Source organism: Sphingobacterium sp. UBA6317, assembly GCF_002440385.1.
GTDB lineage: Bacteria > Bacteroidota > Bacteroidia > Sphingobacteriales > Sphingobacteriaceae > Sphingobacterium > Sphingobacterium multivorum.
On the sequence record NZ_DJTD01000046.1, the window covers coordinates 410236 to 467906 of the forward strand.

Here is a 57671-nt window from a genome sequence, read left to right on the forward strand (position 1 = left end):
TAAAACTACTTTTTCCGCAAATGTTAGCATCGTTCGTGTGTTTAAAAACAAGATACGGTTTTTAAATAAGCAAAAAACAAAGCCGGGTGTCATCTGACATCCGGCTTTGTTTTTTAGTATCTTGAGTCAGGATTAGTGACCTTGCGTACCGTCTACACCATGCGAGTGTCCGTGAGACAACTCTTCTTCAGTAGCAGGACGTACAGTTAAGATTTCAATATCGAAATTTAATGTTTTACCAGCCATTGGGTGGTTTAAGTCAGCAACAACTACTTCTGGAGTAACCTCAGCTACGACAGCGCGGAATTGGTTTCCTTGATTGTCTTGTAAAGGCAATACTTCTCCTACTGGAGGTAAACCTGTTTCTTTGAACATATCTACTGGCAATTGTGCGAATGCTCTGTCGTCTTTTTGACCGTAAGCATCATCCGGTGCCAATTCAAATGAAATCTTATCACCAACGTTTAAGTCTGCGATGTTTTCTTCAAATTTAGGTAACATCATACCTACACCATATAAGAAATCTAAAGGTTGTTCTGCAGTTGTTTCTTCAACGAAAACTTTTTCACCGTTTTCTACTGTGTGAAGTCTGTACGTCAATGCTACGACGTCGTTTGCTTTTATAGCCATCTGATTTTGATTTTTGGAAGCCGAGGCTACCGTTTATTAAATATAATTTATTAACGCTTGTATTGAATCCTGTGGTAGACTGCAGGTCTTGTTTTTACAAAGATATGCTTTTGTCTCCTTTCCGACTCTATGTTCTAGCAATGGAAGATTTTCTTCCGTACCGCCAAGAACAATTTTGTTAGGAATATAATATTTGCCGAGTTCATTTTTGAAAGCCATCGCTTTATCCCCCGTCAATGCAATTTCATTGATTCCATATATTTCTTCTAGCAATAATATTGCCCAATTTGAATAGGCCGAACCATAAGTCTTGATTTGCGGGAATACATTCGCTAGCAATTGGTCTGTAATGGCGATGTAATTTTCATTGTCAAAAAGTAAACCTAATCGTTTCAATTGGCGAACCATTGTCGAGGAAGAGGACGGGATTACGTTATCCAAAATTTCGCTTTTCCGTGCGATAAGTTCCTCCGCCGCTGTCGACGTATAGTAGAATGTTTTTTGTGATCCATCGTAAAACAATGCAATGGCCTCATCGGCAAGCTGTCTTGCTTTTGTGAGCCAATTGAGGTCAAATGTCGCTTCATATAAGGCTATAAAGGCTTCAATAGTGAATGCATAGTCATCCAGGAAGCCTGCGATCGCTCTGTTGTTATCTTTTGGTTGGTGCAATAACTGGAGGTCGTCTTGAATAAGGTGTGTACAGATAAACTGGGCATTGTTTAAAGCGAGTTCGAGAAAATGGCTGTTCCCAAGACTGTGATAAGCATCTATTAGTCCTTTTAGAAATAAAGCATTCCAGGTGGTCAGCTGCTTATGGTCGAGTCCCGGACGGATCCGTTGTTCACGATAGTTGTATAATTTTTTCTTTGAAATTTTTAGAAAATCTGCCCATTCGTCAGCTGACATATTGACCTTTGTTGCTAACTGGTCTGCATTAATGGCGCAAATAGGAATGTTGGTTTTCTGCTCCTCCCAGTTGCCGACTTCGGTTATGTTAAAATATTGCCCGAGTAGGGGGGCATCATCGCCCAATACCTCGTCAAATTCAGCTTTGGAGAAGGAATAGTATTTCCCTTCAATGCCCTCGCTATCGGCATCTAAAGCGCTATAGAAACCATGGTTTGGAGCAAGCATTTCACGCTCGGCCCAAGTAATCGTTTCTTCGATAATCCGTTTATAGAATGGATCCCGACTTTGTTGATAAGCTTCGGCATACAGGGACAGTAGCTGGCCATTGTCATAAAGCATTTTTTCGAAGTGGGGAATATGCCAATAATGGTCCACCGAATAGCGGGCAAAGCCACCTCCGATCTGGTCATATATACCACCAGATGCTATCTTTTTTAATGTAAAATGGACATGATCTAAGATCTCCCGATCGTCGGCAAGTACGCCATATTTTAGGAAGAATAACCAATTGTTTGGTAGCGGAAATTTGGGCGCTCTTTGATAACCACCTTCTTTTTTATCGAACATCTCGGTCCAAGGGGCAACAATTTCATTTAAATTTTCAATCGTGTATTGATCGGGGATGGGATGGATGGGGAGTTTCTCGGCCCGTTGAATGCCATTGTTTAGCTTTTCGGCATAGTCAAACGCGACTTCGGGTTTCTCCGCCCACATTTGTGCAATTTGCAATAAGATATTCTGCCAGTCGTGCGGTTTGAAATAGGTACCACCGTAAATAGGTCTCCCATCGGGCAGGCAGATACAATTCAATGGCCAGCCCCCGGCATTGGTCATCAGTTGCACCGCAAGCATATACACTTGATCAATATCGGGGCGTTCTTCGCGGTCAATTTTGATCGATACGAAAAACGTATTCATGGTTTGGGCGATGGCTGAGTTTTCAAAACTTTCACGCTCCATCACATGGCACCAATGGCAAGCCGAGTAGCCAATGCTTACGATGATCAGTTTATTTTCGTCTTTTGCTTTTTTTAAAGCTTCCGGCCCCCAGGGCATCCAATCTACTGGATTGTGAGCGTGCTGTTTAAGGTAGGGTGAGTTTTCAAATTGCAATTGATTCGCCATAGGACGAAGGTAGTGAAAAAGTAATTATTAACGAGGCTGTTGTATTGATTATCCGTTTTTTAGCGTATTGTAAAGAGGAAGGTTATTCTTTTTTTAATAGGGGACTGACTCCTTTTTCAGGATTTGACAAGAAGAAAGGGCTAATTGAACGTTTGATCAGTTTTCTTTATGAAAGTAATCCTTACTTCCGTGAACCAAAGGGACTGAAAGAATTTAAGGGAAAATTTGATCCCTGCAGGGTTGAGAAATTTGTGGTGTATTCACATGATTTGGATTTGATTTCAGTGCCTTTGGTGATTGATAGGGCACTGAAATCAAATGTGGGCAAGTGATAAGCTGATCTTATCTGAAGATAAGTTTGTTCTTTGATCGGATTTTAATCAATTATTTGCACAAGATCGGCACAATTGCCGCTGAGCATCTGAAAGGTGAAACCGGTATCGAGCTTGATCTCTGCGCAGGATGAGGTGCGTAAATAGGCCGCTTTTCGGGTCAGGTATTCCACTAGATCAGTCAGCGTTGGATTGTGTCCAAAGAGTAGTACATGATTGATATGATCCGGAATAGCATTTATAATGGATAGCAAATGCTTGTACGTACATTCATAAATTGTTTCTTCAATTTGGATATCAAAAGAAGAAGAGCCCATGACATCTAGAAAAATACGTGTTGTCTGGAGTGCGCGATTGGCTGGCGAACTGATCACGATACTGTTTTCATCTAAAGTCAATTTTGCCGATAGCTTAGCCGCTACTTGTTTGGCGTGTTGTATACCGTCGGATGTGAGTGCGCGATCAAAATCGTTTATGCCCGGAATAGTTTCAGCTTTGGCATGTCGGATGATATAAAGTTTTTTACTGTTGTCCATGATTAAAATTTTTGATTCTTATACAATATAAATAATAACGTTTGTTGTACCGGTTCATTGTGTTTGGGTAATGAGCAGGCTTGCGTATGAATACAAATAATAATACAGGAAGTTTTGAAAAGTATATACTCTATGAATAGTTTTTTACCTCAAGTGATACGTTCACTATCGTGTCAAAGCTAAACCATTGTGTTTTTTTAATGCTTAGAATGGCAAAGCGAAAGTCTTGATTAAAAAGCGAAAATCGTTGTTTTACTTTGATAAAATTATGCTAATTTCGCAGCGAAAAACAATAACTTGTTTTATATAGCTATTTGCCGTAAGCTTATTTTATTTATTGAAAAACATCGTTAGCCAAGTCGCGTTTTTTTGTTTCTACCGTTTGATTTTTACTTATGATTCGTAATTTTTTGATGCTTCTTTATGGAAGTATTTTCCTAGTGGCTTGCAGTCGTTCGGAGGATTTTTTTGCGGGGGACGTTGAGTCTCCTATTTGGACTGTTGATCCCATTGATTCGGTTACTTTTGATAGTGATGAAGGTTTGGTCAATATTCATACTGTTGCTGATGCTAATTTTAAGGGGCTAAAAAATGCCACTGATTTTATAGATATTTCGGGAATAAATGCCAGTTATTGTCATCCAGATGTTCTTTATTTTCCAAATAAACTGAACGGATACAAATATTGGATGGTTTTTACACCTTATTTTGGCGCAGTTGGAACTAACCAGAATTCAAAGAAATTTGAAAATCCAAGTGTTGTTGTATCAAATGATGGCCTTGATTGGGTAAATCCGCCGGGCTTGAACAATCCAATTATCAATGCACCCTTTCCGACAGAAAGTTTCGGAGAAAACAAGGTTGACCCGATTCAGGGATTTTGGTCTGATGTCGATTGGATCTATTTAAATAATCAGTTTTATCTTTATTATAGGGGTAGTTTTATCACGGCTCAATCTTTGAAAGGCAAATGTGTGTTAAGTAATACCAATTTTGATCGACTGAAACAAAACGCTCATCGCACTATTGTACAACAAACATCTACAGATGGTATAAAGTGGTCGAATCTGAACGTCGCCTTTACCAGTAATCCTCCGTTTACTCCCAAAGATGATCATCTATTGTCTCCCTCTTTTATTCATGACGGAAGTGAGTTTTTGAGTTATGAAATTGAGCTGAATTTTAATTCGAAAAATTTTAAAGGGAAGGATCCTTCTTATGTGGTTCGCAGAACATCTGCCGATGGGATTAATTTTACAGGGTTTCGCGACAGCAAAATAGTTAATTTCTTTAATAAACCCTGGCTGAAGGAAGGTAGTGGTAATTCGCCATGGCATATTCAGGCAACATATGCTGACGGTTATTATTTTCTATGTATTGCTGTTGGTGAAGTGAAAAGATACACGGCAGAGCTATTGTATGTGGCTTATTCGAAAGATGGATTAAATTTCAAAGTATTACCGAAGCCTCTGTTGAAAAATAATGCCTATCGAAGTTCGATCTTTCCAATGGGGAGTACTGAGTCTCTCCTCAAGATGGGAGCTATGATCGGGAATAAATCAGGGGAATTCCGATACCGGGAATTTACGTTAAACAAAGATAGGATCGAAAAATCTTTAAATTGATTTCGGTATTTGATATATAATTCGTCTTGCTATTTTTGTATATTGAATGTCAATGATGGAAAAAAATGGTAGTACGAAGGGGACTTTTCCCGTCGCTGTGTCGGTAATCATACCGGTATACAATGTCGAAAAATACTTAGATGAGACAATCCAAAGTGTACTTGACCAGGAATTACAAGATTTTGAAATTATTCTTGTCAATGATGGTAGTACAGATTCTTCTGCTGCAATATGCCAAAAATATGCATCCTTAGATCCGAGAATTTACTTTTTCGATCAGGACAATGCTGGTGTTTCCGTTGCGAGAAACAATGGTTTGAGTCGTGCGCGAGGAGAGTATGTCTATTTTTTGGATTCTGATGATACGATTGCGCGTGAATTTTTATTGAGGGCATTTACGATTGCTCACAGTTCCGATGCTGATATTATTGTGTTGGGTGAGTATTTTACGCGCGCGCTTCCTTCGCCAACTGCTTTGCCCACCTGTGGGCAGATGATTAAAAGAGATTTTTTGATTAGCCATGCGGATATCAGATTCCCTGTTGGTATTCAACCTTGTGAAGATGGACTATTTTCACATCGTTTGTTAGCGCTGACAGCTAAGCTAGCAGCTTATCATGAGGCCACTTACTTTTATAGAGCGCATGACAATCAGAATCATATTAAAATTCATGATAATTGTTGGCAGGTCTTACACCAGATTCCACAATGGTTGGATATTTTGAAACAATTTTATCAGTCGTATTCGCTCTTGCCTGAAAAGGCATTGCATTTGGCTAAGTTTCTAGAGCATGAACCTTTTTATCTCAGATATACTGAAATGCCTTTAGACGCTGATCAGAAGAAATATTTATTTGATTTAATACGATCTTTCTTTGCTGAAAATATTGCGGCTTATCTTAAGCCAGAACAAAAGAAGTCGTTGGGTAAACCATTTTTATTTTTTTTGAATACAACGACTTATTTGGCATTTGACTCATTTTACGTGAAATATCAGAAAAATCGTGCACGAAAGAAGAAGATATATCTGCTGCTGAGCAAACTAATATTGGTTTCCCCAATTAAAAAAAAAGTAAGACATTATTTACGTAATTATTATTAGTTCGTCAATGAAAATCTTGATTATTCAACATTTATATTTCCTTAATGGAACTGGTGGCACGGAGAAAATAGCGTGTTTTTTGGCCAATAATTTTAATATAGCAGGACATGAAGTAGAAATAGCTACAAATGAAAATATACAGGGCGATGCCAAATTTCCGTTAAATCGAGGAATCAAGGTTACTAATATTTTTGATTCCAATATTGTTCAATTTGAAAAAGAAGCTATTTACAACTATAAAGGTAGAAATCCTCTTTTATGGATAAAGTATAAGGTGAGGAAAAAGCTAGCAAAAAGAGCAAATAGAGATTTGTTAAGAAAAATGGGCGGTGAAGCACAGCTGTATGCATTTAATCTTCAGCAACGATCAACTGGCTGGAAGAAATACATCGATTCAGTTCAGCCTGATCTTATCCTAACGATGTCTATTGCTAGTTTATTGGAAATAACTTATCAAAATACCTTTAAAATTCCGATCATAGATTCTGTTAACGGTCGCCCTGACTATGATTTTACAAATACGTTAGGTGGAAGAGAGCCTTTTATGTTGGATTTATTATTTTCATCATTTAGCCACCTGAGCGGTATCCAGATTTTATTTGAAAGTTATAAGCAATATCTTCCTGAAAATTTTTCCGGTGCTTGCCATGTTATACCAAACCCTGTGCCCCAAACAGAACCGCATGAATTGGTGAATCATCAGGTAGAAAAAAAAAGGCGAAAGATTATCCACATTGCTAGATTGGATATTGGTTGTAAACAGCAAGATATTTTGATCGACATATTTTCGAAATTAGCTCAAAAATATGCGAATTGGGATATGGAACTCTGGGGAGTGGGATCGGATCATGATCTTCTGAAAAAGCAAATCCAAATGCTTGATTTGGAACAACGGATATTTTTAAAGGGGTTCACCCAAGATCCCATGCAAAAATTGAAGGAAGCAGATCTGTTTGCATTTCCAAGCAAATATGAGGGATTTCCTTTAGCATTAACCGAAGCGATGTCTTTGGGCCTTCCTTGCGTCGGTTTCAGTTCCTGCTCGGGTGTTAACGAACTTATCAAACATAAACAGACTGGATATTTGGCTTCTTCTATTGCTGAATTTGAAACCTATCTTTCGCTTCTAATGAATGATGGGATGCGGCGGACACAAATTGGAATAGAAGCACATCGATCGATGGGTCAATATGCTTCTAATATGATCATTTCATTGTGGGAGAAATGTATCAACGAAATTGTTGAAAAGTTTAATGTACAGCATTAATTATTTCCACTAATGTTGTTCTGAGCTTCTCCTTGGAGAAGGGTTCAAGACTTTTTTCTGAGTTCGATTGTAAATGGGTCCACAATGATTTATCGGTATATAGGGATAGTATACTTGCTGCAAATTCTTCAGCACTTTCAGCTAGAATAGCATTGGAGTTGTCGATCAGCTCCATTCCCTCTGCACCAATTTTACTGGTAATAACAGGGAGAAAATATTCAAATGCTTGTCCTATTTTTCCTTTGACACCTGCACCCGACCTTAATGGTGCAACCATTAGCTTATTATTATAGAAATAGGCTGTTATGTCGGGAACATAACCATGAAATTTAATATTAGGATGATTAATGTCTGTGACCAATGTATTTAAATTGCCGACAACATTTAATTTTATAAAGGGATTTTTCTGCCAAACAATTGGCATAATCTCATTGGCTAGAAATCTTACAGCATCAATGTTTGGATGGTGTTGCGAACCGATGAATAAAATATCTTGGCGTTCCTCAAAACTAGGTACTTCCTTTAGACTAACTTTGCTGTAATGAACATTTGATATAACAGCTATTTTTTTAGGAGAAAAATTGTCTTCCATATAGTTCGCTTCCTGATGAGAAATTGGAATTATTATGTCAGCGTATTTGGCAGCAAATGATTCTGCACGAAGTGTTTTTTTATATTCTCTTCTATAATGTTTATTGTTAGGTTCATGATCCAGTGCGCGAAGATATCTAAGATGGTGGATATCGACCATATCAAATATAAATTTGCCCTTAGCCCAAAATGATTTAGCTAATTTATAAAAACTTTTAAAAGTCGGCCCTGTAGAGAACCAGCAAATAGGAGCTTCAAGAGCAAGTTTCCTAAAAAATCTATTATATTCTTTGAGAAGTTTGTGCTCGTAGAAAATACAGACGCCTAGTTTCTGAAAGTAATGATTATAGGGATTATCAATTCGGTTTTTTGGGACTACTAATGTAATGTTATAATCCAGATCTAAAAATGATTTAATAATTTCTGTCAAGCGTAAGTCTCCTGAGTTATTATCGTATTCGGGAACCCTGTCGTGGAAGATAACAAGGGATCGGTTGCCATACAATTCAAGAATTCTTTGTTGAATAAAATGCGAAGAGATATTTGCAATTTCGTATTCCCATTTTTGGTAAAATGAATTACTATTTTTATCTAAGAGCTTTTCTTTGGGCTGGCTTTTTGCTACCTTTCGTTGCTCATTTCCATAGGTTACTCCATGGAAATGATATATTTTAGAAAATGGTGAAAAATAAACTTCTTTATTTTGGACATATTTAAATGTGAAACATAAATCACTATCTTCGAAGTATGCCGGCGAGAACTGCTCATCAAAAAGATTAATTTCGTAATTGTCTGTGAATTTTTTGAATAATAAGCTGCAGCCAGAGCCATAATCTATTTTATATACGTAATTCAACTGCGGAAAAAACGTTGGCGTGTGATCGAGTTGCCCTGCGCCATTTTTAATGAAAAATGATCCGGCCTCCTGTAGTGTACCATCTGGATTAAGAAGCATAGACCCCACAGCTCCAACATTTTTTTTTGTTTCGAAAACAATCAATAGCTGGTCTAGAAAGCCGGAAGTTACAATTGTATCATTATTTAATAAATAAATAAAATCACCTTGTGCTTTTTTTATGCCCTCATTAACACTGCACAAAAAACCAAGATTTTCCTTGTTTTTTAAAACCGAGATATTTTGAATTGTAGTGTAATCGAAATTTTCGCTACTGCAGTCATCAATAAGAATAATTTCAAAAGAAGTATTAGGTAGATTCTGAGAGATTGATAACAGACAATTTAAAGTATGGATATGTTGATTGTAAAATGGAATAATAATAGAAACTCGAGGAGACTTAAAAGATGGGAAATGAATTAAATCAGTAGTAATATTCGTCTTAAATTTTGGAATGAGATTATCTGAGTTTTTTAGTGCTTCTATATATTTCTTTTTATTTCTAAATTCCCGAATTGTTCTCCTTAAGCCCATATATTTATTTTTTTATATTAGATGTAAAGGTAGGAAGAAAAAATACGATAAGTTAGTTTACCGCCTATTTTGGTGTTATTATAATAAACGTTTTGTGTTTTTTGATATAAACCGGATTATTAATCGTAAATTGTCATACGAATATTACATTTATCTTAAGAACATTGAGTATATCCAAAAAGCTAATTTTAGTGGTACCGGTGCATTTTCATTTGTACCAAATGATGATCAGATCATGCGAAGAATTGGGATACGAAATTCAGCTAGTTTTTTTGACAGACAAACCCTTTAGGTATAAAAATATCCGAGAGAGGGTGAATAGTTTTATACACAAAAATATTTTTTGTGATAAAGGCTATAAAAAGAGACTCATCTTTAATATCACAAATAGGGAGTTACAGCAGAATTTACTGAATTTAGAAAATGAAGCCGATTTTGCATTGGTCATACGTCCTGATCTTTTGTCTCATGATTCGATCAAACTCTTGAAAAGTCGAACAAAAAAAATGGTTGCCTATCAATGGGATGGATTAAATCGTTTTCCTGAAGTGTTTACCCGAATTCCATTTTTTGATAAATTTTTCGTGTTTGATCAGTCAGATTGCTCAAATTATAAAAAAGAATTTGAGAATCTTTTTCATATCAATAATTTCTATTTTCCATATCCCGCTCAAATCAATAAAGAACAAAAAGGTAAAGGGCTTATTTTTATAGGGAGTTATCTTGAGAATAGAATGCCAGCTATTCTTAATTTAATACACGTCCTGCGAGAACAGAAAATCACAAATGATATTTATCTACACTGTACTGATAAGAAGATTTTAGAGGCATACAAAGAAAGTGGTATAATTTTTATGCAATCAACGCTTAGCTATCAAGAGCTGTTGGAAAAAGAAAGTGAATATGAGGTAATTCTCGATTTTGATAATTCGGAAATTCATAGAGGTGTATCATTTCGAACTTTTGAATCGTTATATCTCAGAAAAAAGTTAATCACAAATAATCCCCTTGTAAAGGAATTTGAATTTTACAATAGTTCTAATTTCTTTATTTGGGATGAACAAAATTTAAATAGAATTGGAGATTTTATTCGTTTACTCCGGGAGGAAATTAATGACGAGGTGATTAAAAGATACTCATTTGTATCTTGGATAAATACAATATTTGGATAATTGATTACAAATTTCATAAACTATGATAGCAAAAAATATAATTTTTGATGCTGAGCGAATGAAGTATAAGTATAATGGTTTATATTATTTTTGCTATCATCTTGGTCATGAATTAATGAAACTTGATCGGGAGAATGAGTTACATTTTTATTATAATAATAAGACTTCTCCAGAATTCGGATTAAAAGCACAATATATTAAACAATATTCCTATGAAAAGTTTCATATGCCTACTTTTAAGGGATATGATGTGTGGCACTCTTCCTTTCAATTGAGTAATTATTTCCCTCGTAACAAAAAAATAAAAGTTGTATCGACCATTCATGATCTAAACTTTTTGAGAGAGGAACAGGAACCTTATATTATTAAACGTTTCTTAAAAAAAATTCAAAGTAACATTGATCGAGCTGATGATATCGTAGCAATTTCGAATTATGTTAGGAAAGACATAATAGAAAATTGTAATTTGAGAGGAAAGGAAATTCAAGTAATTTATAATGGGAATAATATTGATGAAAGTAAGATTGTGACTACTACACATCAAGAAAAATCTGTTGATAATTTTATATTTACAATAGGTACCATCAATAAGAAAAAAAACCTACATATCTTGCCTTATTTATTATTGGGCAATAAGTTAAAATTGATTATTAGTGGGGCCATCAATGAGCCTGATTATCAGAAGAAAATTTTACAAATAGCCTGCGAAATTGGGGTGCAAGATAGATTGACATTGACAGGTCCAATTACGGAAGAACAAAAGTATAGATATCTAAAGGAATGTTCACTTTTTGTATTCCCTTCTATTACCGAAGGATTTGGACTTCCTGTAATTGAAGCTATGGCTTTCGGAAAAAAGGTATTGTTATCTAAACACACTTGTCTTCCAGAGATTGGTGGAGATAGAGCATTTTATTTAGACTCTGATGAGGAGGAGTTTATGGAGTATTTTGGGCGCAACCGAATAGAGGAGTTAATTGATAGCCAAATAGACGAACTTTCTATTATCAATTGGGCTAAAAATTTTACATGGGAAAAGTCTGCAAAGTCTTATTGGGATCTTTATCATCGTGGATAACATTGTAGAATTTTGATAATAAAATGTTAGAATGTTTGTCTTATTGATGCTATCTTTGACTATAAGACAGCCATGGATAGATTTAACGTTATATTTGATGCAGAAAGGATGAAATATCCCCACACAGGCTTGTATCATTTCTGTAAGCAATTAGGTTTGGCACTCCTAGAGGAGAATAAAGATACTGAATCTTTTGATATACAATTTTATATTTCTGATTTATCTAGCCTGCCCTTTGGAAACCATGTGAATTATATTCAGCAAAAATCAATGCATAAGTTTTTGCGTCCCTTTCTTCCAAATACGCAGCTCTGGCATTCCACGTATCAATTGAGTTCTTATTTTCCACGAAATCCCAAAACAACTATATTGACGACAATCCACGATCTCAATTTTTTGAAAGAAGGAAAATCCAATGAAAAAGAGAGGAAATATTTAAAAAAATTACAAAATAATTTAGATCGTACAGATAGTGTTGTTGCTATATCTAACTATGTGAAACAAGATCTGTTAAACTATTGTAATTTAAGAGGTAAGGAAATCCAGGTAGTTTATAACGGGAGTAATATGGCTTCCAATTCCCTTGCTAATAGAGGGATGGAGCTAAGTAGCAATAACGATAAACCATTTATGTTTACCATCGGTACAGTAAATAGAAAAAAGAACTTTCACGTCCTGCCTTATTTACTTGTTGGTAATAATTTAGAACTTGTTATTAGTGGTATCATCAATCAAGAAGGATATGATAATCATATCATGGAAATTGCTCATCAATTAGGTGTTGCTAAAAGAATACGTATTACCGGACCTATCTCTGAGGAAGAAAAGTACAGTTATTTAAAGAAATGTTCTTTATTTGTTTTTCCATCAATTGCAGAGGGGTTTGGCTTACCTGTGATTGAAGCGATGTCTTTAGGTAAAAAAGTCCTATTATCTAATTATACCTGTCTGCCTGAAATTGGAGGTCCTGAAGCTTTCTTTTTAGAATCTACTAATCCAGATTATTTGATTGAATTTGGAAAGTTGAATCTTATGGACATTATCAATGGTGAAGACCGTACTGCTGAGATCAAATCATGGGCATCACAATTTTCATGGGATAAAGCAGCTCGTGAATATTGGAAACTTTATAACGAACTTTTGAAATAAGAGAATGGCTATACCGAAAATAATATATCAAACATTTAAAACAGACCAAATCCCTTGGCTGACCAAAATATACATCAAAAGCTTTATGCGAAAAAATAAAAACTATCGCTATGAATTTTATGATGATCTAAGAGTAGAGGCTTTTATAAAGAAATTTTTTGATGCAGAAGTGTATAAAGCATATTCTAGACTACAGATTGGAGCTGCAAAGGCTGATTTTTTTCGTTACGCTATTTTATATGTTTATGGTGGAATATATTTAGATTTAGATAGCGATATTCTTGTAAATCTTGATGAACATTTGACTACAGATGATGAAGCTGTCATAACACGTGAAAAGAATCATCAGAATCTTTTTGCACAATGGGCTCTCATTTTTGAAAAAGGGCATCCCTTCCTAGAACGTACCATAAGATATGTCGTTCAAAATATTCAACAAAATAGATACCCAAACGATGTGCACGCCATGACTGGCCCTACAGTATATACGCGTGCTGTCAATGATGTTATAAAAGAAGACCCGACTGTGCTTTATCGTGTTGCTCCTGACGATTATAAGGGTATTATGAAATTTAAATACAAGTTCGGAAAGTTATTGATTTATCGTAATCGTTCACAACATTGGAAGAAGTTACAAAAGATAATTTCTGTTGTAAAATCAGAGGACTAAAGCGTTAAATATTGTTGTTTCCATTGCTTGGCTAGACGGTCATCATTAAACTTCTGCGCAAATTCCAATCCTTTCTCGCTCATTTCATGGCGCTTGGATGAATCGACAAGAAGCGTCGCTATAGCATGCTTTATCTCTGAAATATTTGTAGGGTCAATATAGCAAGATGCCGGCCCTCCCGCTTCTGGGAAGACACCCATTTTACTGGTGATCACAGGTGTACCCGAGTATAGCGCTTCTATAATCGGAATGCCAAAGCCTTCATAAATTGATGGATAAATGAAAATCGTTGCAGATGCATAGAGAATGGCCAATTCTTCCATCGCTAGCCCTTGGAAAAAGAAGATCCTATTCTCCATGTTGTTTTGTCGGATATAATCCATGACCTCTCGGTGATAGCGAGTTGGTTTTCCTACAATAACAAGGGGAATATCGATGTCTTTAATCGCTTTCACTGTTGGTAAGATATTCTTTCTCGGTTCAATCGTTCCAACATTTAATAGAAAATCCTTTGGTAATTTTAACTTGTTTCTAAGTTCCGACTTCTGCTCTTCAGTTTTGATAGTTTTGAATGCTTCATGGCATCCTTGGTAAACAACATCGATTTTTTCTTCAGCGATATGGAATAGGTCGATAATATCGTTTTTAGTACATTGACTGATGGCAACGATACGATCAGATGCCTCGCAGGCATGCTTGAATTTCTTTTTATAAATCCAACGGTCAATTGGATGATAAAGTTCAGGATGTCTCAAAAAAATTAGATCATGAATGGTAACGATAGATTTAATATGAGCCTTTGCTAAACCTAATGGAATTTCACCAGACAGTCCATGGTAAATATCAACTTTATCTTTTTTCAAATCCCGAACAATACGTTGATTACGCCAGAGATTAGGCCAAGTAGTGTTGATAAAACCCTGTGGCAACCGTATATTTTTTTGAGATGTTGGCTGATTGATATATTGATCACCAGTTTTTGGTGTATATTTCAGATACTCATTTTCGGGAGCATACTTTTCGAGTATACGAATGAGGTCGCGACTATAATTTCCCAGACCGGTTTTGTTTAGGAAATAGCGTTTTGCATCGAATCCTATCTTCATCCTATTGCTCTTATTTTTTCAATCACCATTTCTGATGTAATTAAATCGATCGCCTCTATACCATCACAGTTACACGGCTTATTGCCGTACACCGAACTCGGTCTATTGGGGTGCTCAACTTGGATACAGTCTGTTAGCTGCTGCCCATAACCTGTAAATCCAGCATAAGGATGCGTTGCTCCCCACAAAGAAAGACACCTTACGCCCATTAACGATGCCATGTGAAGCCCGGAAGAATCCATGCTGATCATGAGATCTAAATTCGAAATCAAATCCAGTTCCTCCCGTAGCGAAAATCTGCCTATGGTATTATAGGTGTTGGGAAATCGCTCGGTCCAGTTTTGGGCAACCTGGAACTCTTGTTCGCCACCGCCAAACAATAAAACATCATAGCCATTGTGCGTCAATACGTCTATCACATTTTCCATTTTGTTTTGAGGGAAAACCTTATAGCGATGTTGTGCAAATGGGGCAATGCCAATTTTCTTTCGATCGAAATTCGCGAACATCTTAAATGCAGCTTTGGGTACATCCTGCAAATTAGGCGCCAAGTTGTTACTGAGCTCAAATTTGAAGCCTAATGCACGAAATACATCTGCATAGCGCTCTACGGTTAGTTTCAGTGGAACTTTAATCTTGTTATTTTCCCGGGTTAAGGCTTTTTTTTCTTCCCGCCCTTTGTCAAGCTGCTTTACTTTTACGCCCGATAAGGAAAATAATAGATCAATTACACGCGAACGCAAATTGAAATGTAAGTCCGCAATAGCATCTGCGCCGTACTGTGCTAGCTCTTTCTTTAGCCTGACCAAACCAAAAAAACCTTTATGAATTGTTTTGGGCTCAATGGCGTGAAACCGTATGTTTTTTATTCCATCAAAGAATGGTGCAAAGAATTGCCTGCTGACCATAATAATTTCTACATCAGGGTACCGAATGCAGAATTCTTTCAATACGGAGGCAACCATGGCAACATCGCCCATAGCTGAAAATCGGGTTACTATGATCCGTTGCGGTAAGGACATGTTTTATTTTCCTGAAGAATATAGGACAGGGTTCAATGAAGGGTCGTTATACATTTTCATCTGTTTATAAACCTTCATGTATTTATCGCCAGATGCGATTGCGGTCATCAATTCATCAATACTTTGGGACAAATCTTTCCTTTGTTCCAATAAAACGTTCAGCTTTTCTTGGCAGGAGATGATATGTGCTTCGGAAGCATCTGTGCGCAATGTTTCCTGCTCCATGTGGTAGATTTTTAACGCCAGAATGGAAAGCCTATCAATAGCCCATGCCGGACTTTCAGTATTGATTGTTGCTGTAGGACTCGCCTGTATATCTTGAAATTTTTGTAGAAAATAACTATCAATATACTCTACGGTATCTGTGCGGTACTGATTGGATTCATCAATACGTCTTTTCCAGTATAAGCCTTCTTGGGGTTCAATCGAGGGATTACGTACCACATCTTCCATATGCCATTGCACGGTGTCAATCCAGCATTTTAAATAGAGGAGATGTTCCAGGGACTGTTTGTCATACGGATTTTGGATTGGATGATCAATCTGATCGTAGACGTGGTAATCCTGGATAGCACGCTGAAAAATTGGATTTGCTATTGCACTAATCATGGTACAAACTTAGATAAATTGCTTTTTATATGCAATTTAATTGCGCTTTACATAAAAAACAATTTATCGGTCTCTCCTCAACCATTGATAATACTTTTATTGAGGAAATATAAAATATATTATGGAGTTATTCTTACTATTCAACGCAGACATTAAGGGAATGAATTGGACGATAAACTTATTAAAATGAAAGAAGTTTCCTGTTTTCTAGAATGCCGAAAGTAATAAATCGGGAAAGATACCTAAGATCAACACGGCCACGGTACATAAGATTCCAATACACAAGAGTAGCACATTGAATTTAACCGCTGGAGATCCCGTATTTTCCCTTAGAAACGCATTCAGTGGTATCTTAAAATAATAAAATAGGGAGATGACAGATGTCAATGCACCCACTAGGAGTAATGCCAGCAAACTAAAGGATTGGAAGTTTTGGTATTGCTCGAATACTTTGGAAAAGACCAAAAGTTTCCCAACAAAACCCGCAGTAGGAGGTAGGCCGACCAAAGCGATTAAAACAATTGAAAAGGAGGTGAACAGCAGTGGGTACTGCTTTCCTAAGCCGCGATACGATTCAATTGAAGTATTTTCTAAACTAGCTTCCAAAGCATCAATAAAGATGAATACCGCAATATTCATCAAAGCGTATATGGATAGATAAAATAACAGCACATTTGATTCATTATTTTGATAAACCAATACAGCCATAAGGAGTATACCCGTATGCCCAATGGAAGAGTAGGCCATCATCCTTTTGGCATCCTGTTGACGCAAAGCGGCTAAATTACCAATCAGCATGGTTGCGATGGCGATCGCAATAATCACATAAGTCAGAAAATCGCTGAAATAAAAGGAGACATTGAGCCATGCGGAGAATATCTTGGACAAAAGAACAACGACCGCAATTTTGGGTACAGTAGCAAGATAGGTGGTAATCACTGTTGGGGCACCTTGATAAACATCCGGGCTCCAGACATGAAAGGGAAAAAAACTGAGTTTGAATCCAATACCTGTCAGCAAAAATAATAAAGCAATGCTGATCATAATCTGAGGTGCTTCCATCAAGCCGGCAATGTGGCTTGGTGCATCAAAATTCAGGTTTCCCGTGAAACCGTATAATAAAGACAAACCATAGAGCATAACCGCAGCACAGATGGATCCGAACAGTACATATTTTAAAGCAGCTTCCGATTGAACTTTTGTTGAAGAGAAATAGCCAACCATAATATAGGAGCTGATCGAAACTGTTTCCACTGCAATAAAGATCATCAACCAGTTACTCGACATAGTCAGCAGGTTCAAGCCAAGGGTTGCGGTCAGTAGTACGGCGTATAGGTCACCTAAGGGGCGGTCTTGATGGCGTTGTTGAATGAATATACAAATGAGAATTGTTGACAACAGGATAATCAAACGTGCGGCTACAGCAAATGCATCAATATGGATCATATCAAAGAAGCCTGTTGCCTCTACCTTACTGAGTCCCTGGCCCACAAGGTAACAACCACTGAGCAATAGCCCAATGAGGGTGATGACAAAAGAGGTATGCTTCCAGTGTTTGTCAATAAAAAGACTAGCGAGGATAGTACCAATAAAAGTGACGATCAATGTCAGTTCGGGCTTAAAATAAGGAACGCTTACGATAATCTGATCGATGAAAGAACTGATATATGGACTAAATGCAAGCATGCTGAATTAGATAAATTGTTGGATAAAACTCACGAGATTCAGAACACTGGCATTTAGGTTGTTAAATACTAATGCCGGCATAATTCCAAGTAATAGCGCAAGCGCTAGGGTAGGAAATAAGATCACTTGTTCCCGTAAATTGACGTCTGTAAGTGCATTACTCCAGGAGTCTCCGCCTTTTAAGCGAATTTGTCCAAAGAACATGCGTTGCAGTGTCCAAAGTAAATAGGCTGCACTTAATAGGATACCTATGGATCCCGCTAGTGCCATCCAGCGCGGTAATCCAGTTCCTATACTCGCGGCATTGAAGGAACCGATAATGACAAAGGCTTCGCCAATAAAAGCTGAAAAGCCGGGCAGGCCTAGGGACGCAAAAAATGCGACAGCGACATAACCTGTGTATTTGGGCATAATTTGAGCTAGGCCACGGAAACTATAGATATTTCTGTCGTGTACACGGTCATAGACCACGCCGACAAGGAAAAAGAGTGCCGCAGATAAGAATCCATGCGAAATCATCTGAAACATGGCGCCAGAAATACCTTCTGCAGTCAGCGATGCAACACCAAGCAGCACAAAGCCCATATGTGAAACCGATGAATAGGCAATCATTCGTTTCAGGTCTTTTTGTGATAAGGCATTCAAAGCCCCATAAATAATGGAAACAACACCGATTAACCCAAGCCACCAATTGGATAAGGCTGCCATATCGGGAAAGATGCTGTAACAGATACGGATGATACCGTAACCACCAATTTTGAGGAGAATACCGGCAAGAATAATAGATACTGGTGTTGGCGCTTCAACGTGCGCATCCGGTAGCCAAGTATGTAGCGGAACAATGGGTACTTTAATGGCAAAGGCAAAGAAGAGCACAATGAAACCGACCAGACGAGCGGAAATGCCCAAAATCTCCTGATAACCTTCCCAGCCGAAAATAGAACCCTCAAGATAATTCTGTGGATTCATCATATAGATCATGTTGAAGGTATGTGCTCCAGTCAAGGGGTTGATTACTGAAAAATACAATCCGACGATAATCAACAACATAAATACAGACCCGAATAGGGTATATAAAAAGAATTTTATAGCTGCATATTCGCGTCTTGCACCCCCCCAGATACCGATCAAGAAGTAGAGTGGCAGTAACATGACTTCATAAAACAAATAGAATAGGAAGAAATCCAATGCGCAGAAAATCCCCATAACGGCCATATTAAGTACCATGAGCAAGGCAAAATATCCCTTCGGACTTTTCTGAATATTCCAGGAGGCACCTATAGCCATCAGCATAACGAATGCACTCAGCAATAACAAGGGCATGGAGATCCCGTCAATACCAATAAGATAATCAATTTCTAGTTTTCCTATTGATCCTAAATCTAACCGGATCCAGGAAAGCTGTTCAACAAATTGATAGCCCGCTAGATCTTGGACTCCTGTTTTGCTTGCATCAAATTGTGCATAACATATTCCGGCCAGTACAAATTGTATTGCTGTGAATGCTAAAGCAATATATTTGTAACTCGATTTATAGCGTGTTGGTAAGGCGAGAATGAGCGCCGTAGCCAATAGCGGTAAAAATATCAATAAGGATAGAATAGGCATTTCCTAAAAAAATATAAGATAAATTAAACCAAGTAAAACTAATAAAAAGACGGAATACAATGCTGTCTGTATCTTTCCATTTTGGACCAAGCGAACTTGATTGCCTGTCCAATAGGCTACAGTAGCAACCGTATTAACAAAACCATCTACAATATATTTATCTATCCACACACTTAGCTGTGAGAGGGATAAGACGATAAACTGAATCAAAGAAACGAAAGCGTCAACGATGTGACGATCAAACCAATAACAGAACTGCGCTAATTTTAATATGCCATTCACAAAGACTGCTTGGTAAAATTCGTTGATATAACCCTGGTTGAAAGCGGCTTTTAATGCCTGGCTAGCGGGGTTTAACGGGTATTTATTTTGTACATACCATTTCCAGCCGATGATCCAGCCAATAACCGAACCAAGGAGCAGTATTGCAGGGATAATAAGGTGTGCACTATGGCTTGGTGCAAAAGCATATTCATCCAATAAAAGGCCGTCCATCAACCAGGAATCATGATAAGAAAACGGATTGAATGAGAATACCGGGAATAGACAGAATAGTCCCAAAACAAACATGGGGATCAACATGGTCTTTGGGGCTTCATGTAGTGGATGATCCAGTAGTTTGCCCTGAAGCTGTTTCAACAGTCTGAACTCTCCAAAAAAGGCTTTAAAGAGCAGACGACCGATGTAGAAAGCCGTTAAAATACTTACTAGAATTAAAATCGCGGGGATGATAAGGTATAAGTTACCTTTTGAAAGAGCCCATTCAAAGGAAGAGATGACGATACTGTCTTTGGATAGATAACCTGAAGTCAAAGGGAATCCTGCAAGTGCTAGCGAAGCTATACACATCAGCACGAAGGTTTTTGGCAAATATTGACGTAGCCCGCCCATATTCCGTAAATCCTGCGGATCAAAGTCCAATTGGCTATGTGCTTTGAGATGGGCCATTTCATGAATGACAGCTCCTGCAGAAAGAAACAACAGGCACTTAAAGAAGGCATGCGTAGTCAGATGAAATAAAGCAGCATCCCATGTTCCAATGCCAATGCCAACCATCATAAAACCAAGCTGCGATATGGTCGAAAAAGCAAGAATACGTTTGATGTCGTATTGGCCAAGTGCGAAGTATGCGGCCAAAGCAGCGGTTATTGTACCGATGATGGCAATAAATAATAAGGCAGATTCATTAAATAATGGAAATACAGTAGCCAAAAGGAATACACCTGCAGCAACCATGGTCGCGGCGTGAATCAATGAGGATACGGATGTAGGACCTTCCATGGCGTCAGGAAGCCATACATGTAATGGAAATTGTGCAGATTTAGCCATCGCTGCCAAGAAAAAGGCTAATCCTGCAATGGTAAGCCAAATCTGAGGTAAGCTATTGACTGGAGATATCCATAATCCTTGGGCGATTGTGGATTGATAAATTAAGCCATTGTCTCCAAAGAGATCGATTAAATTGAGGGTTTTGAACTGTGTAAATAGGATCGCAAGCCCAATTAGAAAACCGAGGTCGCCGATGCGATTGACCAAAAATGCTTTTTTATTGGCTTGTACAGCTGTTTCACGTGTGAACCAGAAGCCGATGAGGAGATACGATGCAAAACCGACTAATTCCCAAAAAACATACATCAATAGGAGGCTGTCCATAATAACCAATCCCAACATCGCAAAACAGAATAAGCTGAGATACATCCAATAGCGGTGAATACCTGAATCGCCATGCATATAGGCCCTGGAGTATATATGTACGGGTAGGGCAATGGTCGGTACCAAAAAAAGCATCAACGTGCTCAAATTGTTCAGCAGGATACCAACTTTAAATGCTGTTTCACCAATAGTGAACCAGCTTACTTGCATTGATACTGCCGGATTATTCCATATAGAGAACCAGGTCAATCCACCAGCGATAAAACTGAGGATAATAGCCGTGAGAGAAACTAGGCCCGACTGATCGCGTTTGCCTGCTATTGCTTGATATAGGAATGCCACAAATGGCGCTGCCAAGGTAAACAGTGCGGTCAGAAGGGGCGATATGTGAACAAATTGATCCAATGCTTATTTGTCTTTTAATTGGTTTATCTCATCCGGATTAATGGTTTTGTAATGCCGATAGACATTTAATACAATAGCCAATCCAACAGCGACTGCAGCCGCTGCGAGAACAATGGCAAATAATGCGAAAATTTGCCCACCATAACTGACCTTGTCGTATTTTCCAAAAGCAACAAAGTTCAGGATGGCGGCATTGATCATCAATTCAATACCCACCAGAATCATGATCGCATTTTTCTTGGAAAGTACAGTATAAAGACCAATGCAAAAGATGCAGGCACTGACAACTAAGAAATGCGTCAGCGTAATCATATTGTACGCTCCTTTCTGGATAGATGTGAGGCTCCGATCAAGGCCATCATCAAAAACACGGATATAATTTCAAATGGTAAAACGTAAAAGGTCATAAAACGTAAACCAATCTGATGAATGTTATTATCTGTTGCGACAATCTCGGTGTTATTTTCCCTAGCTTGTAAAATCCACGCAGATGGTGCTTGTTGCCATTCAACAATGCCGTATAGCATAAGCAATAGAAAGCCAAGTACGATGGGAACCGTCTGCCACTTAGGCATGGTTAAGAATGAACCGCTGCTATCCTGAAGGTCTTTCAGGAGTTCTTTGTTGGAGAGCATAAAGGCAAATAACATCAATATGAGCACGCCTCCGACATACACCATAATTTGCGTGATAGCTACAAAATCGGCTAAAGCAAATAAGTAGAGTCCTGCCATAGCAAATAACACAATAAAAAACAGGAACAATGCACGCGCGATATTTTTAAGATTGACCAGTAAAAGTGCTGAACCGATTGCTAGGGTAGCAAAGGCGTAGAATAAAATACTTTCCATCTTTTATTTTTGCTTTGCTGCCTCCTTTTCAGCTTGAAACTTGGTCCACTCTGCTTTGCGCTGTGCGACCTCACTATCGGTCATATCTGAAAAACCATAGATAAGATCGGTCAGTTTTTGAGAACTGCGGTCATATTCATTGGTCATGGTAATACATTCCGTCGGACATACCACAGTACAAAGGCCACAGTACATACATTTGGCCATATCAATATTGAATTTGGCCGGATATAGTCTTTTAACGCTGCCATCGGAAGTTTTTCCAATCGCTTCCGGTGATTTGATGGCTTCGATTTCGATGCAGTCGACAGGACAAGCCTTTGCGCATAGATCACATACAATACAGTCCTCGATATCGACTTGCAATTGATAGCGGGCAACTTCGGGGATTGGCATTTTTTCACGCGGGTATTGTACGGTGACAATACCTTCTTGTTGATCAAAGTAATTGTCTTTCTTGATATTCAATTCTGTTCGCGAACGTCGGGCACCAAACAAGTGCTTAACAGTCAAAGATAAACCCTTGATTGCCGTACGAAATGCATGCGAAGCTGTTTTAAATATCATATCCTATGCTATAACTAAAATTCGCCAAATTGCAGAGATGGCCATACAAAGAAAAGCCAGCGGTGTCAATACTTTCCAACATAAACTCATCAGCTGGTCTGCACGTAACCGTGGTAATGTCCATCGAATCCACATTTGGATACCAACAATAAATAATGATTTGGCTAATGTCCAAAATATTCCCCACACTAAACCTGTGGTCCAATCGGCCAAGCGTATTGCACCTATGTTTGGTAATGGTGTATTCCAAGCGCCTAAGAAGAGAACAACTCCCAACATCGATACCAAAAACATCATGGCATACTCGGCCAAAAAGATAAAGGCAAATTGTATGCCCCCATATTCTGTATGGAAACCACCAACTAATTCAGATTCGGCTTCCGGGATATCAAAGGGTGCACGATTACACTCGGCAAGGGTAGCAATAAAGAATATGATGTAGGTAATAATCAAATGTGGGGCCTGAAAGATGTTCCAGGCGAAAAGGCCTCCGATCTCATTGACTTCCCAAAAACCAAAGAATTTAATGCTTCCATGAGTTAGAATTCCTTGTCCAATAGCAATTTCATTCAAATTTAGGGTCTGGGTTAGCATCACTACAGCAATCAGCGAAAGGCCTACCGGTATTTCATAGGATACCATCTGTGCAATGGCACGCATGGAACCCAATAAAGAATATTTGTTGTTAGATCCCCAACCTGCCATTAAAATGCCCAAAGCATCAATGGAGATGATGGCCATAATAAAGAACAAGCCTGTATGTGTATCCGCTGGGATAAAATCTTTGGCCCAGGGAATAACGGCAAAACCTGTAAATACAGCAACGAAAATAACGATAGGAGCAACTCTAAAGAGTATTTTATCGGCCGATGAGGGGGTAATTAATTCTTTTTGTAATAATTTGAGAATGTCGGCAATCGTTTGGAGACTGCCATACTTTCCTGTTTCCATCGGTCCTAGACGATCTTGTACAAATCCCGCGATCTTACGCTCGGCATATACTGCAAATAAGGTAAAGGCTGCTATAAAAGTGAAAATAGCAATGGGAACCAAGATATGTAGTATTGTTTCTAACAAGTCTTATTTATAATGATTTTTAATAAGAGACCAATGAATACGCAAACTTAACGAAAAACAGGGAATTTAGATAAGGAAAAATTAAAATATACTTAACAAGTAGATTATCGTGACAATAACGTAACGACGGTGCATCCTATAGTGTTCGAGTGGGTGGTTTCGGACAGCTGTAAAGTTCTCCATGTTGGTTGGGGTAGAAATAAAAAAAGCATCCCCGAGGGATGCTTTTTAAGGATATAAATCGAAATCGGATTAGCGATTTGAAAATTCAACGTAGTCGCGTTCTGTGTGGCCAACGTATACTTGTCTAGGACGACCGATAGGCTCTTTGTTTTCACGCATTTCTTTCCATTGTGCAATCCATCCTGGTAGACGGCCTAAAGCAAATAATACGGTAAACATATCTGCTTTGAAACCTAATGCGCGGTAGATGATACCTGAATAGAAGTCAACATTCGGATAAAGTTTTCTGTCGATGAAGTATTGGTCATTCAATGCTGCTTCTTCGAGTCTTTTAGCGATATCCAATACCGGATCTTGAACGCCTAATTTTTCCAAGATGTCATCACATGCTTTTTTGATGATCTTAGCACGAGGGTCGAAGTTTTTGTAAACACGGTGACCGAATCCCATCAGACGGAAAGGGTCGTTTTTGTCTTTTGCTTTAGCAAGATATTTTTCAGCATCACCACCATCATTTTTAATGGCCTCCAACATCTCGATTACAGCTTGGTTTGCACCACCATGTAATGGTCCCCATAATGCATTGATACCCGATGCAACAGATGCATAAAGGTTTGCATTGGATGAACCAACGATGCGAACAGTAGATGTTGAACAGTTTTGCTCATGATCAGCATGTAAAATCAACAATTTGTGCATGGCGTCAATCACCACAGGATCGAATGTTTTTTCATCATTCACTTCTCCAAACAGCATGTTTAGGAAGTTGTCAATGTAACCAAGGTTGTTTTTTGGATAAACGACAGGATGACCCAATGATTTCTTTTGAATCCAGGAAACGATCGTTGGCATTTTTGCCAAAAGATTGATGATCGTTTGATCCTCTTCTTCGTCAGTTAAGTTAGGATTTAAAGATTCTGGGTAAAATGCCGATAATGCGCCTACTAAACACGAAAGTTGGCCCATTGGGTGAGATTTGGATGGGAATCCAGCGAAGAAGTTTTTCATGTCTTCGTGAATCATCATTTGCTTTTTGATGTCAGCTCTGAATTTTTCCAATACCTCTTTTTTGGGAAGTTCTCCATAAATCAACAAATAAGCAACTTCCAAGAAAGTCGATTTCTCTGCCAATTGTTCAATTGGATATCCTCTATATCTCAATATGCCTTTTTCACCGTCAAGGAAAGTAATCGCACTTTTCGTTGCACCTGTATTTTTGTATCCTGGGTCTAACGTAATAAATCCGCTTAGATCTCTTAATTTCGAAATATCAACTGCTTTTTCATTTTCAGTACCGACAATGACCGGAAGGTCATACGAAGTGCCGTCTAAATTTATAGATGCTTTATCTGACATGTTTATATATATCTTATATCTGATTTGTTATGCTAATCTCACAAATTTAACTATTTGATATTTAAAATTGAAAGTTCTTTTGGAATTAAAATGACATGACTGCGTCATTTTGGATAATATTCACGAATTATTTACTTAAATAAGCAAATAATTTATTCAAATTTAACATTATCTTATTCTGCAAAAATATCAATCTATTTTTCGTTGCGCAACCTTTCCTTTGTCTTGGTAGTTGCCGTGTTTGCCCGATCCGAAAAAAGGTAGTATGACAAAACAAACCAGAATAATGGACGTTAGTGTCAAAATTCCTGTAGTCCACAATATTTTGCTGAAGTTTTCCGCCTCCAATAGCTTAATGCCCCAAAGTCCCAAAAGGAAATAGGTGGCAACGAAAAGGATCACCAGTGTGAATAATATGCCGAATATATATTTCATAGCTGAATTAATTTATGGGTTGTGAATGGATTGACCTCAGTATATTGAGCTGAATCGTACCGATTTACATTTTAAAAGGTCTCATGGGATAGCTATCACTTTTAAGGTTGAATCTCCCGTAATACACTAGATTTTATTGAGAATCTGTTTTTTTAATGTGTCGAATTCTTCTTGGGTAATGATATTCTCACGAAGCAGCAGCTGCAGCTTTTGGAGTTTCTCGACAAAGTCACCCTCTTGCTGAATATGATCTTTGATCTCCTCTTTTTGAAGGTCGAATTGCTTTCCGAGTTCCATACCGACTCCCAGTTGTGCACCTACACCTGCAATTCCGCCTTCATTTTTAGCTGCGTCGCGTAGTGCCCGTAATTTTTCTAATTCAACATAGCTCAGACCTGCCTGTAGCGCTGCTTGATTTTGTGTGCTTAAATCGGCGATTTCTCCAATTCTTCGTTGTGTATTGGCATCAAATTGAGTTCCTAGGATTTTGAAATCCGTAATGTCGAGGCCAAGATCATTAAAGTCTTGTGTAACCGCGGTCTTGATGTCGTTGGAAAGTAATCCCAGTTGACTGTCAATCTCATTGTAACCCAGTTTCTTTTGTGCAATCTGCGCAATAATTTGTTGGGGGATCCGATTATTGATGATGTCTTGAATATCAGCTGTGCTAACCGTATTTTGATTCGCCACAATGTTTTTATAGAAATGTACCGGTTCCTTGATGAGGTAAGAGAATGTACCATTCAAGCCAATTTCTATCGGTAAATTGTAATGGGGGTCGATATATTTAATAGGTGTTCCCGTTCCCCAAGATTGATTGACGATAGCGGCTGTACGGAAAAAGTAAATGTAGAGCTTATGTTCTGATTCAAAGTTTTGCCGCAAACGTGCTAAAGTAGTAAAGAATGGATGGTTGTCCGTTTTCAGATTGTATGTGCCTGCCTCGGTCAGCAAGTTTTCACCTTTTCCTTCGTAGACGAGGATGCAGCCCTGCCCTGGAGCAAGGATCAGCTTACTGGAATTTTTGATCTCATTCCTTTCAGATGGAAATTTATACCATAATATTCGGGGATCCTGGTTTTTCCACTCAATGACCTCAGAAAGCTGGTTGTTAAAAAGATTAAATAGTCCCATAGTGTTTAATTTAGTGTGTCGAATTTGGGGTTATACCCTTCAAACTTGTTGATTTGTTTGCCATTATTATCAAAATAATAATAGTTGCTACCGTCTTTTACAATAAAACCATCCTTTAACAGGCATCCATTTCCATAAATGGACTTTAGGTCTGTGCTGATCGTTTTTTGTATGGCCCCCGTTGTTATATCCAGCAACTGGATCTGTAAGGGGTCGTCCTCAGCAGGTGTCGGTTTATACGCAATGAGAAGTATTTTGTCATTTTGAGCAACCACTACGGGCTGGAAGTAAAGTCTGCCCGGTGTAAAGTCTTTGAAACTGATCAGACGGGCTCCTTTAAATTGCCATGGATTTATCAAGACCTTTTTGTATGGATCGCGGTCGGTAAAAATACCTGATCCGCCGTAATCCTTATCCCAGGAAAAGCGTGGGCTATCTTTGGGAAATCCATATTGATATTGGTAGCTGTACTGGATTAACTGAATTTTTTCTTCTGGGTAATAACTTGATTTACTTGAAAAGGTGAATTCCGTTTTTGTTGTTGGGTTGGGCAGCTTTTTCCTTCTTTCATCGTACAGTTGTTTATCGGGAATAGATTTGTTAATTAAGGGGTAATAAGCTAGGTTTTGTCCTTCATTGTTGACAATCTGATAGGCAGAGCCATAGTCTTCGTATTTAAATTCAACTTTAGCGATGCCTGTGCTTAAAGATGGAGCATCTTTTACATAGTTCTCTAGGACACTTTTATAAGTGAGTGTATTTCTGTCCAGCTGATAAATATATTTGGATTTGACGATGATATAAAGATGCTGATCTTCAAATACCTGAAGTTTGACGTCGCTGCTCGACAGTTCGACGGGAGTTTCCATCAAAGTCTTAACCCATTCTTTCTTACCAGTTTTTGGGTCGAAGAGCCCAATATAAACCTTATTGTCCTTGCCTTCGTTCATTCGACCCCTGAAGGTTCCGACATTACCGACGACGACGATATGTGGCGTATTATCTTTATCCAAAAATAGCGTGTTGCTTGCGTAATTCCATTCCAGCGGTTGGGCTTCTTCTTTTTTCTCTGCTGTATTGGAAGTGCTGTAAGTTGAATAATTAGGCGCTGGCTTTTTGGAAAATAGAGCACTTAGGGCTCCAATGACAAACATCAGCGCAATAAAGCCCACAACAGCAAATAATACAATCCGTATGGCTTTATATTGATCTTGGTTGTTGCGTGGGTAGTTATAGTTGTAATTGATATTGATATCATCACTATCCAGAAAAAATTCAGTTCCACAGCTGTCGCATTTGTAATAATCGGGGCGTAATGTGGTAATTTTTATACTGCCACAATGCGGACATTTGATCGCTTTGATATTTTTAGCCATTTATCTTTCTTGTATTTGTGTTAAACCATCTCCTTTTGGAGTGAACGGTGCGACTGATTGCTATCAATTTTACACAGTGAATATCCTGTTCTTTCCATTGATGAAGCGATTTATGAATGAATTTAGAATTAAAATAAACGTATAACAAATTTTTTGCCAGCTAACTTATATTCGTCGGATTTGAGTTTAAATGCGCAGGAAATGAGCTATTTCTTTTTTTTAAGGGGTTACAAAGTCCCTATTTGCGTGAAGATCACAAAGGCAATAAAAAATATTTTTTGTATTTACGAATTATTCGTAGATTAGTAGTAGATTAGAAAAAGGAAGATAAAGATATGGAAAAATTAACAGCACAGGAAGAGCAGGCAATGCAATCGATTTGGAGCCTCAATGGAGGTTTTATAAAAGAGATCTTGGATAATGTAAAAGGTGAGAAGATGCCTTATACGACTTTGGCTTCGACAGTAAAGAATCTGGAGCGCAAGGCTTTTGTGAAGGCAGTACGCTACGCCAATGCCAAACGCTATGAGCCGATGGTGAGTGAGGAAGATTATAAGGCTAAGTTTATGAATTCCTTTGTGGGCGATTATTTCAAAAATTCCTATAAGGAAATGGTTTCCTTTTTTGTACAGGAAGAAAAACTGACCGCCGATGAGTTAAAGGAGATTATGGACATGATTAAGCATAATAAATCTTAATCGCATGGAAAGTCTACTAACCTATATTATACAAGTCAATCTGTTGTTGGGTATTATCTATCTGGGATATATTGGACTGTTGAAAGGCTTGACGTTCTATTTTTTAAATAGAGCCTACTTCTTAGTAGGGGGGCTATTTGCTTTCCTGTATCCATTTTTGGATTTAAAGTCTTTGTTTGTACAGCGCGGATTGAATATGGGGGTCGTAGGCGAGCAAATTTCGCTTTATATGATGGAACCGGAGGTTCAACAGCAGCTGACATTAGGGAGGTTGGTGGAAATCGTATTTATGGCCGGTGCTGTTTTATTGTTATTAAAATTTGTATTTCAATTATTGAGTTTATTGCGAATTCATCTGAATTCGAGGTCCGATCAATGGCGGACGTATCTATTTCGGAATGTACTGATTCCTATTGTTCCGTTTTCGTTTTTGAATAAAATCTATGTCAACAAAGACCAGCATCTGGATGCTGAGCTAAAAGATATTTTTAAGCATGAGGATATTCATGTGAAAGGCCTTCACAGTTTGGATATTTTATTGTTTGAAATGATATTGGTGTGTTGTTGGTACAATCCTTTCGTCTGGCTCATGCGCAGGGCCATTCGCCAAAATTTGGAGTTCTTGACTGATCAACAGGTTCTCGATAAAGGAATTGACAAGCAGACGTACCAATACAGCCTATTGAATGTGTCCAAAAAGGGCACTTCAGTAGGATTGAGCAATCAATTTAATTTTAAACTTTTAAAACGTCGTATTATGATGATGAACAAGAAGCGATCATCGAAAATAGAGCTTAGTAAATACGCCTTTCTTTTACCCATATTTTTGTTGACGGGAGCAGCATTTACAGTAAGTAAAGCGGAGGGTAGTATTGAGGGGGTCGTTGAGAAGGCAAATGAAACTGTATTACCTATTCCGTTGCCAACAGTTGATTTAAGATCTCAGACAGATCAATCAAATATGAAGGCTACTTCGTTAACGGATACTTTGGCTAAAGCACATCAAGTGGAGACAAAAGATTTTACGGAAATCAAGAGATCCGCTATTGATTTCTCTAAAGATCAAAAGTATTTTGTGGATAATAAATTGGTCTCTAAAGCAGAGTTTTTGGCTATTCCTGAAGGAAAACTGGCAAAGTACTGGTTTTCGAATGATAGTGATCTGATCAAGTATCGGACGAAGTCTTCAATTGATATTGCTGGCGGAGCAGTTTTGGCCAATACTGTCGAGATGCAACAACATTCGGATATAGCGCAAAAGAAATTGCGCTGTGTTATGAATGGTATTGTGCAGGAAAAAACGTTTACTGTAGATGATATCGATCCAAATGCTATAGCGTCAGTCTCGGTATTACAGGGTAAGGCTGCTATTGATAAGTATGGTGAAGATGTTGGGAAAGATGGCATCCTTGAAGTGGAATTGAAAGAAGGAGCTCATATTGGTAAAGACGCGACTAGATTGAAAGGAAATACTATTGGGATAGAGGTTCGTGCCAATGCAGACCCTAGAAGTGAACCGCTTTATATTGTGGAAGGAAAGGAAGTTAATTCAACCATTATGTCTGCCATTCCGGGGACGGAAATCCAATCGATTGATGTGATTAAAAATAATGCTGCATCAATATATGGTGAAAAAGGGAAGAACGGAGTTATTCTTGTTAAGTTGAAGAAAAATGGTTCACCAAAGATCACAAATCAGACCCTTACTTTTACTTATGATAAAAAAGAAGATGCAGGTAACGTTGACAAGATGAAGGTGAATGGAAACCTCTCGGAAGTTGTTGTAATGGGTTATAAAAAAGAAGATGCGAACGAACCCGAGCTCAAGGGCCGAGCGCAGGGAATCCCTGGAAATATCATCCGATTGACAGATGATGGATCTGGAAAAGTCGCTGCCCGTAATATTAAATTTCGCAGAGTTCATGGAGCTAAGGGCAATCCACTATTTGTTGTCGACGGAGAAATTGCCGCAGACAAAAAAATCAAAGATTTGGATCCGAATACAATTGATAACATTACGATCTTAAAAGATCAAAATGCTACTGCACTATATGGTGATCAGGCGGATAATGGCGTCATCATTGTGAACACCAAGTCTTATGTAAAGGAACACCCTGAAATATCTTCTGATGTAAAGGACCGTCTATCGGGAAAAGTGAGAAAAGTAATTAAGACTGAGTTGGGGAAGGAACAAGGTGAAGCGATTAAGAAATAGACAAGGTCGATACAATAAAAGCACAAGAGTTACACAGGAAAAAGCCGATATATTCGGCTTTTTCTGACTTATTTTGTATTCAGATTTGTCATCGTCAGCTCGATGCCGATATTGATAAAACTCTGGATCATTTTAACAGAATGGTCAATTAAAGCCGGTAGTTCAGCTTGTTCCTCTTTGTCAAAAGGACCTAGTACATAATCGACTTGTCTACCTTTTGGGTAATTATCGCCAATACCGAAACGTAAGCGCGGATAAACCTGTCCGCCACAAAGCTGTTCTATGGATTTAAGTCCGTTATGACCGGCGCTGCTTCCTTTGGGTTTCATGCGTAGCGAGCCAAATGGAATGGCCAGATCATCTACAATCACCAATACATTCTGAATTGGAACTTTGCATTGTTGCATGTAGTAGTTGACGGCCTTGCCACTTAAGTTCATGTAAGTTGTAGGTTTAATCACAGTAACATTGTGCCCCCGTTGCTTAAATTCGCTATAGTAGGCCAACTTGAGCAAGGAGAAACTGGCGCCAGCCTGTTTAACCAGCTCGTCGGCAACCATAAAACCAATATTATGTCGTGTATCGGCATATTCACTGCCAATGTTGCCTAATCCAACGATAAGATAATTCATGCTGCAAAAATAGAAATTTAATAAACAAAAAAAGCACCGAATTTCGGTGCTTTCTGTAGTATTTTAAAATCTTGCTCAGATTATTTTTTACCACCTTTAGATGCTTTAGCAGCTTCTTGTTCAGCTTGACGCAATGCACGAGACATGATTACTGATACGATTGTATCATCAGCATTGTTCAATACTTTTGCGTTTTCCAATTGAATTTGACCTACACGAACTGATTTACCAACTTCTAAAGATTCCATTGGTACGGCAATTTCTTGTGGCAAGTTTGCTGGTAATGCTTTTACGCGTAAATTACGTAATTTTTGAACTAATTTACCCCCCATTTTAACACCTGGAGAAGTTCCTGTTAATTTGATAGGGATATTCAATGATACTTCTTTATCATCAAATAATTCTAAAAAGTCAACGTGTGTAACTAAATCAGTTAATGGGTGGAATTGTGCGTCTTGAACGATAGCTCTTTTAGTTTGACCGTCAATGTTTAATTCAACAATGATTACGTCTGCAGTGTAAAGAACTGGTTTCAAATCAGCTGCGGATACAGAAAGAGCTGTTTGCTCTGTACCACCGTAAAGTACTGCTGGTACTAAACCTTGGTAACGCAATTCTTTTGCATCTCTTTTCCCTACGTTCTGTCTTACAGAACCGCTAATAGCAATTGATTTCATCTTTTAATTTTTTATAAATTTGAGGTGCAAAGATAATCTAATTTCTGATATTATCAAAAAAATACGATTGTTATTGGTTCGAGAACAGGCACTTATTCAAGGTCCTTAATCTTTCCATGTCTATGAACAGACCTATTCAACGCTACTTGGTTTAGCCTAATATATGATCAAATTAATATCAACCCTTATATTAAAACCGGTATAGAGCTCGTTTAACAGGGAAATAACAGGGGGTTAATAGGGGTTTACCCCTATTAACCCCCTGTTATTTCCCTGTTATCCCCTTGTAATCCCCCTTTAAATCCCCTGCTAATATAGGAATTGAGATAAATCAATTGTTAACTTGTGTACGAGATAAAAAAGCTATAAAAAAAAAGACCTTGGCCACTGAGCTGAATGCTTTCTGTACCAAGGTCCAATATCTAGGATCTAAAACGCAAAGATTATTCTACTTCAAATAAATCAGAGATTGAAGAGTGTTGATTTACACTGGTGATTGCTTTTGCAAATAAATCAGCCGTTGATAATACTTTAATTTTAGTCGATTGTTTTGCTTTTTCTGGATCCAATTGAATGGTATCTGTTACGATCATTTCTGACAATACCGAGTTTTCAATTGTTTCATATGCCTTTCCGGATAACACTGCATGTGTACAAACGGCTCTTACGGATTTTGCACCATTTTCCATGATAAGTGCTGCTGCTTTTGAAAGTGTACCAGCAGTATCACAGATGTCATCGATCAAAACAACGTCCTGACCTGTTACGTCACCGATGATAGACATCGATTCGATTTCGTTTGCACGTTTACGACGTTTGTCACAGATAATAACTTCTGCATTGAAAAATTTAGCAAAGGTACGCGCTCTGTATGAGCCACCCATATCTGGGGAAGCAATCGTTAGGTTCGGAAGTTTTAACGATTTGATGTAAGGGACAAAAATGATAGAACCATCCAAATGGTCAACAGGGATATCGAAAAAACCTTGGATTTGTGCTGCGTGTAGGTCCATTGTCATGATACGGTGGATACCAGCTGCAGTCAACAGATTGGCGATCATTTTTGCGCCAATAGCAACTCTTGGTTTGTCTTTTCGATCTTGTCTTGCGAAACCAAAGTAAGGGACTACCGCTGTGATATAATGCGCTGAAGCTCTCTTCGCTGCATCTGTCATCAATAATAATTCAAAAAGATTGTCGGTAGGTTGGTTGGTAGATTGGATGATGAATACATCACTTCCGCGAACTGATTCATTGTAGAATGGTTGAATCTCACCGTCGCTAAAACGCGATAATGTTTTGTCTCCTAGTGGTTTCCCGTAAGATTGTGCGATTTTTTCGGCTAGTTCTGTAGTGCCAGAACCTGCAAATAGTTTAACCGTGTTGAATTGCAAAGGCATGGTTTTGTATATTTATGTTGGGTTATTGTATTGTCGTTTATTCAATATTTTTATTCCCTTACTGTTTTTTAAAGTTAAACATTAAAAAAAATGGATTGTTTTCACAATCCATATACCTTAACTTTAAAAGTTGTCCGACCTGGATTCGAACCAAGACAAACAGAACCAAAAACTGTCGTACTACCCTTATACTATCGGACAATGTCTCTAAAAAGTCAACGTTTCCGCTTTTCTCTTTTTGACGACGCAAAGATAGAGATTTGTTTTAAAAATCAAAATGTAAATTTAAAAAAATCTAAACCCTTTTATAAATAATAAGCCTTGCATATAACGCAGAAAAGGCTTGCATTTGCAAGCCTTTTCTATTGTTTGTTGTCCGACCTGGATTCGAACCAAGACAAACAGAACCAAAAACTGTTGTACTACCCTTATACTATCGGACAAACAATTCAAAAGTGATTGCTATCGTGATGATGTCGTTCACATTTGATGATGCAAATATACGGACTATTCTTATTTCTGCAAATAAAAATGAACTCAAAAGTGTATTAGGGCTGATTTTCAAAGAAATAATTTTTGTTTGCTCCTGAAAATTCAGTGTGCTAACCTTTTTTTTCGGTAAGGAGATCCCATCAACACGTTGTAAAGTGTACAAGTATACTTGGACGTGCTTTCTTTGTCGCCAATATTAGATCGCGTAATGAAATTTTTTCAATTAATATGTGTTAAAAAATCAGAATAAAGTTCATTTCTTATTAACTTATCCTTATTTTCGAGCCGTATTATAATACTTTTTACAGTTATCATTTTATGAACTATACTAAAATCAACAATCTTTTAGGATGGATATGTGCGCTAATAGCAACATTAGCGTATGTCATGACTGCCGAACGATCGACGAGCTGGTGGGACTGTGGCGAGTTTATCGCTTCAGCCTTTAAACTTCAAATTGTGCACCAGCCAGGAGCACCTTTATTCTTAATGATTCAAAATATATTCTCAAACCTTGCCGGTGGAGATGTTACACGAATTGCGTTCTGGATGAATGTAGGATCGGCGGTATGTAGTGGTCTGACCATTTTGTTTTTATTTTGGACAATTACAGCTTTAGCAAAGAAAATCGTTGTAAAGGGTGTTGATGGATCATATACATCAACCGATTTAATCAAAATATTCGGCTCGGGCGCTGTTGGTGCATTGGCTTATGCATTTACGGATACCTTTTGGTTCTCAGCGGTAGAGTCCGAAGTATATGCCATGTCTTCTTTATGTACGGCGGTTGTATTTTGGGGAATTCTAAAATGGGAAAACCACGCCGATGAAGCTGGTTCAGATCGTTGGTTGATCTTTATCGCTTACGTGATGGGGCTTTCTATAGGTGTTCACTTATTGAACCTTTTGGTGATCCCGGCAATAGCTTTGGTGATCTATTTTAAACGTTCGAAAACAGTCACGTCATCAGGAGCCATCAAAGCTTTCTTGATCGGTGTCGTTGTTTTGGCGCTCATTTTATGGGGTATCATTCAATACACCGTTAAAGCGGCAGCCTATTTTGACCTGTTCTTTGTGAATAGTCTGGGAATGGGCTTCGGTACTGGATTTAACTTATTCATGATTTTAGCGGTGGCTCTTTTCGTATATGGTATCTGGTATTCAATCAAAAAGGTCAAACCGATGCTAAATCTGATCTTGATCAGTGCAGCATTTATCATTTTTGGTTATAGCTCTTTTGCCATGATTATGGTACGTGCAAAAGCAAATCCGACGTTAAATAACAGTGATCCAGATAATGCATTTTCTTTTGTAAGTTATCTTGGTCGTGAGCAATATGCAAGTGAGCCTCTTTTAAACGGACCTACATTTGATGCGCAGGTAGTTGATGCCGAGCCGACGTATACGTACAGAAAAGACAAGGACAAGTATACAAAAGTGGAGAACGGCATGGATTATAAATACGATAAAACCATGTTTTTTCCGCGTGTCTACAGTTCACGAGATCAGGGACATATTGAATATTATCGTGATTACTTAAAAATCCCGGAAGGACAGTCGCCGACTTTTGGCGATAACCTGAAATTCTTTTTCAGTTATCAGATTGGACACATGTACGGACGTTATTTCTTATGGAATTTTGCAGGCCGTCAGAATGACCAACAAGGTCAAGGATCATTCACAGAAGGTAATTGGATTTCAGGTGCTAAACCTGTAGACCAAATGCATGTCGGTGGACAAAATGCCATTCCAGATTCATTGAAGACTGATCCTTCGAATAACAAATATTATTTCTTGCCTTTGATCATCGGTCTAATCGGTGCCTTTTGGCATTTTGGAAAGAGACAACGTGATGCGGGAATTGTGGGGTTGTTGTTTTTCTTTACAGGATTAGCAATTGTTTTATATTTAAATCAAAGTCCGCTTCAACCGCGGGAACGTGACTATGCGTATGCAGGTTCTTTTTATGCCTTTGCCATCTGGATCGGGCTTGGGGTTTTCGCTATCGCGGATTATTTAAGCAAAAAAGTGGATGGTAAAGTAGCGGCCGGTGCTGCTACAGTTGCTTGTTTATTGGGTGCTCCGGTATTGCTGGGCTTCCAAAACTGGGATGATCACGATCGTTCGGAGAAAACAACTGCACGTGATTTAGCGAAAAACTATTTAGCATCTTGTGCACCGAATGCGATTTTATTTACTTACGGCGATAATGATACCTATCCTTTGTGGTATGTACAGGAAGTTGAAAATTATCGTCCAGATGTACGCGTGGTGAACTTAAGTTTATTGAGTTCGGACTGGTATATGCGCCAGATGAAGCAAAAAGTGAATCAGGCCGAAGGTTTACCGATCAATATCGATGACGAAAAATTCAAAAAAGGCGTTCGAGAAGTGCTTTATTATCAGGATATGAAGGTTCCCGGACATGTGGATCTGGATTTGATCATGCAGATTTTATTGTCTGACGACCAGAAGAACAAATTGGAATTGAGAGGTGGTAAGTTTGAAAACTTCTTGCCAACCAAAAACTTTAGCCTTCCGGTGAATAAAGAATCTGTTCTGAAAAATAATGTCGTTCCTAAAGCTTGGCAAGAATCTATTGTCGATACCATGAGCTGGACCTACAATAGAAATTATATCTCTAGGGCAGAATTATCAATCTTAAACGTATTGTTGAATAACGATTGGAAACGTCCAATTTATTTTGCGGCAACAGTTCCAAATGATAACTACCTTGGTTTAGATAAATATCTGGTCCAAGAGGGCTTTGCACTGCGTTTAATGCCGATTGCAACTCCTGCCGGGGCGGAAGGTACATTGGTTGATACACAGTCTGCTTATAAAGACATTACTACGAAATACCAATGGGGTAATATGGCACATGCTTCTTACCTGGATCCTGAATCTTACCGCATGATTACCATGATTACAAATACGGTAATGGGCGGTACAGCGACACAGTTGATGATGGAAGGTCATAAGGATGAGGCGCGTAAAGTCGCTGTTGAAACCTTTGAGAAAATGCCAAAACGTGTTTATTTGATGCGTGATATTTTAGGCTATATTCCAATTGTCAATGTGTTGTATGAAACTGGTGAAACGAAGCGTGCAAATGAAATCGTAAACCGTAATCTGAAGTTTATGACCCAAAACATGCGTTGGTATCAGGATATTGCACAAACGAAGCCTGAGCTGGAATATTCAAATATAGGTACAGCATTACGTGCTTTGGGTGCCTATAAGAGTATCTTGGCCTCTACCTCGGAAAAACAATTGCTACAGCAAGTGACCGATTTAGAAAAATCGTATAAACAACAGTATGGTGTTGAGTAACAATTAGAGACATCATTTTAACCGAAGGAGCTGCCCTTTACTACAGGTATTCGAAAGGAAAAACACTTTTTGATGCGATGTAGGAAAGGGCGGCTTTTTTTTGATTATTTTTTCTTAGCTTAACACCATATAAAACCAACCTTAAGTTATGATGAAACGTCAATTAAAATTGTGGGATGCAGTTATGCTGGTCATGGGGTCGATGATCGGAAGCGGTATTTTTATTGTATCGAGTGATATGATGCGGCAGCTGGGATCCGGATATTGGTTGGCGATAGTTTGGTTATTGACCGCATTAGCAACTGTTGCGGCGGCAATCTGCTATGGCGAATTGTCGTCTATGTATCCGAAGGCTGGGGGACAATATACCTATCTGACAGAAATATTTGGGAAGCCAATTGGCTTTTTATATGGCTGGAGTTTATTTACAGTTATTCAAACGGGAACGATAGCAGCTGTAGCTGTAGCCTTTGGTAAGTTTACAGCCTACCTTATTCCGCAGTTAAATGATGCAGCGCCGCTATTTCAGCGTGGAGAGTTTAAGATTACCTGGATACAGATTGTCGCTATGGGTGTTATTATTCTCCTGACCTTTATCAATACAAGAGGGATCAAGAGTGGAAAAGCTGTTCAATCTTTCTTTACTTCAGCAAAAATCATTGCGCTGGTTTTACTGATTTTAGGCGGTCTGTTCTTGATTAAGGAAAATCATTTTTCAGAAAATATGGCTTATGGCTGGGATTCTTTTCAAAATTTGAAAGGTGCTGGCTGGTCGCAGATCTCGGGGGGCGTACTGATGGGGGCATTAGCTGCTGCAATGGTAGGTTCGGTATTTAGTAGTGTGGCCTGGGAAAATGTAACGTTTGTTTCCGGAGAGATTGTCAATCCGCAGCGTAATGTTGTTCGGGCATTGGTTATCGGGACGAGCTTGGTGATGTTGCTCTATATAAGCTGTAATTACATTTACCTAGCGGCATTAAATAGAGAGGAAATTGCTTTTGCGGCAAATGATCGTGTTGCCATAGCGGCGGCTGAAAAAATATTAGGACATACGGGCACGATAGCGATGGCGATTCTGGTTATGATCTCGACCTTTGGCTGTGTTAATGGACTTGCGCTGTCCGGAGCGCGTGTTTTTCAGACCATGGCAAAAGATGGATTGTTTCTGAAGCAGGCGATTCCCAATAACAAATATGATGTGCCCGCACGATCGTTATGGCTTCAGGGAATCTGGGCTTCCTTACTTTGCCTGAGCGGACAATATGGCAATTTACTGGATATGATATCTTTTGTTATTGTTATATTCTATATGATTACAGTGCTGGGCGTTATTATTCAACGTATCCGGAGACCGGATTTGGAACGTTCCTACAAAACCTTCCTCTTTCCGATTACACCAATCTTGTACCTGTTGATAGGTACCGTATTTTGTGTATTATTAATTATCTATAAGCCACAATATACCTGGCCAGGCTTTATACTTGTATTAATCGGTGTACCAGTGTATTTTTTTGCACGGAATAATAAACGTGCCGAGCTAGATGAATAGTCGCTACCTATAGCATTTCGATGTTATGGAATTTGCTGTAAATGGTTGGCAATGCGTATTGTATATAACTTCAAAATCTGGTAATGTGCTGGAATAATGGCTTTGTAAATTTCCCGGAAAGGAAGATAATCTTTGTTTAAATCACTTTTTGTTATTGTGCCAGTTGGATGCAAATATTGAAATTAATTGCCCTTCATGGCTTCGTTTTTGTTAAAAAAAGTGTAGCTTTGCTCAAACATTCCCATAATGAAACAGTCGATTTTATTAGACGGACCAAAATTTCAAATCACAATTCAAAGACTATGTCGTCAATTGATTGAGAATCACGGTGATTTTTCAAATGCTGTCGTCATAGGTATTCAACCCCGAGGAACTTTCTTAGCGAGACGCATCGTCAAAGAGCTTGAACAAATGATCGGAAAAGAGATTTTAGTTGGCGATTTGGATATTACCTTTTATCGCGATGACTTCCGTACGAAAGGGAATACTGGTCCAATCTTAGCAAATAGCACAAATATCAATTTTATTGTAGAAGGTAAAGAGGTGATCTTTATAGATGATGTCTTATGGACAGGACGTACTATTCGTGCGGCAATGGATGCTGTGCAGGCATTTGGCCGTGCAAGAAGAATAGAATTGCTTGTTTTGGTCGATCGCCGGTTTTCTAGACAGATCCCTATTCAGCCCGATTATATCGGAATACAGGTAGATTCTATTGATTCACAAAAAGTAATTGTTAACTGGAAAGAATCAGAGGATCAGGATAGTATTATCTTGATTACAGAAAAGAAGGCGTCAGCTAGGGATTAATAGCGGTGTCATGACGATACTGAAGGTTATTGTTGACCTTTGGAAACAGGCACTTTCAATAAAACCTTCATGACTTCGCAGACGCCAACAGCAATGAAAGCAAACTGAAGGTTCTTTCTGGCCAATAAGATCAGACACTTTCAGAAAAAAAATGATTAGTAAATATTTGAATATACTATAAAATGTCATCTGTAGCAGAACAATTAAGTACCCGCCATTTATTGGGGATCAAAGATCTAAATGAGAACGATATCCAATTGATCCTGGATACAGCAAGTAATTTCAAAGAGGTATTAAATAGGCCAATTAAAAAGGTTCCGTCATTACGGGATATTACGATTGCCAACGTGTTTTTTGAAAATTCTACACGTACACGCTTGTCTTTTGAACTAGCTGAAAAGAGGCTTTCTGCGGATATCGTGAATTTTGCAGCATCCTCCTCTTCCGTAAGTAAGGGGGAGACACTCATCGATACGGTGAACAATATTCTGGCCATGAAGGTTGATATGATTGTAATGCGACATCCCTATGCTGGGGCTGGGGTATTTCTAAGTAAACATGTTGATGCACAGATTGTCAATGCAGGTGACGGAGCACATGAACACCCTACACAAGCTTTGCTTGATTCATTTTCAATTCGTGAACGCTATGGCGATGTAGCTGGTCGTAAAGTAGCTATTGTTGGGGATATCACACATTCACGCGTTGCCTTGTCGAATATCTTATGTCTTCAAAAGCAAGGTGCTGAAGTGATGGTTTGTGGTCCGACCACATTAATTCCTAAACATATTACCTCATTGGGTGTAAAGGTAGAGCATGATTTGAGAAAAGCGCTGAACTGGTGCGATGTTGCAAATATGTTACGGATTCAATTGGAGCGTCAGGATATTGCCTATTTCCCTTCCTTAAGAGAATATTCCATGCTATATGGATTGAATAAAGAGATTTTGGATTCTTTAGAGAAGCCAATTACAATTATGCACCCCGGACCAATCAATCGAGGGGTCGAAATCACATCGGATGTCGCGGACAGCGAACATTCAATTATTTTGGATCAGGTTGAAAATGGTGTTGCTGTGCGCATGGCTGTCTTGTATCTACTAGCAGGGCAACGCGGATAGTTGAAATTGGTTTCGCCCTGCGTTAATGCACGTGGGAGACTAAATAACACTGTTTTCTAATGCTACAATAGTATGCCTGACTTTATTTTTTGTCGGGCATATTTTTTGTGCAAAATTTCCGTTATAATACAGGATTATTCACAGATGTTAATAACTTTTGTGTAAAATAGCTCAATTAAAGTATAATTTAGTAAAATGAATAAAACTATCTCCCTAAGAAGTGGAGATTTGAATTGATTTTCAATAAATTTGGGGCTATCTTAAAGCCTTTCATGGCTGAGAAGCTTTTGATAAATTCGCCGGTTAAAGCAAATTTATCGCGGGTTGGAGGGAGATTCATTTACATTTGCAGATAAATAACATATTAAGGTTTCACATATTATGTATAAGAAGATTTACCAGGTGGGAGTTGCATTAACCGTTATGGCGACGCCAGCATTAGCGCAACAGACAGAATGGCAACAAATCAACAAGGCGTACAAAACAGGAATGGAATTGTATGAACGCGGAAAATTTAGTTCTGCTTCAGCCCAATTTGACCGTGTTGAAGCTTTGCGGACAAAATCCAACTTGCAATTGGACGAAACAGAGGAACTTTCTTTGTTGAAAGAGAACGTACGGTATTATCAAGCAGTTTGCGCACTGGAATTGGGCGAATCTGATGCCGAAAACCGTTTTCTGAAATACATTAAGGATTTCCCTGTCAGTGCAAATGCTAAAGCAGCTTATTTTCAAATCGGTAAATCCTATTATGCTAAAAAAGATTATGTTAAGGCCTTAGAGTGGTTTAATAAGATCGATAGCAAAAATTTAGCAGGTAAAGAAAATGTAGAATATCGCTTTAAATATGGATACGCTTCCTTTATGACTAAAGACTATAAAACGGCGAAACCATTATTTGAAGGATTGAAAGATCAAAAAACTGAATTTCAGGAAGCTTCCATCTATTATTACGCGTATCTTTCTTACTTAGACGCCGAGTATAAAACGGCGTTGAATGAATTTGAGCGTTTGAATGGATCCAAACAATTCGAAAATAGTTACCCCTATTATATCACTGCTTTGTATTTCTTGGATAAACGCTACGACGATGTATTGGATTATGCATTGCCAATTTTGTCGCGGACAAAACAAGAAAATGAAACAGAGATGTTCCGTATTATAGCGGCAACATACTTTATCAAAGGTGATTTAAAAACATCAAAAGAGTATTACGATAAATTCCAGGCACAAGATCAAGGTAAGACGCAGAATAATCAGGATAGCTACCAAATCGGTTACATCGCTTACAAATTGAAGGATTACGATAAAGCGATCACGGAATTGGAAAAAATGACCGAGCCTGACGCTTATTATCAGTCTGCGATGATTACCCTAGGTGATGCTTTCTTGAAGAAAGGCAATAAGCAATCTGCGCGTAATGCATTTTTCCGGGCTTCGAAATTGGATTTTGATCCGGCAATGCAAGAAGAGGGCTTATTCAACTATGCTAAGCTTTCGTATGAGTTGGAATTCCACCAAGTGGCTTTGGCTTCTACACAAGAATACTTGAAAACGTATCCAAAATCGAAACGTTTGGAGGAAGCGAAAACTTTACTTGCTGAAGTATTGTTGAGTACAAAAAACTACCGCGAAGCAGTTGATATTTTGGAATCTATCCCTAAACGTGGAAAAGAAGCAAACGCAGCTTATCAAAAGGTAACCTACTACAGAGGTTTGGAATATTATAACGAGCGTGCTTTTGAAAATGCAATTTCCCTATTCATGCGCTCCGAAGAGTTCCGTTATGACGAGGAAATTTACGCTTTAGCCACCTATTGGAAAGCGGAAGCCATGTACGAAGTTCGTAAATATGGTGAAGCGGTTACAAATTTCAATAAATTCTTACGCTTGCCGGGAGCTAGCAAAACGGATGTGTATGGCTATGCCAATTATGCGTTAGCCTATGCGGCTTTCCGTAATGGTAACTACAGCACGGCGGCAAATTACTTCGAGCGTTTCTTAGCGTCTGGTGGTTCGAAAGGAATTGAAATGAATACACGTAATGATGCAATTGCACGCTTAGGTGATTCTTATTTCTCTTCGAAAAACTACGGTAGAGCATTAACAGAATACAATAAGTTAATCTCTTCTAAAGCTCCTAGTCAGGATTACGCTTTATTCCAACGTGGTATTATTCAAGGATTACAAGGGGATAACAATGGTAAAATTTCAACATTGAATGCTGTTATTGCGCAATTCCCGAGTTCGAATTATGCCGACGATATTGCTTTTGAGATTCCTTATACACGTTTCTTGATGGGAGAAAGTGATCAGGCAATTGCAGGCCTTCAAACAATGGTTGAAAAATATCCGCGCAGTAGTTATGTGCCACGTGCTTTGGTGACGATTGGTCTGGTTCAATATAATCAAGATAACAATGATGCTGCATTGGCAACTTTCCAACGTGTAGTTGACCAATATGCATCAACAGATGAAGCAAGACAGGCCATGCGTTCCATTGAGAACATCTATTTGGACAAAGGCGATGCAACAGGATATATCAAATATGCAACGGGAACAAATTTAGGTGACGTTTCGAAATCTGAACAAGATTCACGCTCATTCTCGACTGCGACGACTTTATTCTCCAGAGGTAATTATCAAGGGGCGGTGGAAGCTGTAAATGCATATTTCGACAAATTCCCGAAACCAAATCAAGAGAAATATGCACGTTTTGTTCGTGCTGAAAGTAACGCAGCTCTGGGTAATACAGAAGATGCATTACATGATTACAATATTATCTTGAATGACTGGACGTCTCCTTATACAGAACGCACGTTGATTTCGGTTTCCAATTTATATTTGAAACAAAAGAAATATAACGAAGCGACACAGTTGTTGAAAAAACTGGAGCTTACTTCTGAGTATAAGGCTAACTATGGTTTCGCAATCAATAACTTAATGGTCTCTTATTTTCAGATTGGGGATTATAAAGAAGCCTTAAATTATACCAATGCTGTCAAGAATTACGAGAAGTCTTCGGAAGAGGAGATCGCAAATGCCTTCTTGTATGCCGGCAAATGTTATGTGAAGCAGAATAAGAAAACTGAAGCCATGAAAGAATTCAGTTTAGCAGCATTGAAGAGCCGTACCGTCTTCGGTGCAGAAGCAAAATACAATGTTGCAGTGCTTCAATTGGAAAATAAACAATACGATGCTTGTATTAAGACAGCTATGGATCTATCTGATAATTTCTCTTCGTACGAATATTGGGTAGCGAAAAGTTTTATCACTATGGCAGATGCTTATGCAGGTAAGGGGGATACTTTCCAAGCAAAAGCTACACTTGAATCGATTGTGGATAACTATGATGCGAAAGATGATATTTTGCCAGCAGCAAAAGAACGTCTAAATAAATTGAACAACAAAAAGAAATAGGATACAATGAAGAAGTTGCAAAATAGAAACGTGAAGAAATATACTTTAGCAGCGCTTTTGATGGGCGTGGGATTGAATTCTTTTGCACAGGAAACAGGCAAGAAGAATGATCCTGAAAAACCGGTCACTATCGATTCTTTTGATGTTGTTCGTGATTATAAACCAATTCTTGCGGATGCTGTAAAAATCCGCCGCAGTCCGGATATGACCAACAAACGGGAATACCAACCCAAATTGTCCTACAACAATATTTTGGACAAGAAATTGGATATCAATACGGGGTTGAAACAATTGAATGTACAGGAGATTCCTTTTGCGCAACCTTTTGAGCATAGTAGCAACTATGTCAAATTTGGTATCGGTAACTATAACAGTATATTGGGAGAGGCTTATTTAGCTTCTGAGCAGTTTGAAAACACACGATTTGGCTTATTTGCAAAGCATTTGAGCCAAAAGGGTAATATTGATGGACAGAAGTTCAGTACACAGGATATCGGTATCTTTGGTCGCCGTGTATTGGATGCCGTAACCGTTAAAGGTACCATCGGATACAATCGTTATGGAACGAATTTCTATGGTCAGACTTTTGACCAATCGGGAACAACTTTGTTGAATACAACTCCGGATAAACAGACCTTTACAGATATCTATTTGAATGGAGAGCTCTCAAGTAATGTGGATCCGAAGAATGAGCAGGCATTAAGCTATTCCGCAAAAGTTGATGGCTATTTGTTTAAAGATGCCTACAAAGCCAAAGAAAATTCGATCGCATTATCCGGTTATTTGAATAAGCGTTTAAGTGCATTCAATGTTGGGGCAAATTTAAGCGTGACAATGAATAACGTGAAAGATAGCGCTGAGGTAAAAAATCATTTGGCGGTTATCAATCCATATATTCGTTTTAAGGGCGACAACTATAACGTAACCTTGGGTGCGAATTTAACTTCTGAATTTGGCGATAGCTCAAGATTCAATATTTTCCCATCGGTGGAGGCTGATTTTGCATTGGCACCTGAATACATCTCTTTGTTTGCCGGGATTAATGGTGGCGTAAAACAAGCTTCTTTCCGTAGTTTCGCTAAAGAAAATCCGTATTTGGCTCCTAACGCTAAAATGATCAACTCGATTGAGAAAATGAATGTTTATGCAGGTTTAAAAGGAAATGCCGGTGCAACATTTGGTTATAAAGTAAAGGTATTCTACAAGCAGATTGAAGGACTGCCTTTATTTAAAAATAGTGCATTTGGCGATAGTCAAAATGGTTATGTGCCTTGGGCTTTTGATGTCGTTTATGATGGCGTGATCAATAAGGCTAAACATATGGGATTGGAAGGAGAAATCAATGTACGTCTTTCACAGCTGGTTAATCTAGGCGGAAAAGTGTATATAGACGATTATAAATTGAGTGATGAGGAAGAAGCATGGGGCTTGCCCAAATTCCGCATGCAAGCTAATGCACGCTTCAATATTTCCGATAAATTTTTCGTAGATGCTGAACTTTCTACACAAGGCAATACCTATGCATATATTTATGATTATAACACAGATGGCAGTCGTATTGCCAACAGTGGGCATAAGGCAACAATAGGTTCATTTGCTGATCTTAATGCGGGCGCAGAATACCGAATCAAAAAACAATTTGGTATTTTCGTCAAAGCAAATAACATTTTTGGAAAAGAATACGAACGTTATATGTATTACCCAAGATTGGGCTTTAATGTAATTGGTGGTCTTAATTATTCGTTTTAACGAATTAAGATTATAAATTTGCATCTTAAACATAGTGCGCGATGAATCTAGGCAAAAACATCAATAGTTTATTAAAACGTTATGCGGAAGTATACGTGCCCGGAATAGGTGTGTTCAAACGAATTCATTCTCCGGCTCAGTTCGATAAACAAAATAATGTGTTTTTGCCACCAATTTCTTATGTTGAGCTGGACTACTCTGCTCAACATGGGTTTAATATTGTTCATTATATCCAACAGCAGGAAAACTTGGGCCTAAATCAGGCACAACAGATCTTGTCGGAAACTGTTGAGAACCTGCGGGCTGATTTGGGGCAATTTGGACAGGTCAAATTGGATGATCTTGGCTTATTGATTAGTTATGGTGCAAGTTTAGTCTTCAAACCCTTGGATCTATCTGGATTCGATTTCCAGCCCGTTACAAATCTTGTTGCACCAGAGATTGAAACAGTCGTTTCTTCTTTGGAAGAAGCGAAAGAAGAAGAACTTACGAACTTAGCTGTTGAAGATGACCCTGTTGTTGAAGAAGATCCTGTAGTGGAAGCTGATCATAACATAGAGCCTGTCGGGGAGTCTATTTCGGATACGGCAGATGATCAAGACGAAACGATCGAGGTTGAAGAGGAAACTGAAACAGCACACGAGCCGGCCGTTGTAAAGGATCCTGTATTGAATGAGACTGTACAGGAAACTGAATTGGCAAATGATCTTAATGATGATGAAACCGAAGAATCTCCATTAACAAAAGAGGAAACGGAGGAGCTTGAACCTGTGGAGGCAGCTTTGATAGCTGGTAGTAATCAATCGGTTACTCCAGAGGAAGAAATCACTTCAAAAAAAGAAATCGGTGCTATTGCGTCGGCTAACGCCAATTCGGCATATGCACCAAATATCTATGAGGAAGAGCCGCGTAATTCAAATGCGATCTGGTATTGGATGACTGGAATTATTGTGCTGGCAATGGTTGCTGTTGCGGTCGTTTACACCAATCCTGCATTAAAGGATTCGTTATTCGGGTCGACCAAACCTGTCGTAAAGACGGCAGATACCCTTGTTCAACAAAAGCCGATCATACCTGCTGATACCTTGTCCAATACGCAAGCCGATAGTTTAAAGCAAGTCGATTCATTGGTTAAGCGTAATGTAGCCGATTCTGTTAAAAAGACAGCTGCTGTACCAGCGACCAATGCTGCAGCAAAACCTCCGGTTCTGGAAGCAAATCCTGTGATTAAGGAGTCCATTCCTGTTGCTCAACCGCGATACCAGGTGGTCATTGGATCAGCAAAAACTATGGCAAGCGCCGAGCAGGAGGCACAACGTCTTCGTGCGATGGGCTATAAAACAGCACGGGCAGTTGAAGGGAAAAATAAAAAAGATAGAAAGAAAATTATCTTAAATACCTACATGACAAATGAGGAAGCACAGCTTGCGAAGAAGTCGGTACTCAATAAAATTAAGGATGCTTGGGTAGAAAAGATCTTATAAAAGTTAAAACTATATAAAACTATTAATAATTATGTCATTAGTACAAGATACAGCACGGGTTGCTGTGGATTCGTTTAATCAAGCTGCACAACAACCATTACCTGCTGCTGCGCCTACAGAAAACATGAGTTTGATCGATATGATGATCAAAGGGGGATGGATTATGGTTCCAATCTTACTGTTGTTCTTTATTGGATTGGTTATCTTTTTTGAGCGTTATTTGACGATTCGTCGTGCTGCAAAATATGATAACAGCTTAATGTCGCAAGTAAAGGCAAATGTGTTGTCGGGGAACTTGGATTCAGCGTTAGCTGTAGTTCGTTCAAGTAACTCAGCTTTGGGACGCATGTTGCAAAAAGGCTTATTGCGTGTCGGCAGACCGATCAAAGATATTGAAGGAGCGATCGAAAACGTGGGTAAATTGGAAGTTGCCAAGTTAGAAAAGAACATCAATATTTTGGGTATTATTGCTGGTATTGCCCCTATGCTTGGTTTCGTAGGTACGATCTTTGGAGTAATTAAGATTTTCCACGACGTGGAATTAGCAGGTGGTATTGATATTGCTTCTGTATCTGGGGGACTATATGTAAAAATGGTATCGTCTGCATCAGGTCTTGCGGTGGGTATCTTAGCTTATTTAGGCTACCATATCCTGAATATGATGGTGGAACGATTGATTTTACGGATGGAAACGGATGCAGTAGAATTTATTGATTTATTGGATGAACCCGGAAGATAATGAACTTACGAAGTAGAAAAAATAAACCATCTGCGGAAGTACATACTTCAGCGCTGAATGATATCATGTTTTTCCTGATGTTATTCTTCCTGTTGGCTTCTGCAGTTTCTAATCCGCAAGTGGTGAAGCTATTGTTGCCAAAGTCAAGTGCGGGAGAACAATCTGTTGCTAAAAAGACCGTCACGGTATCGATTACAAAAGATTTGGGCTATTTTATTGATAAAACACCCGTTCCAATTGAAGGATTGGAGGCTGCAATTCAATCCCAAATGGCTGCAGGCGAGGAAGTGACAATTATGCTCTATGTCGATAATACGGTTCCTATTCAAAATGTTATTTCTGTTATGGATGTAGCTAATCGATTGAAGATTAAAGTGGTATTGGCAACAGAACCCAAAAAAGATAAGTAAGAATAATTAAACTTTTTGAGAGTTTATTGTTCATATGTTAATATAGGAGATTAATGCGATGAGATATCATCTTCAACATGAAGAAAATAATTTCCCCAAAGCGCTGGGGATATCGACTCTAGTCATGGCATCGTTGCTCTTGATTGGTTTTTTTGTTGTTTTTAAGGCACAGGCTCCGGATGAATATGGAATGGGGGGAATGATCGTTAATTATGGGACATCACCCGAAGGTATGGGGGATGACTATATGAGCGTTGAGGAACCTTCTGTAGATCCCAATGCGAATAATGAGCGCCCAGACCGTATCGATCCTGTCGAAACACCTACCCCAACTCCAACGCAACAAGTTGCGGAGAAGGCAGTCGCTACGCAAGATCTGGAAGATGCTCCTGCGGTAACAAAAACCGAAAAAAAGGTAGTATCAAAGGCGCCTGAAACCACCAAAGAAGTGAAGGAAGTGGCTCCGCAGGCAAACGCTAAAGCACTTTTTAAAGGGAATAAAAATAATGGTAAAGGAGCTGGTGATGGTACAGGAACAACACCTGGAAATCAAGGTTCCAAACTAGGTGATCCTTTAGCAAGTAATTATGGCGAAGGAGGATCTGGAAACGGTAACATGATGTTGTCTATTGAAAACCGAAGCTTTACGCAACGGCCAAGTATCGACGACAATGGACAGCAAGCAGGAAAGGTTGCTGTGGAGTTTAGAGTCAATAAGCAAGGGGTTATCACCTATGCGCGTGCTGGTGTAAAAGGAACGACGATCACCGATCCATCGTTATTGGAGAAATGTGAGCGTGCTGTACGTGGCGCTAGGCTAAACCAATTGCCGAATGCTCCCGACTCACAGACGGGACGGATTGTGTTCAATTTTAGATTAAGATAAAAATCATTCACATGAATGCTTATAATGAGGCAATTGAGTATCTGTATACTCGATTGCCTATGTTTACAAGGGATGGCGCCTCTGCCTTCAAAAAAGACCTTGACAATACCATCAAACTTTGCGCTGCGTTGGACGACCCACAGCGAAAATTCAAAACTTTACATATTGCTGGCACAAACGGAAAGGGATCTACCTCCCATATGTTGGCCGCTATTTTGGCCGAAGCAGGCTATAAGACCGGTCTCTATACTTCACCACATTTACTGGATTTCAGAGAACGTATTCGTGTCAATGGAAAGTTATGTGAGCAAGAATTTGTTGTCGATTTTGTCAATACCCATCGCGAGCTTATAGAAGAAGTCAGTCCATCCTTTTTCGAAATTACTGTAGCCATGGCTTTTGATTATTTCGAGAAGAAAAAGGTTGATATCGCTGTCATTGAAGTCGGCCTTGGCGGGCGTTTGGATAGCACCAATATTATTCAGCCTTTGCTGTCCGTAATTACCAATATCGGTTTTGATCACATGAATCTTCTCGGTAATACACTGGCAGAAATTGCTGCGGAGAAGGCGGGAATTATCAAAAGAGATACACCTGTCGTTATTTCGGAATATGCCGAAGAAACGGCTGCTGTGTTTGTGGATAAAGCAGCGATGGAGCATGCGCCGATACAATTCGCTTCTGACAAGTATGAGACCAAGATGCTGGCAGTCGACCAAGATTATTTAACAGTGCAGGCTATTGATCCTAACGGTCATCAAGCAACATATCAGCTCGATCTTAAAGGCTCTTATCAGGTGAAAAATCTTGCCGGCGTGTTATTAGCTGTGGATGAGTTACGTCAACTGGGCTTTGAGATCAGTGATCAACATATTCATCGCGCGCTGAAAAACGTGCAAACAAGTACAGGAATTCAAGGGCGGTGGCAACAATTGTCTAAGGATCCATTTATCATCTGCGATACAGGGCATAACGAGGACGGAATTCATGAAGTGCTCAAAAATTTGGCGACAACGGTTTATGATAAATTGCACTTTGTGATAGGGGCAATGCGTGATAAGGATTTATCCCATATGTTGCCTTATCTGCCGAAGGATGCAATCTATTATTTCTCCGCTCCGGATATGCCGCGTGCAATGCCAGCGGATGTGTTGCGAAAAGAAGCTTTGGAATTTGGTCTAGTTGGACTCGATTATCCATCCGTGGAAGCCGCGTTTGATGCAGCAAAAGAGGCGTATCAGCAAGGTAACCTAATTTTTGTTGGCGGAAGCAATTTTGTTGTTGCGGAAGTGCTGGCTAGTTTGACGCACGACTAGGAATATCACCTTTTCTCGCAAATAAATCTGCGGGAGGAATTAGAAATTGATCATAAAAAGGGAGCTGCATGACGTGCAGCTCCCTTTTTATACTTTTGTACCGTTGGTCATTAGTCATTGATTGTCAATTCACCACGAATATCCTTTTCAATCCAATAGGCGACTTCTTTTTGATCTTCTAACTCACCTTGAAGATACATCAATTTAGTTACTGCCGCTTCAAATGTAAGGTCGTAGCCATTGAGCACGCCGATAGATTTAAGTCCTTGTGAAGTCTCATAACGACCTAATTCAACAGACCCTACTTTACATTGTGAAATGTTGAGGATATTTTTACCTTGTTCAATGGCTTCCTTCAATAAATCCAGAAACCAGGTGTCGGTGGTTGTATTGCCCGATCCAAATGTTTCCATAACAATGGAGCGGACATCGGAATCCAGGACTGCTTTGATAGTTTGTGCAGAGATTCCCGGAAATAATTTTAATACAGCTACCCTGTTGTCCAGTTTGGTATGTAGGATAAATTCTTTATCAATATTATTTAATAAAGCATCTGTATTGTATTTGAGGTGAATACCAGCTTCGACCAATACAGGATAGTTTGGCGATCTAAAGGCCTCAAATTTGGCCGAATTATATTTAAATGAGCGATTGCCGCGGAATAATTTATTGTCGAAAAGAATACATACCTCTTGGATAATGGAGATGCCATCCTGCTTCGCCGAAGCGATTTCCAACGCTGTCATCATATTCTCCCTGGCGTCCGTTCGGATCTCACCGATAGGTAGCTGAGAGCCGGATAAAATGACCGGTTTTTGGAGTCCTTCCAACATAAAGCTCAGTACGGAGGCCGTAAAAGCCATTGTATCGGAACCGTGTAGAATAACAAAACCGTCGTAATTCGCATAGTTATCCTTAATAATTTGTGCCATTTCAATCCATATTTCAGGCTTCATGTTGGATGAATCGATAATAGGTTCGAAAGAGTGCACGGTCAGCTTATAGTCTAAGCGACTTAAATCAGGGAGATTACGTTTGATCAATTCAAAGTCGAAAGGAACGAATGTTCCTGTTTCATCTTTAACCATTCCAATGGTCCCACCTGTGTAGATAATAAAGATATTATGCATTGAGTTTTGAAATTATATACCAAATATACGTTTTGAATTTTCTGTTGTGATTTCGGCGACCTTCTCGACGGAAATCTGATGCAGATCAGCTACTTTTTGAGCGACGTAAACCAAATAGCTGCTCTCATTTTCTTTACCGCGGAAAGGGACAGGTGCCAGATAGGGTGCATCGGTCTCAAGAACGATATGCTTCAAGTCGATTTCTTTAACGACTTGATCTAAGCCCGCTTTTTTAAAGGTAACGACCCCGCCAATACCAAGGGCGAACCCTAAATCGATCGAATGATGGGCCTGCTCCAGGCTGCCCGTAAAGCAGTGCAGAACGCCAAACAGTCTGTCGTCGTGGAGTTCTTCCAATAATTCGAACAATTCAGTAAAGGCTTCCCGACAATGGATATCGATTGGTAAATTTAATTCTTTAGCCCATTGAACCTGAGTTCGAAAGGCATCTTTTTGAATTTCAAGCGTGCTTTTATCCCAATAAAGATCCAGCCCAATCTCACCTATGGCATGGACTTTGTTTGTTTCCAAGCTCTTTCGGATGGTTTCTAACTCTTCCACATAGTTTTCCTTTACGTCGCAGGGATGTAATCCAAGCATGGGAAAACAATGTTCTGGATAAGCTGCTACGGTATCAAATACAGGTTTTATGGAAGCGCTATTCACATTCGGCAAAAAAAGGCGTTGTATGCCATTATCAAAGCAACGTTGTAGATGTTCTTGCAGTTTTTCGGTTCCTGCATGGTAATAAATGTGTGTGTGTGTATCTGTAAGCAACATAGTTTTCTGCGTGGAAGCAGTGGGTTAGGGTAAAAACTTGTTTTTATTATTATCGAATAAAGTGGTAGACTTAATTACCAAAATTTCAATTCGATCTCCAAAGATAACTTATTAATTAGCAAAAATGAAAATTAATACAGGATTCCTTCGATTGAGATGAATTCCTTTTTCGTATCTTGGAAAACGCCATTAGGAGGAGGACCGCCCCTTCATGCCATGAGGACAGTAGTAACGATTATTATTGCCCCTTGGAAAGATAGGTCGTAATAAAAAGAGTCAGAAGTCAAACATACCGTAAGATTTACTGTTAAACAGATAAAAGAGGCGGTTGTTGTCCTATTTTTATAAGAATAAATGAATCATATGATGAATAAGAGGTTATGCCTGGGTTTGTTGACTTTGGCGTCGGTTATGTTTATAAACAAACTACATGCGCAATCATTGATTGACCCATCGGTAAAAGACATTATTCAAAAAGCCTTTCAGACAAATAAAGAATTGAAATTGAAGGCTTACGAAGTCGATAAAGCACATCTGGAAGCTGATGGTGTTAAAGCAAATCGGTTGCCGCACGTCTCCGCACTCGGGCTATACGGTTATGTACATAGCAATGGGAGTATTGATATTCCTACAGTTAATATTCCTTTGTTGAACCTAGGCCTGTTTGAAGGAGCAACAGGATTTAGTATGCATGGGCAAGCTGCTTATGCGGGAGTGTCTGTAAAGCAGATTATCTTTTCCGGATTACAGATTCCGAATGGAATAAAAGCATTGCAGGAGAAAGCTGCGGCACAACAATATTTAGAATCGGCCAGTCGAGAGACACTCTCTAAGGATATTATAGCATCATTTGATCAATTAATGTTGTTGGATGAGGTGGATAAATTAATTGTAGATTCTGAAAAGCGATTAAAAAAAGAACAGGAAAAAGTGAATAAAGCGATTCAAAATGGACTTGCAATACCTTATGATAGAGATAAATTGAAATTGGCATTACTGGAATTGGAAGAGAAAAAGGTAGAACTTTCTGGCAATCGGGATTTGTTGTGCCAAAAGATCGAACAAGAAACTGGCGTGTCTTTTCAGGAGGTTGGTGGAATTCATTATGGACTTAAACCTATATTTTTGTCAGAGCTACCACGTGATGTCGAACAAAGATCCGAATTGAAAGCGCTAGATGCTTCTTCAAAAGCGTATGAATATCTGTATAAAAAAGAAAAGGGGGGAGCTCTTCCTGCTGTCTTTGCCTTTGGATCTGCAAACTATCTGAATGTTTTCAATTCTAAACTCACGGTGAAAGACCAACCCCTGTTTGGTACAGTCAATTTGCCACTTAATTCCATCAAGGGAAGTCCCAATGTCATGGTCGGCGTAGGGGTTAAATGGGATCTCTATACCGGCGGGGAACATCACAATAAGATTAAGCAAGTCAAACTCGATCAACATATCAATACGACCAAGCGGGAAGATACGCAGGAAAAGTTAAATCTATTATTGAGCAAGAATACAGTCACCTATACGACTGGCAACCAAAAGTTGAAAGTGGGAGAACAGCAGTTGAAAGTTGCCGAAAATAACCTTTCTATGGCTGTTAAACAGTATCAAGCCGGCTTAATAGATGTTACGGAGTTGTTGGCTGCTGAAAACGATTGGTACAAAGTTAATTTGGGTTATTTTAACAATGTATTGCAGCAACGTACTGCTGCGGTCGAATTACTACATACATCAGGAAAATTATTACAAACTATACATGAGTAACATGAAGAATTTATATGGGATATTATCGCTGTTTATTTTTGTTTCTTGTACAAATCAAGTGAAGGAGAAGCCTATTGAAGGTAAGGTGGAGCGTGAGCAGGTGACGGTTGTGACAAAGGTCCCGGGAAAAATTGCGAAGCTTCTGGTTGAAGAAGGGGACTTTGTGCATGCGGGTGATACCTTGGCTATTTTGAGTATTCCCGAAGTGGATGCTAAAGAAGAACAGGCAAAAGGGGCACTACAGTCTGCTGATGCACAATATAACATGGCAGTCCGGGGCGCTACGAAAGGACAACTCGTGCAATTGCAAGCGAAGGTAGATGGACTTAAGGAACAATATGAATTTGCGAAAAAATCTATAGGTCGGTTGGATGCCCTTCTGCAGGACAGTCTTATTCCACAACAAAAGTACGACGAGACCTACGCCAAATATCAGGGAGCCAAAAATCAATATCTTGCAGCACAGGCTGAATTAGCTGAAGCAAGGGGTGGGGCTAGACAGGAACAGCAGATTATGGCCTTGGGGCAAAAAGAACGTGCACTTGGAGCGATCTCTGAAGTCAATGTTGCTGCGCAGGAGAAATATGTCATTGCTCCACAGGACATGAGTGTGGAGACGATTAATCTGAAAGTCGGTGAATTGGCGATGGCTGGTTATCCCATTATAAATGGTTTCCTCGATCGATCGACCTATTTTAGATTCACATTGCCCGAAAATAAAATGGGGAAACTTCAAAAAGGAGAGGTCGTGGAGGTAGAAATTCCTTATTTGAATCACAAAAAGGTTAAAGCGAAGGTGATTAGTATTAAAGCCTTAAATTCGTATGCAAGCATCGCCTCAGCTTATCCTGATTTCGATCCGCAACAGGCTGTATTTGAATTGAAGGTTATCCCTGAAGATGCTGCCGGTAGCAAAGATTTGTTAACAAAAACGCTTGTGGTTCTCCATGCGAATTAAAGAGCTTGACTGTGAAAAAATTTTTAGAATTGATCCAACGAGAGTTTAAGCTCTTCTTCAATAATAAAGTGCTATTGATGCTTTTTCTGGGGGCACCTGTATTGTACGGTGTTTTGGTGGGGCACGTCTATCAACAAGGTAAGGTAACGCAGATGCCGATCATTGTGGTTGATGAGGATAATAGCCCCTTAAGCAGTTCATTTATTGATATGCTTTCCGATAATGAGAGTATTGACGTTGCCCGTGTATTACCGTCCTTATTTGATTCAAAAGATATTGCCATGCAATATGAGGCAACAACGATTGTGCATATTCCTAAGGGTTTTGCATCTGGAGTACAACAGGGACGTTTGCCCGAAATGACTGTTTTCGTAGATGGTGCCAATACGTTGACCTCCAATACAGCCATGATGGCTGTTAATGTTTGTGCCTCGACGTTGAAAGCGGGCATACAGATTCAGGCTCAAATGAAACGTGGTGTTCCCGCAATGATTGCTGCACAGCAGTACGAACCTTTTAAGACAACTTTTGTTAAGCAAAATATCCGAAGTGGAAATTACCTGTATTTTATGCTGCCGGGAGTGCTTATTACCGTGCTGCAGCAGGTCTTGCTCTTAGGCTTGGCTTTGTCTTTTTCCTCGGAGTTTGAAGGCAATACATTTCCAGAGCTTGTACGTAAAATCGGTAATCCAATTGGGCTTATTCTTGTTAAGATATTACCTTATGTTTTGATGTCTATTGGTATTCTGGTTTTATATTGGGGTTTTGGTCAGTATTACCGTATGCCTTTACAGGCCGAGTTTGGGCGCTTTGTCCTGTGTACTTTCGTCTTTCTGCTCGCCGTATGTTTTATCGGTGTACTCGTCAGCATTGTCCTACCTTCGCAATTGAAATCGACAGAAGTCCTTATGGTAATTGCAACGCCAGCATTTATCTTGAGTGGCTTTACCTGGCCGTCGAGTCTAATGCCAGGATGGGTACAGGCAATAGCAAATGTAATCCCATCAACCCATTATCTACGAATTTTTAGGTTAATGTTTATTCAGCATGCTGAAAATTACCATACCGATAAGGCCCTGATCGCGTTAACCATCATTATGATCATCAGTTTTATATTGGCCGTAGTAATACTGTGGCTAAAAATACGGAAGATCAAAAAAGAAGATAAGAAGGTTAACGCATAACCAATAAAAACAGGAATAACAAAAAAGCGGTTTCATTTTGGTGAAACCGCTTTTTTGTTAACTGAAATTTACAGTCAAATTATTTTTTTGCTGCTGGAGCTTTCGTTGCAGGAGCTGTTGCCGCTGGAGCAGTAGTTCCAGTAGGCGCTACCATGCCTGGAGTTGTTGCTGTAGGAGCAGGAACTTTTCCAGGTTTAATATCCAATACTTCTACTTCAAATACTAAAGGAGCATATGGAGGGAT

49 protein-coding genes (2 of these 49 only partly in view) are annotated in these 57671 nt (G+C 38.9%); 24 read left to right on the top strand and 25 right to left on the bottom strand.

The annotated features are described in order from the left end of the window. The 3 genes from B3E92_RS16700 to B3E92_RS16710 all read right to left on the bottom strand — a co-directional run. Positions 1 to 30, bottom strand: the 5' portion of a protein-coding gene (locus tag B3E92_RS16700) for an SMUG2 DNA glycosylase family protein (protein WP_070560718.1). The gene continues 660 nt to the left of window position 1, outside the view; the window shows 30 of its 690 coding nt (coding positions 1–30); its start codon is at positions 28 to 30; the stop codon falls past the left edge of the window. A 102-nt stretch (positions 31 to 132) separates the two neighbouring features. Further along, positions 133 to 630, bottom strand: coding sequence for an FKBP-type peptidyl-prolyl cis-trans isomerase (locus B3E92_RS16705; protein ID WP_046672788.1), 498 nt, complete (start codon positions 628 to 630; stop codon positions 133 to 135). Between the two features lie 36 nt (positions 631 to 666). After that, positions 667 to 2667, bottom strand: coding sequence for a thioredoxin domain-containing protein (locus B3E92_RS16710; RefSeq protein ID WP_159333432.1), 2001 nt, complete (start codon positions 2665 to 2667; stop codon positions 667 to 669). Positions 2668 to 2711: 44 nt separating this feature from the next. Between B3E92_RS16710 and B3E92_RS16715 the strand changes: the two genes are divergently transcribed. Beyond that, positions 2712 to 2999 carry a phosphatidylglycerol lysyltransferase domain-containing protein gene (locus B3E92_RS16715; protein ID WP_286833884.1) on the top strand — a complete coding sequence of 96 codons (288 nt, stop codon included), beginning with the start codon at positions 2712 to 2714 and terminating at the stop codon, positions 2997 to 2999. Positions 3000 to 3043: 44 nt separating this feature from the next. On the opposite strand, the gene B3E92_RS16720 is transcribed toward B3E92_RS16715, so the two are convergent. Continuing rightward, positions 3044 to 3535, bottom strand: coding sequence for a SixA phosphatase family protein (locus B3E92_RS16720; RefSeq protein ID WP_286727835.1), 492 nt, complete (start codon positions 3533 to 3535; stop codon positions 3044 to 3046). A 395-nt stretch (positions 3536 to 3930) separates the two neighbouring features. On the opposite strand from B3E92_RS16720, the gene B3E92_RS16725 reads away from it, so the two are divergent. From B3E92_RS16725 to B3E92_RS16735, 3 genes are read left to right on the top strand one after another with little or no spacing between them, the layout of a single operon-like run. Beyond that, positions 3931 to 5160 (top strand): hypothetical protein, encoded by a 1230-nt coding sequence (locus B3E92_RS16725; protein WP_286897584.1) that lies wholly within the window; start codon positions 3931 to 3933, stop codon positions 5158 to 5160. Between the two features lie 52 nt (positions 5161 to 5212). Then, positions 5213 to 6262, top strand: coding sequence for a glycosyltransferase family 2 protein (locus B3E92_RS16730; protein WP_286897585.1), 1050 nt, complete (start codon positions 5213 to 5215; stop codon positions 6260 to 6262). 7 nt (positions 6263 to 6269) lie between these two features. Next, positions 6270 to 7529, top strand: coding sequence for a glycosyltransferase (locus B3E92_RS16735; protein WP_286897587.1), 1260 nt, complete (start codon positions 6270 to 6272; stop codon positions 7527 to 7529). Here the strand turns inward: B3E92_RS16735 and B3E92_RS16740 are convergent. Continuing rightward, the gene (locus tag B3E92_RS16740; RefSeq protein WP_286897589.1) at positions 7513 to 9549 is read right to left on the bottom strand and encodes a glycosyltransferase; all 2037 of its coding nucleotides are present in this window, start codon (positions 9547 to 9549) and stop codon (positions 7513 to 7515) included. The genes B3E92_RS16735 and B3E92_RS16740 overlap by 17 nt on opposite strands. 221 nt (positions 9550 to 9770) lie before the next feature. On the opposite strand from B3E92_RS16740, the gene B3E92_RS16745 reads away from it, so the two are divergent. The 4 genes from B3E92_RS16745 (at position 9771) to B3E92_RS16760 (ending at position 13618) form a co-directional block, all read left to right on the top strand. After that, on the top strand, positions 9771 to 10721 hold the full coding sequence (locus tag B3E92_RS16745; RefSeq protein WP_286897591.1) for a hypothetical protein: 951 nt from the start codon (positions 9771 to 9773) through the stop codon (positions 10719 to 10721). A 22-nt stretch (positions 10722 to 10743) separates the two neighbouring features. After that, positions 10744 to 11799 carry a glycosyltransferase family 4 protein gene (locus B3E92_RS16750; RefSeq protein ID WP_286897593.1) on the top strand — a complete coding sequence of 352 codons (1056 nt, stop codon included), beginning with the start codon at positions 10744 to 10746 and terminating at the stop codon, positions 11797 to 11799. A 72-nt stretch (positions 11800 to 11871) separates the two neighbouring features. After that, positions 11872 to 12948: a glycosyltransferase family 4 protein gene (locus tag B3E92_RS16755; RefSeq protein WP_286897595.1), complete on the top strand. Its 1077-nt coding sequence runs from the start codon at positions 11872 to 11874 to the stop codon at positions 12946 to 12948. A gap of 4 nt (positions 12949 to 12952) precedes the next feature. Then, entirely contained in the window at positions 12953 to 13618 is a 666-nt protein-coding gene (locus B3E92_RS16760) for a glycosyltransferase family 32 protein (protein WP_286897597.1), read from the top strand. Here B3E92_RS16760 and B3E92_RS16765 read toward each other — a convergent pair. The 14 genes from B3E92_RS16765 to B3E92_RS16830 form a co-directional block, all read right to left on the bottom strand. Then, positions 13615 to 14724, bottom strand: a complete 1110-nt coding sequence (locus tag B3E92_RS16765) for a glycosyltransferase family 4 protein (protein WP_286897599.1) — start codon at positions 14722 to 14724, stop codon at positions 13615 to 13617. The genes B3E92_RS16760 and B3E92_RS16765 overlap by 4 nt on opposite strands. Next, positions 14721 to 15746, bottom strand: a complete 1026-nt coding sequence (locus B3E92_RS16770) for a glycosyltransferase family 9 protein (RefSeq protein ID WP_286897601.1) — start codon at positions 15744 to 15746, stop codon at positions 14721 to 14723. Before B3E92_RS16770 ends, B3E92_RS16765 begins: the two co-directional genes overlap by 4 nt. Positions 15747 to 15749: 3 nt before the next feature. Then, positions 15750 to 16355 carry a DUF4254 domain-containing protein gene (locus B3E92_RS16775; protein ID WP_075994236.1) on the bottom strand — a complete coding sequence of 202 codons (606 nt, stop codon included), beginning with the start codon at positions 16353 to 16355 and terminating at the stop codon, positions 15750 to 15752. 207 nt (positions 16356 to 16562) lie between these two features. Beyond that, complete coding sequence (locus B3E92_RS16780; protein ID WP_286897603.1) at positions 16563 to 18041, bottom strand: NADH-quinone oxidoreductase subunit N; 1479 nt, start codon at positions 18039 to 18041, stop codon at positions 16563 to 16565. A 6-nt stretch (positions 18042 to 18047) separates the two neighbouring features. Then, complete coding sequence (locus tag B3E92_RS16785) at positions 18048 to 19649, bottom strand: complex I subunit 4 family protein (RefSeq protein ID WP_070561247.1); 1602 nt, start codon at positions 19647 to 19649, stop codon at positions 18048 to 18050. A gap of 3 nt (positions 19650 to 19652) precedes the next feature. Further along, positions 19653 to 21707, bottom strand: coding sequence for an NADH-quinone oxidoreductase subunit L (locus B3E92_RS16790; RefSeq protein ID WP_286727820.1), 2055 nt, complete (start codon positions 21705 to 21707; stop codon positions 19653 to 19655). A 3-nt stretch (positions 21708 to 21710) separates the two neighbouring features. Beyond that, positions 21711 to 22019: an NADH-quinone oxidoreductase subunit NuoK gene (nuoK, locus tag B3E92_RS16795; protein ID WP_046672767.1), complete on the bottom strand. Its 309-nt coding sequence runs from the start codon at positions 22017 to 22019 to the stop codon at positions 21711 to 21713. Further along, positions 22016 to 22558, bottom strand: a complete 543-nt coding sequence (locus tag B3E92_RS16800) for an NADH-quinone oxidoreductase subunit J (RefSeq protein ID WP_070561245.1) — start codon at positions 22556 to 22558, stop codon at positions 22016 to 22018. Before B3E92_RS16800 ends, nuoK begins: the two co-directional genes overlap by 4 nt. Positions 22559 to 22561: 3 nt before the next feature. Next, the gene (locus B3E92_RS16805) at positions 22562 to 23125 is read right to left on the bottom strand and encodes a NuoI/complex I 23 kDa subunit family protein (RefSeq protein ID WP_046672765.1); all 564 of its coding nucleotides are present in this window, start codon (positions 23123 to 23125) and stop codon (positions 22562 to 22564) included. 3 nt (positions 23126 to 23128) lie between these two features. After that, the gene (gene nuoH, locus B3E92_RS16810) at positions 23129 to 24202 is read right to left on the bottom strand and encodes an NADH-quinone oxidoreductase subunit NuoH (protein ID WP_046672764.1); all 1074 of its coding nucleotides are present in this window, start codon (positions 24200 to 24202) and stop codon (positions 23129 to 23131) included. Positions 24203 to 24454: 252 nt separating this feature from the next. Beyond that, positions 24455 to 25741, bottom strand: coding sequence for a citrate synthase (locus B3E92_RS16815; RefSeq protein WP_046672763.1), 1287 nt, complete (start codon positions 25739 to 25741; stop codon positions 24455 to 24457). A gap of 189 nt (positions 25742 to 25930) precedes the next feature. Then, a complete protein-coding gene (locus B3E92_RS16820; protein WP_070561244.1) occupies positions 25931 to 26176 on the bottom strand; it encodes a hypothetical protein in 246 nt (81 codons plus the stop codon). A 126-nt stretch (positions 26177 to 26302) separates the two neighbouring features. Beyond that, entirely contained in the window at positions 26303 to 27310 is a 1008-nt protein-coding gene (locus B3E92_RS16825) for an SPFH domain-containing protein (protein ID WP_070561243.1), read from the bottom strand. Positions 27311 to 27315: 5 nt separating this feature from the next. Then, a complete protein-coding gene (locus B3E92_RS16830) occupies positions 27316 to 28686 on the bottom strand; it encodes a hypothetical protein (protein WP_070561242.1) in 1371 nt (456 codons plus the stop codon). 335 nt (positions 28687 to 29021) lie between these two features. Between B3E92_RS16830 and B3E92_RS16835 the strand changes: the two genes are divergently transcribed. After that, a complete protein-coding gene (locus B3E92_RS16835) occupies positions 29022 to 29384 on the top strand; it encodes a BlaI/MecI/CopY family transcriptional regulator (RefSeq protein WP_046672759.1) in 363 nt (120 codons plus the stop codon). Between the two features lie 4 nt (positions 29385 to 29388). Continuing rightward, positions 29389 to 31599 carry a M56 family metallopeptidase gene (locus tag B3E92_RS16840; RefSeq protein ID WP_201640102.1) on the top strand — a complete coding sequence of 737 codons (2211 nt, stop codon included), beginning with the start codon at positions 29389 to 29391 and terminating at the stop codon, positions 31597 to 31599. Between the two features lie 68 nt (positions 31600 to 31667). Here the strand turns inward: B3E92_RS16840 and pth are convergent, their stop codons facing one another. The 3 genes from pth to B3E92_RS16855 all read right to left on the bottom strand — a co-directional run bounded on the left by pth (position 31668) and on the right by B3E92_RS16855 (position 34308). Then, complete coding sequence (gene pth, locus B3E92_RS16845) at positions 31668 to 32231, bottom strand: aminoacyl-tRNA hydrolase (RefSeq protein ID WP_070561240.1); 564 nt, start codon at positions 32229 to 32231, stop codon at positions 31668 to 31670. Positions 32232 to 32311: 80 nt separating this feature from the next. After that, entirely contained in the window at positions 32312 to 32908 is a 597-nt protein-coding gene (locus B3E92_RS16850) for a 50S ribosomal protein L25/general stress protein Ctc (RefSeq protein ID WP_046672756.1), read from the bottom strand. 443 nt (positions 32909 to 33351) lie between these two features. Continuing rightward, positions 33352 to 34308: a ribose-phosphate pyrophosphokinase gene (locus B3E92_RS16855; RefSeq protein ID WP_046672755.1), complete on the bottom strand. Its 957-nt coding sequence runs from the start codon at positions 34306 to 34308 to the stop codon at positions 33352 to 33354. Between the two features lie 810 nt (positions 34309 to 35118). Between B3E92_RS16855 and B3E92_RS16860 the strand changes: the two genes are divergently transcribed. The 11 genes from B3E92_RS16860 (at position 35119) to B3E92_RS16910 (ending at position 51617) form a co-directional block, all read left to right on the top strand. Further along, complete coding sequence (locus tag B3E92_RS16860) at positions 35119 to 38133, top strand: DUF2723 domain-containing protein (RefSeq protein WP_112374862.1); 3015 nt, start codon at positions 35119 to 35121, stop codon at positions 38131 to 38133. A 148-nt stretch (positions 38134 to 38281) separates the two neighbouring features. After that, complete coding sequence (locus B3E92_RS16865; RefSeq protein ID WP_236560287.1) at positions 38282 to 39682, top strand: APC family permease; 1401 nt, start codon at positions 38282 to 38284, stop codon at positions 39680 to 39682. Positions 39683 to 39928: 246 nt separating this feature from the next. Next, complete coding sequence (pyrR, locus tag B3E92_RS16870) at positions 39929 to 40492, top strand: bifunctional pyr operon transcriptional regulator/uracil phosphoribosyltransferase PyrR (protein ID WP_112374861.1); 564 nt, start codon at positions 39929 to 39931, stop codon at positions 40490 to 40492. 182 nt (positions 40493 to 40674) lie between these two features. Continuing rightward, positions 40675 to 41613, top strand: coding sequence for an aspartate carbamoyltransferase catalytic subunit (locus tag B3E92_RS16875; RefSeq protein ID WP_046672752.1), 939 nt, complete (start codon positions 40675 to 40677; stop codon positions 41611 to 41613). 381 nt (positions 41614 to 41994) lie between these two features. Next, positions 41995 to 45033 carry a tetratricopeptide repeat protein gene (locus B3E92_RS16880; protein ID WP_115046620.1) on the top strand — a complete coding sequence of 1013 codons (3039 nt, stop codon included), beginning with the start codon at positions 41995 to 41997 and terminating at the stop codon, positions 45031 to 45033. Positions 45034 to 45039: 6 nt separating this feature from the next. After that, positions 45040 to 46782, top strand: coding sequence for a TonB-dependent receptor (locus B3E92_RS16885; protein ID WP_046672750.1), 1743 nt, complete (start codon positions 45040 to 45042; stop codon positions 46780 to 46782). 41 nt (positions 46783 to 46823) lie between these two features. Next, on the top strand, positions 46824 to 48266 hold the full coding sequence (locus B3E92_RS16890) for an SPOR domain-containing protein (RefSeq protein ID WP_112374859.1): 1443 nt from the start codon (positions 46824 to 46826) through the stop codon (positions 48264 to 48266). A 31-nt stretch (positions 48267 to 48297) separates the two neighbouring features. Beyond that, positions 48298 to 49005: a MotA/TolQ/ExbB proton channel family protein gene (locus B3E92_RS16895; RefSeq protein WP_112374858.1), complete on the top strand. Its 708-nt coding sequence runs from the start codon at positions 48298 to 48300 to the stop codon at positions 49003 to 49005. After that, positions 49005 to 49415, top strand: coding sequence for an ExbD/TolR family protein (locus B3E92_RS16900; RefSeq protein WP_046672748.1), 411 nt, complete (start codon positions 49005 to 49007; stop codon positions 49413 to 49415). The genes B3E92_RS16895 and B3E92_RS16900 overlap by 1 nt, the downstream gene beginning before the upstream one ends. A 58-nt stretch (positions 49416 to 49473) precedes the next feature. Then, a complete protein-coding gene (locus B3E92_RS16905; protein WP_046672747.1) occupies positions 49474 to 50301 on the top strand; it encodes an energy transducer TonB in 828 nt (275 codons plus the stop codon). 11 nt (positions 50302 to 50312) lie between these two features. Continuing rightward, positions 50313 to 51617 (top strand): bifunctional folylpolyglutamate synthase/dihydrofolate synthase, encoded by a 1305-nt coding sequence (locus tag B3E92_RS16910; protein WP_112374857.1) that lies wholly within the window; start codon positions 50313 to 50315, stop codon positions 51615 to 51617. A 110-nt stretch (positions 51618 to 51727) separates the two neighbouring features. Here B3E92_RS16910 and B3E92_RS16915 read toward each other — a convergent pair whose 3' ends face one another. Both B3E92_RS16915 and B3E92_RS16920 read right to left on the bottom strand, forming a co-directional pair. Further along, complete coding sequence (locus B3E92_RS16915) at positions 51728 to 52747, bottom strand: asparaginase (protein ID WP_046672745.1); 1020 nt, start codon at positions 52745 to 52747, stop codon at positions 51728 to 51730. A 12-nt stretch (positions 52748 to 52759) separates the two neighbouring features. Next, complete coding sequence (locus tag B3E92_RS16920) at positions 52760 to 53527, bottom strand: TatD family hydrolase (protein ID WP_112374856.1); 768 nt, start codon at positions 53525 to 53527, stop codon at positions 52760 to 52762. 363 nt (positions 53528 to 53890) lie between these two features. Between B3E92_RS16920 and B3E92_RS16925 the strand changes: the two genes are divergently transcribed. The 3 genes from B3E92_RS16925 to B3E92_RS16935 are packed head-to-tail and all read left to right on the top strand — an operon-like array spanning position 53891 to position 57427. Next, a complete protein-coding gene (locus B3E92_RS16925) occupies positions 53891 to 55285 on the top strand; it encodes a TolC family protein (RefSeq protein ID WP_236560286.1) in 1395 nt (464 codons plus the stop codon). Position 55286: 1 nt separating this feature from the next. After that, positions 55287 to 56243: an HlyD family secretion protein gene (locus tag B3E92_RS16930; RefSeq protein WP_159333412.1), complete on the top strand. Its 957-nt coding sequence runs from the start codon at positions 55287 to 55289 to the stop codon at positions 56241 to 56243. Between the two features lie 11 nt (positions 56244 to 56254). Continuing rightward, entirely contained in the window at positions 56255 to 57427 is a 1173-nt protein-coding gene (locus tag B3E92_RS16935; protein WP_286767797.1) for an ABC transporter permease, read from the top strand. A gap of 79 nt (positions 57428 to 57506) precedes the next feature. Here the strand turns inward: B3E92_RS16935 and B3E92_RS16940 are convergent, their stop codons facing one another. Further along, positions 57507 to 57671 carry the 3' end of an FKBP-type peptidyl-prolyl cis-trans isomerase gene (locus tag B3E92_RS16940; protein ID WP_286897606.1) on the bottom strand. Its footprint extends 858 nt past the window's final position, so the window shows 165 of its 1023 coding nt (coding positions 859–1023); the start codon falls outside the window, past its right edge; it ends in the stop codon at positions 57507 to 57509.

Excerpts from the sequence above, each read along its gene's own strand:
- B3E92_RS16705 (WP_046672788.1), bottom strand. The coding sequence starts at position 630 with ATGGCTATAAAAGCAAACGACGTCGTAGCATTGACGTACAGACTTCAC.
- B3E92_RS16710 (WP_159333432.1), bottom strand. The coding sequence starts at position 2,667 with ATGGCGAATCAATTGCAATTTGAAAACTCACCCTACCTTAAACAGCAC.
- B3E92_RS16720 (WP_286727835.1), bottom strand. The coding sequence starts at position 3,535 with ATGGACAACAGTAAAAAACTTTATATCATCCGACATGCCAAAGCTGAA.
- B3E92_RS16725 (WP_286897584.1), top strand. The coding sequence starts at position 3,931 with ATGATTCGTAATTTTTTGATGCTTCTTTATGGAAGTATTTTCCTAGTG.
- B3E92_RS16730 (WP_286897585.1), top strand. The coding sequence starts at position 5,213 with ATGATGGAAAAAAATGGTAGTACGAAGGGGACTTTTCCCGTCGCTGTG.
- B3E92_RS16735 (WP_286897587.1), top strand. The coding sequence starts at position 6,270 with ATGAAAATCTTGATTATTCAACATTTATATTTCCTTAATGGAACTGGT.
- B3E92_RS16740 (WP_286897589.1), bottom strand. The coding sequence starts at position 9,549 with ATGGGCTTAAGGAGAACAATTCGGGAATTTAGAAATAAAAAGAAATAT.
- B3E92_RS16745 (WP_286897591.1), top strand. The coding sequence starts at position 9,771 with ATGATGATCAGATCATGCGAAGAATTGGGATACGAAATTCAGCTAGTT.
- B3E92_RS16750 (WP_286897593.1), top strand. The coding sequence starts at position 10,744 with ATGATAGCAAAAAATATAATTTTTGATGCTGAGCGAATGAAGTATAAG.
- B3E92_RS16755 (WP_286897595.1), top strand. The coding sequence starts at position 11,872 with ATGGATAGATTTAACGTTATATTTGATGCAGAAAGGATGAAATATCCC.
- B3E92_RS16760 (WP_286897597.1), top strand. The coding sequence starts at position 12,953 with ATGGCTATACCGAAAATAATATATCAAACATTTAAAACAGACCAAATC.
- B3E92_RS16765 (WP_286897599.1), bottom strand. The coding sequence starts at position 14,724 with ATGAAGATAGGATTCGATGCAAAACGCTATTTCCTAAACAAAACCGGT.
- B3E92_RS16770 (WP_286897601.1), bottom strand. The coding sequence starts at position 15,746 with ATGTCCTTACCGCAACGGATCATAGTAACCCGATTTTCAGCTATGGGC.
- B3E92_RS16775 (WP_075994236.1), bottom strand. The coding sequence starts at position 16,355 with ATGATTAGTGCAATAGCAAATCCAATTTTTCAGCGTGCTATCCAGGAT.
- B3E92_RS16780 (WP_286897603.1), bottom strand. The coding sequence starts at position 18,041 with ATGCTTGCATTTAGTCCATATATCAGTTCTTTCATCGATCAGATTATC.
- B3E92_RS16785 (WP_070561247.1), bottom strand. The coding sequence starts at position 19,649 with ATGCCTATTCTATCCTTATTGATATTTTTACCGCTATTGGCTACGGCG.
- nuoK (WP_046672767.1), bottom strand. The coding sequence starts at position 22,019 with ATGATTACGCTGACGCATTTCTTAGTTGTCAGTGCCTGCATCTTTTGC.
- B3E92_RS16800 (WP_070561245.1), bottom strand. The coding sequence starts at position 22,558 with ATGGAAAGTATTTTATTCTACGCCTTTGCTACCCTAGCAATCGGTTCA.
- B3E92_RS16805 (WP_046672765.1), bottom strand. The coding sequence starts at position 23,125 with ATGATATTTAAAACAGCTTCGCATGCATTTCGTACGGCAATCAAGGGT.
- B3E92_RS16815 (WP_046672763.1), bottom strand. The coding sequence starts at position 25,741 with ATGTCAGATAAAGCATCTATAAATTTAGACGGCACTTCGTATGACCTT.
- B3E92_RS16820 (WP_070561244.1), bottom strand. The coding sequence starts at position 26,176 with ATGAAATATATATTCGGCATATTATTCACACTGGTGATCCTTTTCGTT.
- B3E92_RS16825 (WP_070561243.1), bottom strand. The coding sequence starts at position 27,310 with ATGGGACTATTTAATCTTTTTAACAACCAGCTTTCTGAGGTCATTGAG.
- B3E92_RS16830 (WP_070561242.1), bottom strand. The coding sequence starts at position 28,686 with ATGGCTAAAAATATCAAAGCGATCAAATGTCCGCATTGTGGCAGTATA.
- B3E92_RS16835 (WP_046672759.1), top strand. The coding sequence starts at position 29,022 with ATGGAAAAATTAACAGCACAGGAAGAGCAGGCAATGCAATCGATTTGG.
- B3E92_RS16840 (WP_201640102.1), top strand. The coding sequence starts at position 29,389 with ATGGAAAGTCTACTAACCTATATTATACAAGTCAATCTGTTGTTGGGT.
- pth (WP_070561240.1), bottom strand. The coding sequence starts at position 32,231 with ATGAATTATCTTATCGTTGGATTAGGCAACATTGGCAGTGAATATGCC.
- B3E92_RS16850 (WP_046672756.1), bottom strand. The coding sequence starts at position 32,908 with ATGAAATCAATTGCTATTAGCGGTTCTGTAAGACAGAACGTAGGGAAA.
- B3E92_RS16855 (WP_046672755.1), bottom strand. The coding sequence starts at position 34,308 with ATGCCTTTGCAATTCAACACGGTTAAACTATTTGCAGGTTCTGGCACT.
- B3E92_RS16860 (WP_112374862.1), top strand. The coding sequence starts at position 35,119 with ATGAACTATACTAAAATCAACAATCTTTTAGGATGGATATGTGCGCTA.
- B3E92_RS16865 (WP_236560287.1), top strand. The coding sequence starts at position 38,282 with ATGATGAAACGTCAATTAAAATTGTGGGATGCAGTTATGCTGGTCATG.
- pyrR (WP_112374861.1), top strand. The coding sequence starts at position 39,929 with ATGAAACAGTCGATTTTATTAGACGGACCAAAATTTCAAATCACAATT.
- B3E92_RS16875 (WP_046672752.1), top strand. The coding sequence starts at position 40,675 with ATGTCATCTGTAGCAGAACAATTAAGTACCCGCCATTTATTGGGGATC.
- B3E92_RS16880 (WP_115046620.1), top strand. The coding sequence starts at position 41,995 with ATGTATAAGAAGATTTACCAGGTGGGAGTTGCATTAACCGTTATGGCG.
- B3E92_RS16885 (WP_046672750.1), top strand. The coding sequence starts at position 45,040 with ATGAAGAAGTTGCAAAATAGAAACGTGAAGAAATATACTTTAGCAGCG.
- B3E92_RS16890 (WP_112374859.1), top strand. The coding sequence starts at position 46,824 with ATGAATCTAGGCAAAAACATCAATAGTTTATTAAAACGTTATGCGGAA.
- B3E92_RS16895 (WP_112374858.1), top strand. The coding sequence starts at position 48,298 with ATGTCATTAGTACAAGATACAGCACGGGTTGCTGTGGATTCGTTTAAT.
- B3E92_RS16900 (WP_046672748.1), top strand. The coding sequence starts at position 49,005 with ATGAACTTACGAAGTAGAAAAAATAAACCATCTGCGGAAGTACATACT.
- B3E92_RS16905 (WP_046672747.1), top strand. The coding sequence starts at position 49,474 with ATGAGATATCATCTTCAACATGAAGAAAATAATTTCCCCAAAGCGCTG.
- B3E92_RS16910 (WP_112374857.1), top strand. The coding sequence starts at position 50,313 with ATGAATGCTTATAATGAGGCAATTGAGTATCTGTATACTCGATTGCCT.
- B3E92_RS16915 (WP_046672745.1), bottom strand. The coding sequence starts at position 52,747 with ATGCATAATATCTTTATTATCTACACAGGTGGGACCATTGGAATGGTT.
- B3E92_RS16920 (WP_112374856.1), bottom strand. The coding sequence starts at position 53,527 with ATGTTGCTTACAGATACACACACACACATTTATTACCATGCAGGAACC.
- B3E92_RS16925 (WP_236560286.1), top strand. The coding sequence starts at position 53,891 with ATGATGAATAAGAGGTTATGCCTGGGTTTGTTGACTTTGGCGTCGGTT.
- B3E92_RS16930 (WP_159333412.1), top strand. The coding sequence starts at position 55,287 with ATGAAGAATTTATATGGGATATTATCGCTGTTTATTTTTGTTTCTTGT.